This is a genomic window from Advenella sp. RU8 (genome assembly GCF_048381675.1).
In the GTDB taxonomy this organism is placed as follows: Bacteria; Pseudomonadota; Gammaproteobacteria; order Burkholderiales; family Burkholderiaceae_B; genus Advenella.
On sequence record NZ_JBLWIS010000001.1, the window covers coordinates 400497 to 455909 of the forward strand.

The window sequence follows — 55413 nt, forward strand, 5'->3', positions numbered from 1 at the left end:
CCATGCCACCTTGAACAATAGGTAGCAGCTTGCGATTTTTAATAAGAAGGGGATCTAGGTTTTGTGTCATGCTTTGTAGTAAAAGGCGATATCAGTAAGATGTATTCTATATATATCTTTAATGATTTCAATCAATTTATGTATATTGCCTTTTATTTGAATATCTTCCTTGATTCATATCAATAAACACTTTGACTACTTGTTTTTGAGATTAAAACTTTATTATTAATCAAATTAACCAAAAAAACGCCATTCATTTGTTTAATGAATGGCGTAAAACATTTTCGCTTTAATCTATTTAGAAATGATATCCCTGCTCTCCGTGTTGGGTGATATCCAGGCCTTGCCGTTCGGCATCTTTCTCAACCCGGATTCCACCCGTTAAAAGGCCGGCAATTTTCAGGGCGATAAAGGTCACAATCGCACACCATATCGCGGTAATAAGCATGCCTTCAAGCTGTAGCCACACTTGATAGGGAATTTCACCAATAGTCTCAAGTCCGGGGCCACCCAGGGGTTTTGCATTGAAAACACCCGTTAGCAGGCCACCGATAATGCCCCCTACACCGTGGATGCCAAAAACATCCAGGGAATCATCGGCACCAAGGAGCCGTTTCAGCCCATTAACTCCCCATAGGCAGAAAAGGCTGGTGATGAAACCGATAATCAGGGCGCCCACCGGACCAACCAGGCCTGCGGCAGGGGTAATGCCAACCAGGCCTGCCACGGCACCGGATGCTGCACCTAGCAAAGAGGGGTTGCCTTTGGTTTTCCATTCAACCAGGACCCAGGCAATAATCGCGGCGCTGGTGGCAAGCAGGGTGTTGAAAAAGGCAAGGGCTGCTTGTGTATTGGCACCCAGTGCAGAACCGGCATTGAAGCCAAACCAGCCTACCCACAGCAGGGCGGCTCCCGTCATGGTCATGGTTAGATTATGTGGTTGCATGGCTTCTTTGCCATATCCCAGGCGTGGGCCAACCATGTAGGCAGCAACCAGGGCGGCCACACCGGCGTTGATATGCACTACGGTACCCCCTGCAAAGTCCAATGCGGCTCCGGTTAGCAGGCCGGTTGATGACCAGATCATGTGGGCAACAGGCACATAGGAAAATGTCAGCCAGATTGCCATAAAAACCAGTACGGCGGAAAACTTGATCCTTTCAGCAAATCCACCCACGATAAGGGCGCAGGTAATGCCAGCAAAGGTGGCTTGAAACGAGGCGAAAGTCAGTTCGGGAATGCTGCCGCTCAATTCAAACGTATTATTGCTTAGGTCATACATGCCAGAAAATAACAAGCGGCTGAAACCCCCAAAAAAAGCATTGCCATCGGTAAAAGCCAATGAATAGCCATAGGTAAACCAAAGAATAATGGCAAGGGCGAAAGTAACCAGAACCTGGCTCATGACAGACAAAATATTTTTGCTGCGCACCAGCCCGCCATAGAACATGGCAAGGCCAGGAATAACCATTAGTAGAACCAGGATTGTTGAAATGCTGACCCAGACGAGATCTGCTTTATCCATGATGAATTCCTTTATATTTAATCCAATAACGGGCTGTCATTGTCATGAATGGCCGGTTATTATGTGTGTATGGGTGAATGTGGTTCAGAGGGCGGCTTCACCGGCTTCACCGGTACGTATGCGAATAACCTGTTCCAGGTCGGTAATGAAGATTTTTCCATCTCCTATTTTTCCTGTCGTGCCGGCTTGGCAAATGGTTTCAATGGCCTGGTCGACCATTGAGTCCTGGATGGCGGCTTCAAGCTTGATTTTGGGAAGAAAATCAATAATGTATTCAGCGCCCCGATACAGTTCGGTATGTCCTTTCTGGCGTCCAAAGCCTTTCACTTCAGTGATGGTCATTCCTTGAATGCCGATATCAGCCAAGGCCGTTCGTACGTCATCCAGCTTGAAAGGTTTGATAATGGCGGTTAGCAATTTCATGATGGTCTCCAATACGGGTCAAAATTTGATATTCCAAAGCGATGGAATAATCGTCCTTGGGTATAAAGCAAAAACCGTGCCAGAAAATAAGGATAAAATTTGCGCTTCAGATCGTATTTTTGGTGCAAATCATGATTCATCATGGTGCAAAGGCATCAAATTTTTCATGGTTCTGTCAATAATGGTTAAAGCGGCAAAAAAAACATCACCAAATGAAATCAGGTTGTACTGAATCATTGTTTTTTCTTGCGTGTTGGTCGATACTGTTAGATATTCATTTTTTTAGGAGCATGTATGAAATATTCTTTGTCAAAATTAAGTATGCTGGCGATCGTTTCCTCAGCATTTGTGTTGGTTGGATGTGATCAGGAGTCAAAACCTGAAGCGGATCAAGCGGCTAACAAAGTGACAGAGGCTACTAATATTGCTGTTGATGCTGTCAAGGGTGCTGGCCAGCAAGCAGCGGATGCAGCCAAGGCAGCGACTGAGGGTGCGGCAGAAGCTATCAAGGAAACGACTGATAGCGTGGTTGAAGGCGTCAAGTCAGCGACGGAAAACCTGAAAAAAGATGCCGCGGCAACTTCTGAAGGTATCTCGGATGCGACTAAAGTCGCTAAAGAAGAAGCCAAAGCAACCGCTGAGGCAGCAGTAGAGTCTGTCAAGGAAGAAGCGGCAAGTGCCGAAGAGAAAGCCAAGACAGCTACTGAGGCTGTAGTTGAATCCGTTAAAGAAGCAGCAGTGGGTGCTGAGGAAAAAGTGGATGCGATTACCGAACAAATTTCGGAAACCACTTCTAATGCGATCAAGGCCGTTGACAATGCAACAACAGAGGCTGTCAATACGGTTAAAGAGGCTGCTTCCAGCGCAGTGGGCACATCCTCTGGCGCAGACAGCACAGCAGCCGATGCAATTAAGGAAGAAGTCAAGCCGGCTCAGTAATCAAGGTCAGTCAGCAGTTTGTCAAAACGGGCATTTAAATCATAAGTGCCCGTTTTTTCTTGGCATACCGCATTTGTTGGCTTTATCTTAAAAAGCCGGTTTATTAAGCTGGGCCGGTTTATTCTTATTTATAATGATCTTTCTGACTATACATATTTTTGCTTAAGGGTGTACCATGAAACGCGGTAATCAAATTTTTGAAGAATTTCAGAAAAACATGCAGGAACTTATTGCAAAAAGTCCTGCTGCCGATATTGAAAAAAACGTGAAGGCATTCATGTCGCAAGGTTTTTCCAAGCTAGATCTGGTTACCCGGGAAGAGTTTGATATTCAGGTGGCCATGGTTGACAGGTTGCGCGAGCGCATTGACGCCCTGGAAGCCCAAATCAAGGCACTTGAGGAAAAAAACCAGTAATCGTGTTTTTAACGATTGATAAAAAGGTCCCGCGGGACCTTTTTTAATGTTTCCCGTCCGCATAATACAGCACTGTTGCGGGGGAGTGTTTATGACTTTAGCTGTATTAAAGAGCTGTGCCATAGCGGGCATGCATGCCCCTGAAGTGCGGGTAGAGGTTCATGTCGCGCCGGGGTTGCCGGCTTTTAATATTGTGGGTTTGCCGGGGACGGGTGTAAAAGAAAGTCGTGAGCGGGTTCGCTCGGCCTTGTCCAGTTGTGGCTATCAGTTTCCCGCAGGGCGACTTACGGCTAATTTGTCACCCGCCGATTTGCCCAAGGATTCGGGGCGCTTTGATTTGCCCATTGCCTTGGGTGTGCTGTTGGCTAGCGGGCAAATTACCATGCCTGCCGAGCAGGCGGTGGCGCTTCTGTCCAAAACGGTCTTTGCCGGTGAACTTTCATTAACGGGTACTTTAATTCCTGTTGCGGCACCTTTGGTAATCGGGCTGTCGGTCTACCGGCAAAATGCCAGGGATGCCATCCTGGTCTTGCCCAAAGAAAATGCCGCGATTGCGGCTCATATCCAAGGCCTGAAGGTCTTGGGAGCCAGTACGCTTAAAGAGGTGGCAGACTTTCTGGTGGGCACAGCCCAGCCCAGCTATGAAACTGCCAGGGCGGTAGCTGGCAAAGAAAAAATAGTTTATCCCTGTTTGTCTGATGTCAAAGGGCAGCCAATTGCCTGCCGTGCGCTTGAAATTGCGGCTTGCGGTGCTCATGGCTTGCTAATGTCGGGTTCCCCGGGGGTTGGTAAAAGCATGCTGGCGCAACGTTTACCTGGCCTCTTACCGTCACTTTCCAGTGAGCAGTTGCTAGAAGTTACCGCCGTGCAAAGCCTGACGCAGCGTGAAGCGGTCATGTCCACGCAGCGACCATTCAGGTCGCCGCATCATTCTGCTTCAATGGTTTCCCTGATTGGGGGTGGGGTGCAGGCTAAGCCCGGTGAAATCAGCATGGCGCATCATGGCGTCCTGTTCCTTGATGAATTACCTGAGTTCGATAGAAAAGTCCTGGAGTCCTTGCGCGAGCCGATGGAAAAAGGTGAGATTTGCATTGCCAGGGCCAGCCGTTCGGTGGTTTATCCTGCCCAATTCCAGTTGATTGCAGCCATGAATCCTTGTCCTTGCGGATACCTGGGGCATGCCAGCAAGCCTTGTGTTTGCACCCCTGAGAAAATCAATCGTTACCAGGGCAAGCTGTCGGGCCCCCTGTTGGATCGAATTGACATGCAAATTACGGTGCATCCATTTCAGGGTGACTGGGAAAAAGCGCCGGCGGCTGAGCCTTCGGCAATCGTAAAAGGCCGGGTGGTGCTTTGTCGTAAAATCCAGCAGGAACGGCAAGGTAAGCTGAATGCGCATCTTGATGCCGGTGATATTGACCGGTATTGCCGGCTTGATAGTGGCTGCAACAAGCTCATCCAGCAAGCCTGTCATCGGTTTAGTTGGTCAATCAGGGTAATGCACAGGGTATTGCGGGTGGCCCGAACCATTGCCGATATGAACAGCAAGGTTGGCATTGATCATGTATCGCTATCCGAGGCCATAAGCTATCGCCAGCAAATGGATTGATAGGTTTAAAACAATCATTCATTTTATTGCCGCTTTAACAATATGCAAATAAGGCCGGGAAATATGCCCGAGTGGATATTTTGCCTACACAATCAGGGTTATTTTCTATTTTTATTAGACAATAAAACAAAAATCATCGTATAATCAATGGTTTCCTGCAACCTCTTAGGTTTGCCTTGTGAATTTCTGTGAACAGGCCTTTGGCAAACCCATGGGTAATTTGTTTGCGAGTTCTTTTGCAAGGTGAATTCGAACGATGCCTTGCATGAAAATTGATTAGGGTTTTGCAAGTTCCGGTATTTCATCGGGCACCTTTAATCAGCATTATTGGGTTATATCATGCCAAAAATGAAAACCAAAAAAAGCGCGTCCAAGCGCTTTAAGGTTCGCGGTAGCGGATCCATCAAGCGTGGTCAGGCGTTCAAACGTCACATTCTGACCAAAAAAACAACCAAGAACAAACGCCAGTTGCGTGGTTCTGCTGCAGTTCACGCCTCAGACGTGGCTTCAGTCAAGGCAATGATGCCTTTCGCTTGATAGGAGAATAATATGCCTCGCGTAAAACGCGGTGTTACCGCACGTGCACGTCACAAAAAAGTTATTGCTGCAGCTAAAGGCTATCGTGGCCGCCGCGGTAATGTATTCCGCATTGCCAAACAGGCAGTGATGAAAGCCGGTCAATATGCTTATCGTGACCGTCGTAATAAAAAACGCACATTCCGTGCACTGTGGATTACTCGTATCAACGCTGCTGTTCGCGAACATGGCGTTACATACAGTGTCTTTATTGCTGGCCTTAAAAAAGCCGCAATCGAATTGGATCGTAAAGTCCTGGCCGATATGGCTGTTAATGACAAGGCCGGTTTTGCCGCTGTTGTTAATCAAGCTAAATCAGCCCTGGAAGCCTAAGATCCAACAGTTGTAAATTAATTGCTGTACCCAACAGGCGGGGCTCAATATGGGTCCCGTTTGTTTTTTAACGAATGGTAATTTCATGACACAGTCGCTCGATGAACTTATAAGCCAAGCCCAGGAAAAATTCGCAGAAGCGGCCGATGCAGCCGCCCTGGAAAATGAGAAAGCTAAATTTTTAGGTAAAAACGGTGTAATCACTGGCTTGATGAAAGGGCTGGCACAGTTGGCCCCCGATCAAAAACGAGCCGAAGGTGCCCGTATCAACCAGGCCAAGCAACAAATAGAATCTTTGCTGAACGAGCGTCGTGATGAATTTGCCAAAGCCGAACTGAATCAACGTTTGGCTGCTGAAACTATTGATGTCAGCCTGCCTGGCAGGGGGCGTGCCAAAGGTGGCATCCATCCCGTTATCCAGACCTGGCAGCGTATTGAGGAAATTTTCCGTTCAATTGGTTTCGATGTGGCCGATGGCCCCGAAATTGAAAATGACTGGACCAACTTTACCGCCCTGAACAATCCGGCAAACCATCCGGCCCGTTCAATGCAAGATACCTTCTATGTAGACATGGAAGATGCGGATGGCTTGCCTTTGCTGCTGCGAACCCATACCAGCCCCATGCAGGTGCGTTATGCCCGCATGCATAAACCCCCGATTAAAGTCATTGCCCCCGGCCGTACTTATCGTGTCGATAGCGATGCCACACACTCTCCCATGTTCCATCAGGTAGAAGGGTTATGGATCGCCGAAGACATTTCTTTTGCCGACCTGAAAGGGGTATACACCAATTTTCTGCGTGCTTTCTTTGAAACCGAAGACTTGTGCGTGCGTTTCCGTCCTTCATTCTTCCCGTTTACCGAACCTTCTGCCGAAATTGACATGATGTTCACTTCCGGGCCCAATCAGGGACGCTGGCTGGAAATTTCTGGCTCGGGTCAGGTGCATCCTACCGTGGTGAAAAATTACGGACTGGACCCCGAAAAATACATTGGCTTCGCCTTTGGTTCGGGCATAGAGCGCCTTACCATGTTGCGTTATGGCGTCAATGACCTGCGTCAGTTTTATGAAGGTGATCTCCGGTTCCTGCGCCAGTTCAACCGCTAAGTTGTCCGGCAGTTCAGGCAGTAATCCAATCCATTGCAAAGAAACGAATTATTATGTTATTTCCAGAATCCTGGCTCAGATCATTGGTTAATCCGGCCATCAATACAGAAGAATTGTCCCATCGCCTGACCATGGCAGGTCTAGAGATTGAAGATACAGCACCTGTTGCTCCGCCATTTAGCGGCGTGGTAGTTGCCCAGATCGTTGAAATCGCACCTCACCCTAACGCCGACAAACTTCGCATTTGCCAGGTTGATGATGGCTCTGGCGAGTTGTTGCAGATTGTTTGTGGTGCACCTAACGCCGCCAAAGACATGAAAGTGCCGCTGGCCAAAATCGGGGCCGTATTGCCAGGCGATTTTAAAATCAGCAAAGGCAAATTGCGTGGTGAAGTATCTTTTGGCATGCTGTGTTCTGCCCGTGAACTGGGCTTGTCCCAGGATCATGCCGGCTTGCTGGAATTGGATGCCTCTGCGGTGGTTGGCCAGGATATTCGCCAGGCCCTTGACCTAGATGACACTGTTTTTGAAATCAAGTTAACCCCCAACCGTGCCGATTGCCTTTCCTTGCATGGTGTTGCCCGTGAGGTTGCTGCGCTTACCGGAGCCCCTCTCAAGGCATTTGATTTTTCTCCCGTGGCAGTTTCGCTTGACGACAGGCTGGCTGTTAAGGTGCAGGCTCCTGATTTATGTGGTCGCTTTGCCGGTCGTGTTATTAAAAATGTCAATGCAAAAGCACCTACCCCCGCGTGGATGAAATCCCGTCTGGAAAGAGCGGGGCAGCGTTCGGTTTCCATACTGGTGGATATTTCCAACTACGTCATGCTGGAACTGGGCCGTCCCACGCACGTTTTTGACCTTAACAAAATCAATGGCGATCTTGTGGTCCGCTGGGCTAAAAAAGGCGAATCACTCAAGCTGCTTAATGGCCAAACGGTAGAGCTAGACGAGGAAGTCGGTATTATTGCTGCCGGTGAGACCATCGAAAGCTTGGCTGGCATTATGGGCGGCGATGCTACGGCAGTTAGCCTTGAAACCACCGATATTTTCGTTGAGGCGGCTTTCTGGTTCCCTGAAGCCATTGCCGGCCGCAGCCGTCGCTTTAAATTCAGTTCGGAAGCCAGCCACCGTTTTGAACGTGGCGTAGACTTCCAGAACGTGGTTGAGCATCTGGAATACATCTCCCGCTTGATCCTTGAAATATGTGGTGGCCAGGCCGGTCCGATTGATGACCAAATCATCAATCTGCCTGCACGTAATCCGGTTGCCATGCGTGTTGCCCGTTGCCGGAAAATTCTGGGTATCAATGTTGCCACTGAAGAAATTGAAAAAATCTTTACCCAGCTGCAATTGCCTTTTACCTTTGATGGTGAGGTATTTACGGTAACCCCGCCTTCCTATCGCTTTGATATTGAAATCGAAGAAGACATGATTGAAGAGGTTGCCCGTATTTATGGTTTCGAGCGGATTCCCGATAATCCGCCCAAAGCCATGGCAGCCATGTTGCCAAGCAATGAAACCAGACGTAGCGAGCACGACATGCGTTATGTCATGGCTGACCTGGATTACCAGGAAGTGGTCAATTTCAGCTTTGTTGAAACAGGATGGGAAAGCAATTACATGGGCAATCAAAATCCCATCAAACTGCTTAACCCTATTGCCAGCCAACTGGCAGTCATGCGTTCGGGTTTGATTGGAGGCCTGATTGCCAATATTTGTCATAATGCCAAGCATAAACAAAGCCGTGTTCGCGTGTTTGAGCTGGGGCGTGTTTTTAGCCGGGATGCTTCGGTTAAAGACGGGGATCTTGCTGTGGCTAATATTAGCCAGCCCTTGCACCTGGCGGGTGCCGCCTGGGGCCCGGCTGTTCCCGAGCAATGGGCAGAGCCAGTGCGTCAGGTTGATTTTTTCGATGTCAAGAATGATGTTGAAAACCTGTTTGGCAAAAAAGCAAAACTGTTAACGTTTGTGGCGCAATCGCATCCCGCCTTGCATCCCGGACGCAGTGCCGCTATTTTGTTGGAAGGAAAGCAGATCGGGTTCATTGGTGAGTTGCATCCGCAGTGGGTGCAGGACAACGAGCTTGTGCATGCACCTGTCGTATTTGAAGTGGCAGTAGATGCACTTGCCCATGTTAGCTTGCCAGAAATCAATAACCTGTCCCGCCAGCCATTGGTTATCAGGGACCTGGCTGTTTGGGCGCCGGTTGATTTGCCTGTGCAGGCAATTTTGGATACGCTTGCTTTACGCCAGAAAGAAATGCAAGAACTTGATATCATTAAGGAAATATCCTTATTTGACGTCTGGCGCGATGTTAAGTCCGAGTCTGGTGAGCGCAGTCTGGCTTTCCGTTTCGTCCTTCAGGATCAGCAGGCAACACTGGAAGAAGCGCGGGTTGAACAATGCATGGCATCTGTTCTGAATGTTTTGGTCAATGCACACAACGTGCGTCAACGCTAAGGCAAAATTAAAATGGCAGAAGCAAACACTACCCTTACCAAGGCTGAACTGGCCGAAATGTTATTTGATCGTGTCGGTCTGAACAAACGTGAAGCCAAAGACATTGTGGATATTTTTTTTGAAGAAATTCGCGAGTCCCTGGCTAATGGTGATGCTGTAAAATTATCCGGTTTTGGTAATTTTCAGGTACGGGACAAACCGGCCCGTCCGGGACGTAACCCTAAAACCGGAGAGGTGATTCCAATTGCGGCTCGTCGTGTGGTGACATTCCATGCCAGTCAAAAGCTTAAGGCGATTGTCGAGCAGGGTGAAGCGTATGATCCAAATTCTGAATATGCGCTTCAGGATTAGGGTGTATTCCATAAAAGATCATTTGGGTTTACAATCAAGCGATGAATCAAAAAGCCAATACCACTTCGACAATCTTGCCACCCATTCCGGCAAAACGTTACTTCACCATAGGTGAGGTTTCCGAATTATGCTTGGTAAAACCACATGTTTTACGCTACTGGGAGCAAGAGTTTACCCAATTGAATCCGGTCAAAAGACGTGGAAACCGTCGTTATTACCAGCACCATGAAGTGCTCTTGATCCGTAAAATCCGCGACTTGTTATATGAACAAGGGTTTACGATCAATGGTGCACGTGGTCGTCTGGGCGATTTGCGAGATGTTCCCCATGATCAGGATGCAGCCGTTCGTCTTTCAGGTACAGAGCTGCAGTTGCTGCGTACCGAGTTGGGTAATATTGTTGATATGTATAATAACTTGCTTAAAGATCGCGCCTAAGCCTAAGTTTATACCAATAAAAAAACGGGTATGAACCCGTTTTTTTATTGGTGCGCCAAGAATGGCTTGCTTAACGATCCATAATCAAAATATCTTTGTTGACATGATTGATGTTGGTATGCCCGCAGAACGCCATGCTGATATCCAGTTCATTGGCAATGATCTCTAGCGAACGGGTAACGCCATCAAGTCCATATGCACCCAATCCGTACAGGAAAGAGCGGCCAATTAATGTACCTTTGGCACCCAAGGCGATTGCGCGTAATACATCTTGTCCTGAACGGATACCACCATCAAGCCAGACCTCTGTTTGGCTGCTATGGTTTTTAACAGCTTCCACAATGTCGGGCAAAGCGGAAATGGAAGAGGGGGCACCATCAAGTTGACGTCCGCCATGATTGGAAACCACAATGGAATCAGCGCCTGCATCGGCAGCATACAAGGCGTCTTCCTTGTCCAGGATGCCTTTGATAATCAGTTTGCCACCCCATTTCTTTTTAATCCATTCTACGTCATCCCAGCTTAAAGTAGGATCAAATTGCTCGGCTGTCCAAGAGGCCAGCGAAGACATATCGCCCACTCCTTTTGCATGGCCGACAATATTGCCAAACGTGCGGCGTTTGGTTTGCAGCATATGCCAGCACCATTCGGGTTTGAGGGCAAGGTTTAGCAAATTCACCAGGGTAGGCTTGGGCGGTGTAGAGAGGCCGTTCTTGATGTCTTTATGGCGTTGTCCCAGTACCTGCAAATCCAGCGTTAGCATAAGGGCAGAGCAATTGGCTGCCTTGGCGCGATCAATCAGGCGTTCAATATAATCTTTGTCACGCATGACATACAATTGAAACCAGAAAGGGGCCGAGGTATGGGCGGCTACATCTTCAATCGAGCAGATACTCATGGTTGAGAGCGTGAAGGGAATGCCGAAGCGTTCGGCCGCCTTGGCCGCCAGGATCTCGCCATCAGCGCGCTGCATACCGGTCAGGCCGGTGGGTGCAATGGCGACTGGCATGGCCGTATCAATGCCGATCATTTTGGTTTTCAGGCTCCGGCCTTCCATATTGACGGCGACACGCTGGCGGAATTTTATTTTCTGGAAATCGCTCTCATTGCTGCGATAGGTGGATTCAGTCCACGATCCTGAGTCGCAGTAATCGTAGAACATTTTGGGGACTTTGATTTTGGCAATGCGTCTGAGGTCTTCAATGCAGGTTATTTTTGCTAGATTTGCCATTAATAATACCTATCCGAGTTAATCTTTAAACATCCAATTTTATACCGTTCTGCCAGAGCCGTCATACCAGCGCCATTGAAATGAAACATCCTGCCATTTTAGGGCAGGATGCGGGTAGAGCAGGGCAGATAGCCATAATGATGGGAGCCAGAATAAGAGGAGGCTATTTGTTTTCTGGCCAGCGCAGTACATTGCTGACCCGGGCATTTCCTTTGATGCGGAATGAGCTGCTTTGGGTTTGGTTATTGAAGGTAGCCTTGAGGTGGTAGGCACCGTCTGGCAGCTTGACGTAAAGCAGGGGGCCGGTATCGCTGGCTTCAAAGACCGGCTTGTTGTTCTGGTCGGTAATGACTACCTGTACATTGCTTAAATAGGCGCCCTCGTGACCGGCAAAAGTTAGGTGCAGGTTGTAATGACTGGATTGTGCCTTGATTTCGTTTTGTTCGCTATTGCCAAAGCCACCCGTAATATATTGGGTTGATTGGTTGTAGGTTTGTGGTTGTACCTGGGCTTGTGCCATATTTTGTGTACCAGTGTATAGTCCAAAAGCAATGGCAGAGGTTAGAAGAAATTGCTTGATAATCTTGGATTCAAAATGATGTGTTTTTTGCATGGTACTTCCTTTTTTTGAATTTACAACAATATAAAAGGTCGCCGATGTGATGCAGTTTGTTTGACCCTATATATGCGATTTATTGTACAGGTCTTGGTGCAGCGTGCATTTTTTTGAATTCTACTGAAATATTTGAACAGAAAAAAACAATAATATCAATGGATTAAATGTATTGGATTTTTGCTGATCTGCTTCAAGGCAAGGTTTTTTGTTTTGTTATACGATGTCTTATACCTTTAATTCACAGATTAATGTTTTGGAGCTGATATGGCTATTATTTTACAGGTTGATTTTCCGTTTGATGGGCCTTGGGGGCAGGAAATGGCTGCAGGCATGAAAGAACTGGCCGAATCGATTGGCAAAGAACCCGGCCTGCTTTGGAAAATCTGGACCGAAAATCCCCAAGCAAAGGAAGCTGGGGGTATTTACTTATTCAGTAACAAAGTCGATGCGCAGGCTTACCTTGAAATGCATTCGGCCAGGTTGAAGGCGTTTGGCGTAAGTAAAGTTAATGGCAAATTGTTTGAAGTGAACGAGGAGTTGTCTGCCATAGACCGTGCGCCTTTGTAGGCCTTGCTTTTTACGCGCCCGCGTTTTGCTTCTGAAGGTGGGATGGTGGTGCTGTCAAGAAGCGTTGTCTGGCCAATAATAGCTGTCGGGCAAAGCGCGTGCACCAAAAATGGCTTGCCCTACACGCACTACGGTAGCGCCTTCTTCAACGGCCATTTCATAGTCTCCTGACATACCCATGGATAGCTCATGCAGATGCACATTGGCGGGAGTGTCTTGCTGTAATTGGTCGCGAAGGTTGCGTAATAGCTGGAAGCAGCCACGCACTCGCTGCTTATCGTCTGACAGGCAGGCAAGTGTCATGAGTCCTTTGACTTTCAGGCACTCAAAAGTGGTAAGGGACTGGATAAAAGAAGCGACTTCCTGTGGAGAAAGGCCGTATTTATTGGCTTCGCCGGAGGTATTGACTTGCACAAAAACATCAATGGAACGGCCCTCTGCCTGCAGTCTTCTACGGTTAAGGCGGCGGGATAACGATTTTCTTGAATGGGTGTGATCATGAGTGATTGAAAGTTAGCCTTGAATTTCAAAGTCAATCACGATTTCGCCAGGCTCACGGGTAATATATGAAATGCCTACCCGATTGCCAAAATGGGCTTCAATTTGTGCCAGCAAAGGCAAGGGATCGTGATCATTGCAAAAACGCATTGTCTCACCGGGATGCAGGGCAGACAAAGCACCAAAAATAGCCGCATGTCGAAAGCGTTTGGCAACACCACGTGCATCAAACGGATAAATATTCTGGTCAAACATGGGTAAAAAAGCATCTTGGGTCATGATAGTAGAAATATAGTAAATGAGTAAGAGGATGGTGGGCGCAATGTGCCAGGTGGCACAGGGAAAGTATTGCGCCAGGATTTAATTATAGGCATGATTTTTGTGGTAATGAGATGATCCATCATCCTCTTATAGTTACTTGAGTAATTTGCTTGGATATTATTGATAAAGGTTAAGAGAAACGGGAAAGTGTGTGTTTTTTCAGACAAACCAGTGCGCTTTTTAGGTGTTCTGAATTTATAAAAAAATAAAAAATCTAAAAAAAATTTATTTGTGGTGTAAAAATATTTTTTTGAACATGAATGTTGACGTATTTTTATCCACTTTAACTGTGGATAACTTTGCGTATAAGAAATTAGCAACTGTCTTAAGTCTTGAACTGACAGGGAATTTTTGTCAACTGCTTATGAAATGATCAGTGGGGTTTTATGGCTTGATGGTGGTGTTGGCAATTTCCATGGGGATGGATTGTCAAGTTGAAAAACCAGGAAAAGGAAAAAATTGGTAAAAAAAATGATGGGCATGGGCTTGCATTTTGTTTAGATATTGTGATATAGTTTTATTCTTACTTACACAGCTTTGTGTGAACAAGCAAATAAGTAACGTCGGGGCGTAGCGCAGCCTGGTAGCGCACTTGCATGGGGTGCAAGGGGTCGAAGGTTCGAATCCTTCCGTTCCGACCAATAAAATCAAGGACTTACGTGAAAACGTGAAGTCCTTTTTTTATGCCTGTTTTGCTGCGGGGTAAACTTAGGGGTAAACTTGAAAAAACCTTACCTTACAAAAGATCCTCAGGTAGTTCAGGTTGATCTTATGGCTCTGAATCCAACTGTCAGCGCATGTTTGAGCTAGTACAAATGGCATGAACGTTAGCTTAGCGTTCACTCATTCCATGCTCCTGCGTGGGAATACCTACCTGATGTCGCACTCTGGCTCCCTCAGATCAAAAATTACCGTAGCTGCTTAAGTTCGTTATAAAGTTTTGAATTAGGGGTTGTAAAACCAAGTGTATGTGTTTAACACTTTCCTTGGTTATTTGCGTTAATCCCTTGGCAAAAGCATTATCAGGGTTCACCAGTGTCCAAATGCTCACGCCAAAAACCGTAAATAAACTTACTAGTACCGTTTCGTATCTACCCGAACGCCACCAACCTTTTTTTCCGAAGCTGATTCGTTGCCTGGGATGAATCCAGGGAATACCCATGGGGTTGGGGGCATCGGCCAAAATGTGCGTTAATGCACCGGTTGCTGCACCAATCATGGTCGCACCTTCAAACCCTTTGATAGAAAACGCCCAATAAATTAAACCAACCCAAAACCAGGGCCAATGTGTGTAGGTGCGGTGTTTAATGAGCGAGCCTTTTCGTGCCCCTTTGCGGTAATAGGGTATTTCTATCCAGTCGGGTAAGGAGGTGGAAACTGCGGCGAACAGAGCACTTGCTGTTTGTAATAAAACATCGAGTCCTGCTGTTTTTGCAATAGCCGCAGCGATAAATGCAGCACCAAGGCCGGTAAGCCTATGTCCTTTACCAGTCATTAAAAAGCATCCAACCAACTTAATGATGCTGCACGATATACGGGCGCAGTAATAATTAATTATTAATTTGTTAATGGTAATATATTTTACTTAAATTAATTGGGATTACTTCATTTTTGTTTAATATTTATACAGTATGTTCATAGTATTTTCAGCTGAAAAACAGCAATAGCGTGGATTTTTAAGTGTGGAAGATATGCCTTCGATATTTGTTAAGACAGTTGTCATTATTTTTGTCTTAGGTAGCTTGTGGCATCGTTATCTCTTTCTCAGGGTTCAACGTTACTGGTTCAGTTGATTCATTGTTTCTGCCTGGACGTGTGCCCCAGCGTGATAGATTATTCTCAGGCCTGCATCAACACTGCTTTACGTTGAGCTAGCAACGCTGAATTTTCGCCGTCATACATTGAGTTGAAAATTTGAGTAATTTCTCTAACTTTTGCATAGTAAAGGTTAGAGACATTATTAGTTTATTTTGCACAATCAGACCTAGGCGTACTAAGCCCGTGGCCAATGGTTATGGCAGTTGGCGTAACATTTTTGAAGGCATTATAACCCTGTGTATTGAAGCGGTCGTCGCAGTTAAACCGGGTCTCCATAATGTAGTCTTCTCCTGCTGCTTTTTTCATTAGTTCTTCCCATTCATCAGCGGCATCGAGGGCAGGATCACCAACAAGTTTAAACTCAAGTAGTACTTCGATGAAGTTTGTTGCCCGAGGCCCTTCCCAAAGCGCAAAAACCGATGGATCGGCGGCATTGCCGCACAGGCTTAGGCAATCGGCCATAAAGGTAAAATTATCAAACTCAAAAGCGCCAACGGTCAACGGGGTATTGGCTGGTGGTGCGTAAGAGTCAATGAAGGTACTTAAATCAGCTTGGCATTTATCATTTAATTCCATACGCAAGGCAGAGACATCGTTGTTATCAATCGTAGCAGTGATATTGCATCCTTGTACCCTAAAACTATGCTCATTGCCTGAAGATTTCCGGGGAATGCCCGCGATTGACTCAAAGTAACGCTGAGTAGTGCCAAGCATATCGCCGTTGAAAACTTCTTGGACCGTTTTGGCTTGCACAGCGTTGGCAAAAGGGCTGATTAACATTGAGGCGATGAGCATTTTGGGAAGGAGTGACATGAACAAGATCCTTATTGCTGTGGTTGTATTAAATTGAATGTAAGCATATTTTATATTATTAAATTTTAGTAAGCTTAACAGAAGTGGTTGTGATTTAAACCAATGTCGAGAGCTTGAAATCGTTACTCATGGTAGTGTATGGTTTTGGTTCAATTGAATTCAGGTGGTGGGATTATGGCGGTTCGTTGGTCGAAAATTTTGTTGATAACGGCAATTGCCTTGTTTGCGTCGTTGGTGGCCTTTGGCAATATCACCGATTACAACAGTAATTTTTCATTCGTGCGTCACGTGTTGTTGATGGATACCATCTTTCCTGATTCCACAATTTCATATCGTGCTATTCATTCGCCGGTATTGCATCATGCTGCGTACCTACTCATCATCGGGCTTGAGGTTTTTACTGCCTTGTTGTGTTGGTGGGGGGCGGGGCGCTTGTTAGTGCGTAGAAAATCATCGGCTCACCATTTTAACCGCGCAAAAAATATTGCCGTATGTGGGCTAACGCTTGGTTTTTTACTTTGGCAGGTTGGCTTTATGTCGGTGGGGGGCGAATGGTTTGGTATGTGGATGTCGTCCGAATGGAACGGCATTCAATCAGCTTTTCAGTTCTTTGTGACGATCATGCTGGTTTTAATCTACGTCGTTTTTCCTGACACTGAGCTAGATGAATCAAATGCCTAATCCGTAAGAGGTGCACTAATCTGTAGGCAGGTTTGAATCGACCATGCTTTGTAGACAGCTTTTGGGCTTAGAAAAATACGTTCGTTTACTGCTCATAAGCACCTCGTTAATTAGCCATTTTATTTAACTAAATGGTATTTACAAAATCGGTGGCTATTCATACTTGTGCCTAGGGTTTCTAGGGATATTGCAGTCGATTCATGCACTGCTAACATGTTAGTAAAGCTTTTCTCATCTTTTAATAGTTATATGTGAAATATTACTATTTTAAATCAAAAGCCTAGAGACAAAATGAAATCAAAAAGCAATGTAGTTGCTTAGGCGTTGAAACTTGGCGTTGGAAAGCAGTGGCGCTCGCCAAGTTCAGAACGCTCGCTTTGTGATTGCCAAGAATGGTAGGGGCTTCAGTGGTGTTGAAGTTGCTGCAACTTTTATTATGGTTCCGGAAAAGTAAGTCAGATGGTGGGTGTGCCAATCAGCATTCACCCGTTTGTAATATCAAGCGGAAATTTACGAGACAGCCAATATGAATCTTAGTCACCTTTTTCAGCGTAGCGTGCAGCTCTACGGCGATTACCCAGCCCTGATCAAGGGTAAACAATTGCCAACCAGTTACAAGCAATTGGATAAGCGTGTTCGTATGCTAGCTTTTTGGTTAAGAAATGAACTTGGCCTGGCACCGGGAGACCGCGTAACCCTCGCATTGAAGAATTGCACCGAATATCTGGAACTGTTGCTGGCATCTTGGCACGCGGGGCTTTGTGTGGTACCGGTTAATATCAAGTTGCATCCTGATGAGATCGCCTACATGGTGAGCAACTCCGGGTCGCGCGCGTGCATGACTCAAGAGGCACTTTTTCAACCTATGCAGGATGCGCTTGTTGGCGTGCCTGAAGTGAAGGTGTTAAGCCTGGATTCATCGCTGTTCCATAGGGCCTTCGACTGTCCTGAACTTTCATTGGGCCCTGACGATGACCAGAGTCTTGCGTGGTTGTTCTATACAAGTGGAACGACAGGTAAGCCCAAAGGGGTAATGCTTAGTCATGCCAATTTGGTCAGTATGGCCATGCATTTTTATTCAGATGTGCAATCAGTGAGCCCTCATAGCATTTTATTACATGCGGCTCCCATGTCTCACGGTAGCGGCTTGTACAGCATTCCCTACTTCATCAAGGGGGGCGCCCAGCTTGTGCCCGATTCAGGTGGTTTTGAAGAGGCTGAACTGTTTGATCTGTTTGCGCACTATCAGGATGTCAGCCTGTTTGCAGCACCGACCATGGTGCGGCGCATGGTTGGTTTTGCACAGTCCCGTTGTCCTGAAGTGTCTGGCCTGCGTTCAATAATTGTGGGTGGCGCGCCATTCTACGTCGAGGACATCAAGCAAGCTGTTGGCTGCTTTGGTCCCAGGATTATTCATATGTATGGCCAGGGGGAAAGCCCGATGACGATCTCGGCTCTTCCGCCCGGGAGTCTGGCTCATGCGGTTGAAACCGGTGACATAAACCTGTTGTCTTCTGTGGGGTTCCCGCAGACGTCTATGCAGGTTGAGATACTCGATCATAATGATCAGCCAGTTCCGGAGGGCGAACTGGGCGAAGTGGTAGTTCGTGGGCCAACGGTCATGATGGGATATTGGAATAATCCGGAGGCAACTGCTAAAACATTGCTGAACGGTGCCTTGAAAACGGGTGATATCGGCATGCTGGATACGCGGGGTATGCTCTATTTAAAGGATCGTTCGAAAGATGTGATTATCAGCGGCGGCACCAATATTTATCCTCGTGAAGTAGAGGATGTACTACTTGCTTATCCTTTGGTCAGCGAAGTGTCAGTGGTAGGTGCCCCAGACCCAGAGTGGGGAGAGTCGATTGTGGCTTTTGTGGTGACTATTCCTGGTAAAAAGGTTCAAGTGTCCGAGTTGGATGCCCATTGCCTGACGCATATTGCAAGATTTAAACGGCCAAAACGCTATGTGTTTGTGGATAATCTTCCAAAGAACGGGGCTGGTAAAATCATGAAACGAGAGCTCCAGCAAACCCTGGTGAACAAGAATGGCCAATGAAAATAAATTGTTCAAGCGGACGGTAGGTAACCAGACCAAGCAGGCATATTCAGCAGTTGCAGCTCATTATCGATGGTGATGCTGCTGCCGCACTCAAAATATCGGCCAAGCGTTTTCCTGGTCTTTGATTTGGGTAATTCATCAAAAAATTCTACGCTTCTGGGGGCTTTTGTAAGCCGCCATATGTTCCTGTGACCAGTCAATAATCTATTTTTCTTCCGCCATCAGACCATCTTTCAGTACTACCAGTGCCTTGATCTGCTCAGCTGGTTTTTCGTTACTAAAAAGTCAAAAAATCGTAAGCGAACGGTAAACTACACCTTGAGGATCTCCGGTTAGTCCGTCAAGATCGTGTCCATTACAATTTAAGCGGACACGATCATGAATGACATTATGCCCCTCAAGCGCGTGAGACGGTCTTATTCTGCCGAATTTAAGACTGAACTGGTCAAGGCCAGCCAACAACCCGGTGTTTCACTAGCCGGTTTGGCCCTGCATCATGGCCTGAATGCCAATCTACTACGGCGTTGGGTACGTGAATATGAATGCGAAGGCAAGCATATCGCCATGCAAACCGACACGAACGGGGGGAGTAATTTATTAAGTACCGCTTGTTTACGTTCATGGGAATAACGGGCCATGATGAGTGTCCTTTACCGCCTGTTTTAATTGAAATGGGAGGGTGACAACTATCCTGACACAGGGGGTCCCTTTAAAAGCAGGGCATGTCTTTGGGCAAAAAATGGATTGTTGATTATGTTATTTTTGGCATATTATTTAATTAATCAGTTTAACAATTTACAATAAGAAATTAAGCTGTTTTTTTATTGGGCGATTGTCTTATGTGTGGCCGTTATGCTTTATTTAATACGCAAGCGTTGCAAAGCCAGTTTGGGCTTGATGTTATAGACCCTATGCCAGAACGCTATAACATAGCACCCCAGCAAATTGCGCCGGTTATAAAAGAAGTGGCCGGCAAGCGGGTATTACTGCATGCCATCTGGGGCCTGCGGCCATCATGGGCGAATGATGCCATGCCCAAACCTTTCAATGCAAAAGTGGAAACGGCGGCAGAAAAGCCTTTTTTCAGGAATGCCTGGCGGCGTTCAAGAGTGATCGTGCCCGCCAATGGTTATTATGAATGGAAAAGCAGCACTTCGGGCAAACAGCCATATTTCATCTATCCGGAATCAGGTTTGTTTGGTTTTGCAGGGCTGTTGGAGTTTCATGAAGAGGTGCCTAATTTCACTATTATCACCACCACTGCCAATGCGTTGACTAAAGAGATTCATGACCGCATGCCGGTGATCCTGCAATCGGCTGATTATGCGGCCTGGCTGAGTGAAGGTAACAATAGTAATAATATGCTGTTACGGAAAATAGCCGGGCAGTATCCATCGGAAAAAATGCGTATGCAAATGGCGAATAAGGCGGTGGGAAATGTAAGTAATGAGGGGGCGTTTTTGTTGGGTGATGGGAAGTTTTAAAGGTTGACGGCTTCTTCAATTACGTTTGCTGTCCCTTGATTACGGTACTGTTGATGAAGAAAATATGCATGAATTGCATGGTAGGGTGTTCAGGCCGAGTAACAATTTGCCTTCATTGCCCTTGCAAAGATCAAAATAAACCATTGAGATGGCCTTTGACATATTTGCAATATGTATTATAGTTTTGATACTTTGACTCACATGTTTTTTCCCAAAACTGGAAACAGGAATTCTCTATGTTCATACGAACTTTATTAACCACCACTGGCTTGCTATGTATTGCGTCCCTCAGCCAGGCTGCAACGGTTGCAGAGGTGTTCAATGGTGAAATGCTTGGCACTAACCAACGCTACTTTGAGTCGATCGCAGGTATTCCCCGTGAGTCATATGACAATGTACACGAGTTCCGCGTCCAGGGTTGTGAGATTCAGGCAACGGTTAGTGATGAGCGAATTGCGCAATTGCGCCTTGAGATTACGCCCACTTGCAAGGCTGATCTTACCTCTTTTATTGGTAATTATGCGCCAGCACCAGATCAAACATTAACGTTGGGTGCCTTTGATATTGGTACCACTTACTATGCAGATTGCCTGGACATGTGTGGCAATGCCTTTGATCCATCTTTGTATGCTCTTTGGCGTGGCCCGCGTGCTGTAAGGGATTTGGAGGTTTTATTGGAAGCCAGAATAACTTCAGATAAGGCCATGGATGCCGCAGATATTTGGCAGCAACATATGGAAAAGGTGATGGGTAGGGAATGGGTACTTGAAACACGCTTCAATTGTGACAACCGTTTTAACGATGTCGCTGAGAAAGTGCTTCGCGATGTCCCTGTTACTGGGGTAACACTAGGCTATGGCTTAAGTGCTCCGGGTTGTTAGTTATTTGAATTTATATTATTTTAGACAAAAAATAATGGTGGTTGATGAAACGGTTATTGACGCTGGCACTGCTGTTGGCCATGCTTACGTTTTGTGATGATCCGCAATGAAAAAATCCGGGTAATTAGGAAATGCCATGATATTTATTCAGATCTATATGCGGATTTGGACTCACCGGAACAGATCAATGCGCTTAAAGTGTTGCTGTTGCTGTTGAAGAAAAGCAAGGGCGGAGAAGGGTATGAGTCCCGTGGTGGATAAGGTGGGTTAGAAGAAAAGATGGTTGTCCGGAATTTCCGGGCAACCATCTGGCAAGGCTAATTAAGTAGGGCCAATAAAAAATAAATGCTAGGTAAAAACCTCCGCATTTTGCTCATTTTGCAATTTTCTCCACATGATTTTGCCTGTATTTGATTTGGGTAATTCATCAAAAAACGCGACGCTGCGTGGGGCTTTGTAAACCGCCATGTGTTCACGCGACCAGGCAATAATGTCTTTTTCCTCAGCCACAGCACCCTCTTTCAGTACCACCAGTGCCCTGACCTGTTCGCCCTGTTTTTCATCATGGATGCCTACAATACATACTTCCTGAATGGCTGGGTGAGCATACATGGCATTTTCCACTTCACTGGGCCAGACCTTATAGCCAGATACATTAATCATGCGTTTGAGCCGGTCTGTCATGAAGAAGTAACCGTCTTCATCAATACGTGCCAGGTCACCGGTACGGAAAAAACGTTTGCCATCCATGTCAAAGAAAGATTCTTCATTTGCTTCCGGGTTTTTCCAATATCCCAGCATGAGTTGCGAGCCGCTGGTAACCAGTTCACCAACTTCGCCAGGCGGTAATTCTTCCAGGGTGGCCGGATCAACAATACGGCTGTCCACGCCTTGTGTTTCAATGCCCAGACACTGGCGTTTGGGGTGATTCAAGGGATTGCAGTGCAGGAAGGAAGCGGTTTCCGTCATGCCATAACCTTCGTTATACACAATGCCGAAACGCTCCTTCAGCATTAAGGCAACCGATTCGGGCATGGCAGCGCCACCACCGGTTAGCAGGTTTAAGCTGGACAGGTCCGCCTCTTTGGCAGATGGGTGGGAAAAAAAGTCCAGAACCATGGCAGGCGGGGCTGTCCATGCGCTCACCCGGTACTTGGTACACAGTTTAACGGCTATCCCAGCATCCCAGCGAGGCATCATGATGACGGTGGCTCCCAGAAAAACAGGGATGTTCATGCTGTTTTGCATGCCCAGCAAGTGGAACATGGGCGCCACCGCCAGAATGACCGTTTCAGCATGCATATTGCGCCACATGGAAGAGCCATAAATAGCGCTAAGCATGGTGAAATGGGTATGGATGCAGCCCTTGGATTTGCCGGTGGTGCCAGAGGTATAGGGCAAGACGCAGAAATCATGTGGTGATGTTTCCACCTCGTCTGTCTGGTAGCGTTTTTCTGTCAGAATGGTTTGAAAATCATGGATGCCGGGATGCTTGATGGGGGCGTAATCCTGCCTGATAAACGCTGGGATATCGCTACTGTCCAGACTGCTTAGTACGTCTTTATAGTTATGTACGATAATATGTTTTAAGCCAGTGATTGTGTCTGTTTGCATGCAAGGTAAAACGGCTTCTACCAACTCTCGGGCCACAAATGCATATTTCGCGTCGCTGTTTTCCATGAAATAGCGAACTTCTTCGGTGGTGCACATGGCATTCACAGGCACAATGACTGCTCCAATGCTTAGGGCCGCATAATAGGCAATGATAAATTGCGGGCAGTTTTGGCTAAAGAGCAGTACCCGGTCTCCTTTGCTTACGCCCATGGCTTTTTGCAGGTAAGCAGCCATGCTGTCCACGTGGGTTTGCAGTTCTGCATAAGTGAACGTGTTCTCACAAAAAACGATGGCTGTTTTATTGGGAAAACGTTGGGCAGATGTGCGTAGGAAATGGGGTAAGGTTACTTGCGGAACATGGATATTATGGGGAATACCTTTTGGCCAGTAAGGACTTTTTTTGTGTTGCACTTTCATTCCTTTTCGTGATGATTGATTAATGTCATATTTGTATTCATGGTGATTAATTAATCAATCAATTCTTAAGTTGGCTGCCTTAATAATATTCCCGTAATTTTCGTAGTCGTTCAGCAAAATATTTTTGAATTCCTCGGGGGTGTTGCCTACCTGGCGCAAGCCAAAGTCTTTGAAGCGTTGCTGGACAGCGGGTAATGCCATGACTTTATCCAGCTTTTTACTGATGAAACTCACCATTTCAGGGTTAGTGTTTGCGGGTGCAAAAATACCCAGCCAGCCATTAGAGGTAAAGCCTTCAATCCCCATTTCGGTAAAGGTGCGTACGTTGGGCAGGGTGCTTAGTCTGTCTGATCCGGTGACGGCCAGTACTTTGAACTTATCCGAATCCAGGTGGGCGGTCATGGTGGTAATGTCAATAAACGCGGCGTTTAAGTCGCCGGCTAGCAGGGCTTGCAAGGCCGGATTCGCACCACGATAAGGGATATGCATCATTTCAAGATTTTTAACGCGTTTGAATTGTTCGCCATGAATATGTGATGAGGTGCCATTGCCATAACTGCCGTAGGCGTATTTATTGGGGTTTTTATGGGCCAGTTCAATAAATTCTTCCAGGGTATTTACATTCAGATCCTTATGTACCAGGAAGAGGTCTGCGGAGCGGGCTAGTTGTGTAATGGGAACCAGATCTTTTAAGCCATCATAGGGAATGTTTTTGTATAACCATGGTGCTTGCACAATCGCGGTAAAGGTCAATAAAAGAGTGTAGCCATCGGGGGCGGACTTGGCGACAATATTATTCCCGATGGTGGCGCTTGCCCCGGGTTTGTTGTCTACCCATACCGTTTGTCCCAGTTCTTTGCTGAGTTCGGCGCTTATAAGGCGCGTAATAATATCGGTAGCACCACCCGGGGGGCCAGGTATAACCATGCGGATGGATTTGTTGGGGTAGTTGGTCTGGGCGGCCATGAGTGTTTGCGTGGGTAACATTATTGCCAAGGCCATGCCAGTTAACGTACCCAGCATGGTTCTACGCGTTATTTTTTGCATTGCTTGTCTCCTGTTGATTTCATTGTTATGTTTGTATCGCCAAGTTTTGTTGGCGGTTTTTACAGCTTCTGATTATTTTTATGTCAATATGCCAGTTAAATTTATTCTTCTTTAGAAGTGATATTCGATAAGAATTTCAGGTCCTATTTTAAATAGAGGCAAAATTAATTTTATAAATCATATTGTTATAAATTATTTTATTTTTATAAATCATATTGTTATAAATCATTATCGTCTCTTTCTTTTTGGTTATCACAGTATTAATCAAATCAAAAGTCAATATTTGAAACATTCAAAAACGAATGATTTCAAATGCTTAATTTGGTAAAAGATTTTTTGGCGTTGAACATGTGGAGATGTTTGGGAAATTCCCTAGTGTTTTTATTAACGGGCTTGTTCTATTATTTTGGGCCAAGTTGTTCAGTGGCTATAAGATGCTTGAAGTCTAAGGGAAGTGTGTATCCCAGCTTATAAAGGTAATGGCTAGGGTATAGCTAAAATAAAAAAGCGAAGGCGGAGAAGGGTATGAGTCCCGTGGTGGATAAGGTGTTTGCAGCTGATGTTAGCATCTAGCTGACCCAGACAAATCCCTCTTGGGTCAGTACCTTTTCGCCATTCCAGCGGTATGCACACAGTTGTCCTTTGTCTTGCGTGCCGCTCAGTTTTTTTGCAGCAATACTGTAATCCAGACAGGCAATGTGGTCGCTTAACGGAGCAGGTGTGTCGGTTCTCCAGTAATGACCCACAAACAATAGTTTGTCGGGGTTGTAGCCCCCTGTGCCAGGATCTAAACCCAAATCAGAACAATGGTCAGCCCAAGCCAAGCTGGCGACCGTTATTGAAACCGCTACCCTGTCAGAGGCGCAGCTCAGCGCATATTGCCGGGAAAAAGGGCTTGATCCTGATCACGTCAAGCGCTGGAAAGAAGAGTCCTTACAAGGCGTTGAGCGCAGTGCCGAGCAAGAGAAGGCTTTGCGTAAGCAGGCGCAGAATGACCGTCAGGAGATTAAAAAACAGCAGCGTGAATGACGGCGTAAGGACAAGGCGCTGGCTGAAGCGGCTGCCTTGCTGGTGCTGCGAAAAAAGCTCAATGCGCTCTGGGACAACAGCGACAGCAACGGCATAACGGTAAAGACACTGTGCTGCTGGCTCAACGCCAGACGATACTAAAGCAGGCCAAACTACGTAACCCCTCACGCTGGGGAGCACGTCCAGTCAGAAACTGTGAACCGATTGGATCTGTCACGTTGAACCCTGAGAAAGAGATGAAGATGCAACAAGCTGCTTAAGACAAAAAACAGTGACAACTACCTTGACAAACACCGCATTTAAGCCTTCTAGCTTTACATTTTGATAAGTGTGACTCAATCACTCTTCTTTTGCATTGCCATGTTGTTTTTATTTTTAATGAAAGCAATGCTCTTGAAAAAAACACCCAGTTTATTCCCCAATATCTTCGTTCCAGAGTTCCGGCTTGTCAGCAATGAAACTGCGCATTAGTTCAATGCAGGTTTCGTTTTGCAATACTTCCAGTGACACGCCTTCCCGGCGCAGCAATTCCTCACCCCCCATGAAGGTTTGGTTTTCCCCGATCACGATTTTGGGAATACCATAAAGCAGAATGGCACCGGTACACATGGAGCAGGGTGACAGGGTGGTATACAGCACTGATTCGCGATAGATATGGGCGGGTTGACGGCCTGCGTTTTCAAGGGCATCCATTTCGCCATGCAAGATGGCGCTGTTTTGCTGAACGCGTTTGTTGTGCCCGCGCCCAATGATGCGCCCTTGGTGTACCAGGACTGAACCAATGGGGATTCCCCCTTCCTGAAGGCCTAGGCGTGCTTCTTCGATGGCTGCCTGCATGAATTCATCCATATTGTTCTCCTGTGGGTATGTGCTTGGTTTTTCTTCTGAATCTTAACATGCCGCTTCGACAAATGATTGGCAAAAAATGGCATAATGCACTGTACAAATAAACAGTAATATTCATCATGAACTTTCCTTCAGAACTCATGCCGCTTGCAGCTAGTCCGGTTGTCATCCGGAAAATAGACGCCAAAACGCCGGCCGGTTTTCCTTCTCCGGCCCAGGATATGGCGGTTAACCGCATAAACATTGGTGAAATTCTGGTCAAACACCCAACGTCTACCTATTACATGTGCGTTAAGGGCCATTCCATGGTTGAAGCGGGTATTGAAGATGGCGATCATTTAATTGTAGACCGTTCCCTTGTGGCCCGGCATAACCATATCGTGATTGCAGAAATCAACGGAGAGGTTACGGTTAAACGCTTGCATAGCCGCAACGGCATCATTCGGCTTAAGGCGGCCAATGTCACTTATCCGGATATTGTTCCAGAACCCGGGCAAGAATGGACAATCTGGGGTGTGGTAACACATGTCATCAAAGACTTGGTATGACTTTCGCGCTTATTGATGGCAATTGCTTTTACTGCTCCTGTGAGCGTGTTTTTCGTCCCTCCCTCAAGGGCAAGCCTTTAATTGTCTTAAGCAATAATGACGGTTGCGCCATTTCACGAACCGATGAAGCCAAAGCCATCGGTGTTAAAATGGGCGATCCCTGGTTCAAAATCAGGCATCTTGAAAAGTCCCGTGGCCTGGTGGCAATGTCGGCCAATTTTCCGCTTTATGGTGATATGTCAGACCGCATGATGACTGTCATCGGGCGATTTTCACCTCGGCAGGAAATTTATTCAATTGATGAAAGTTTTATTGATTTATCCGGCTTTCAGCAGGATTTGGCGGAATACGGCCAGCGTATCCGGGCTGAAGTCTTGCGTGATACCGGTATTCCAACTTGCGTAGGCATAGGTTCAACCAAAACGCTGGCTAAATTAGCCAATCATATTGCCAAAAAACAGCCCCAATGGAAGGGCGTTTGTGATCTTACCCGGTTGAACCGTTATGAATTGGCTGCCCTGATGCAAAGCATAAAGGCCAAAGAAGTCTGGGGTGTTGGCAGAAGAATCGCCAAGCGGCTGGAAGAAATGGGTGTGCATACTGTACTGGATCTGGCCAAGCTGGATCCCGATGTAGCGCGGGCAACATTTTCTACCGTTACCAGTAAAACCATTCAGGAGCTGCGGGGTATTTCCCGTTTGGAACTGGAAGAAATGGTGGTACCTAAAAAACAGATTATTGCCTCGCGCTCTTTTGGTGTGCCCATGGTGGGGATGGCTGAATTGCAAAGTGCTTTGTCCCAGTTTATTGCCATGGCTTGCCATAAGTTAAGAGCCCAGGATTCGATTGCCGGTAGCATGCAAATTTTCATTACCACCAGTCCTTTTGATCAAGGCAAGCAATATGGCAATAGCAGGATGGTGGTTTTGCCTTGTCCAACGGCAGATAACCTGATTTTTACCAAGTATGCCCTGAAAGCGCTGGATGCCATTTGGCGACCTGGTTATAAATATAAAAAGGCCGGTGTCATGTTAATGGAAATTGTGCCGTCACAGCCGGTTCAGGGTGAATTGTGTTTTGGCGATCCCGGGCAGGAAAAGCGGGCACAATTAATGACAACCCTGGATGAAATCAATGCCCGTTTTGGACGGGGCACTTTAAAAACAGGCAGCATCGGTTTTCATGATAAGGAGCATTGGTATATGAGGCAGGAACGCAAAAGCCCGGGCTACACCACCAATTGGCATGAGGTGCCTATTGCCCGGGCTTGAAGGTTTTGTTATTGAATCGCGTTCACGGATATCAAGTTATCGCTTTAGTAAAAGTGCCTTGATATCCATATAAAATGACGACGTTATGTGATTGCTTACATACCAGGCACTACGGCAATATCAATGATATTTTCTGGCAGGCCGGCAATTTTACCTAAGGTATTTGGTTTGCCACTACCCAAATCTAGTGTATGCAGGGTGGTTCCGGTTAACAGGTAGGTGATATTGCCGCCTTTGCCATCGCTGTCAATATCCATGGCGACTGCTTTCAGTCCATCTGCAATTTTGCCAATGGGTTGCTGAATGCCGTCGTTAGGTGGGTTCTGCAGCATCAGGCTATTGCTGGCCAAGTCAATGGTATGTAGCGCGGTGCTTTTTGTGCCTGCATAGGCGTTGGTGTAAGCACCAGCCGCAATGGCGGGTTTTTTGCCGGCATGTGGGCCGTCCGCTGCATAGCTTGTGCTGCCATCTACGGCGACTTCACCGGTTTCAACGTTAACACGAAAGTTGGTGCCATCGTTTGCCAACAGGCGCAGTTTGTCGGCTACCGGATTGAAGTCAACCACCGCTTGGCCACTGCCTGGTAATTCCTTGTTCAATTTGACTACCTTGCTTGCGGCGCCAGTGGAAAGGTCCACGGTGTATAGCTGATGGTCGTTCCCCAGCGCATAGAGCTTGCCATTGGCAGGCCGTACATCAAAACCGCGTAGCGGGCTTGGGCTGCTGGCAGCCATGTTGGCAGTGACTTTCTGGCTGTTGCTGTCAATTTTATAAATTTGACCGTCTGCAGTCAGAGCCAGCAGGGTTGCCGCACTGGCCGCGCTTGCCATCAGGGCGCTTGTGCAAGTGGTTAAAGCGATGGAAATCAAGGTTTTACGCATATTCATAAGGTTTCTCTCAGTGTGTTTTGGTATGAATGCAGGCTGAAAAACTTCAGCTTTGCCGGCACTTTGATCAAGCACCTGATATATATACCCACGAGTGAAAGCTTTGGATGTCGCGATTTGAAAATAAATTTTCAATCGCGATTGTTATCCAAAAATTGCGTTTAGTTGAGGGAAGCCATGACTGCCCGGCCAATGTAAAGTACTTTGCCAGTTGGCCGGTTGATGGGGGATCCACCTTCCGGCTCCAGTGTCAGTTCAAACAGCTGGCCTGCCTGTACGGCACCAATTTGTTCTGCCGGTAGTTGCAGTGGTTTGCCAGGTTCAACCAAACCCAGAGAACGGGGGCCAATAGCAGGATCCACCAAGGTCCAGAACTGGATTGAGTGGTTGGGTGGGATTGACTGCTCAAGCAGGGGCTCTAGCAGCAATCGGCCACTTGGTTCGATCTGCACGACCCAGCCTGGTTGGGCTGATTCACCTGGTGGCTGCAAGACTGCCATATACCGGTTGGTAGACATATCGTTTCGCCATAGTTCTGGCAAAATAGCAATCAGGAGGGCACAGGCTAGTACCGCACTGGCCAGGCGCCATGTCGTCAGGCTTTGCCACCAGTTTTTCCATAGGCTGGTCGGTTTGGCAGAGTCACTTAGCCCAAGACTTTTCTGCAGGCGAGGCCACAATTGTGCCGAGGGTGTTTGCGGGGGTAATTGGTCGCTGAGTTCAAGGAAATGCTGCTGCCATTGCAGGGCCATTTTGGCTGCGTCTTGATCTTTTTCAATGAGATCGTGAATTCTTTTGGCCTCCGCTTCATCAAGCAGCCCCAGCAGATATTCGCCAATCAGCGTACGCAGTTCATCGGGATGTTGGGGGTTCATGCTTGCAAACACTCCTGTAATGCGCGAAGACCGGCGCGGATACGGCTTTTAATAGTGCCTAGCGGAATGGTCAGGCGATTGGCAATTTGTTCATGGGTCAGGCCGTGATAGAAAGCGAGCAAGATGGGGTGCCTGCGATTGCGGTCAATACCTCGCAAGCATCGGTTTAGTTGTTTTTGTTCATTTTTCTGTTCAAACAATTCGGTGGCCTGGGGGCTGTCGTCCGCAATGCGTTCAACAAAATCATCATCCAGTTCCGTGTAACGACCATGGCTTCGCAATTGATTTAGGGCCCGGTAGCGTAGAATGCTGTAGATCCATGCCCGCCCACTGCCTAGTGAGCGTTGAAAACGTTGAGCGTGGCGCCAGATTTGTACAAAGGTGTCGTGCAGGCAGTCTTCGGCCAGCGCACGATCGCCAAGCAGGCTGATGGCCAGGCCCAGCATTTGCGCTGACTCCTGTTGGTACAGGGCCTTGAAGGCCTGTTCATTTTGTTTCGCGCAGGCTTCTAAATGGCTTTCATAATCAAACAGCGAAGGCGCCATGAAAAGGTATCCCTAAAAGAAGTAAAGGTAAAGGTAACGGTGATTTTATTGGATCATGCATTATGCTTCATTCTGATGAGGGGTGGCCACCTTTTGCATGGATTAGCGATTATCGGCAAATTCCAGTAAGGCTTTTCTTGCCAGTCCCTCACCTGCTTCGGAATACATGTTGAATGAAGGAACCTGTAAGGCCTCCAGTTCTTCTACTTCTTGCGGGTGCTGGGCAATCGCAATAATTTGTGTTTGCAGTCCTGCATTGCGAATTTGGTGAGCGGCAAAAACATTGCTATGGTGATTGGGCATGGCAAGAATAATAAGCTGCATGTTTCTACCGGCTTTAAGCTTGGTCCAGAAGTCCGAGTCGGTTGCATCACCCAGCATGACTTTTCGCTCTGCCAGGCGATGGTCGTCTATTCGTGAGGCATCATGGTCAATACCAATTATCTTGTTGTTGAAAGCGGTTGTTAAGTGGTCATAGGCACCGGTACCTACGCGTCCCATGCCAACAATGAGTACCTGGGCATCGCCTGTGGCCATGAATTTATCGCGGGGATGAATTTTGGAGGATTGAAATTTTTCCCAGAAATTTTTGTGGCGCCGGTAAATATCTTCAGCTTTCATGTTGAAGGGGGCGGAAACGGCAAAGCTCAGGCTGATGCACAACGCCATAATCAGCAGCCAGTCGGTGGGGAGCCAACCCTGTTGTACCCCCAGGGTAGAAACAATAAGGCCAAATTCGGAATAGCTGCCCAAACTTAGCGATACCAACACGGACGTGCGGGTGCGCAGGTTGAATTTTTCTACCACCAGGAAATACAGGAAGGTCTTAAAGGGCAATAAAATGCAGATCATGGCAGCAACCGCTAACATCGACCAGGTGGGTAGTCCTTGCATGCCGACAGACAGGAAAAAACCAACCAGCATGAGTTCCTTGAAGCTGAAAAGTGATTTTGACAGCTCATTGGCTTTGGGGTGATTGGCTAGCAGGGCACCCAGAATCAGGGCACCCAAATCGCCTTTCAGGCCAACACTGGTAAAAAGCTCATACCCCAGGCCCAAAGCAAAAAACAGTCCGCATAGCACGAGTAGCTCTCCATGCCTTGATGCATCCAGCAATTTGAACAGGGGCTTGCGGGCAAAGGGAAGCAGTAAAACCAATGGGGCCCAGATGCTAGGGTATTTGCCTTCGCTGATAGCCAGAAAAATAACGGCAAAAATGTCTTGCATCACCAGAATACCAATGGCAACCTTACCATAAAAGGTAGTCATATCGCCTTTGGTTTCAAAGTGTTTAACGGCAAAAACGGTACTGGAAAAAGACAGGACGAATGCCAGAATAACGGTTGTTCCCAATGACAGATCTAGGATGGGGATGGGAAAAAGCGTTTTGGCCAGTAGCAAGGCACCTGCAAAAAACAGGGTGGAAACAATGATGTGTACTATCGAGCTGCCCCAGACCTCTGCATTGGAAATCGCCTTCAGGTCCAGTTTCAGGCCAATAGTAAACAATAAGAGGGTTACGCCCAAGTCGGAAATTAGCGTCAGGCTGTCGGGGTGTTCAAGTCCGGCAAGATTATAGGCGAAGCCGGCTAAAAGAAACCCAACCATGGGCGGCAAACCAATCCGGCTTAAGGCAATGCCAAACAAAAATGCAAATCCGACAAGTGTAACGATCATTTGTGCATGGCCTGTTGTTTGCTATGATAAAAATACAAATACACCAGACCTACCGGTGCAATGAAAATAGCGAAGGCCCAGCATAACAGCATCGTAAGCAATTTCGTCAACAGCATTACAATGCTATTAATTAAAAAAATATTTTCTCCCATGACAAAGCTGACTATGCTTTCATAAACAAAGCGGGAATAAGGGTAAAGCAGTGTTGAAATGACCAGAAAAGCCATCATCCCGATAGAGGTGGGTCTGGCGGTTTGGGACTGCATGAGCATGAATAGTGCCGGGAAAATAAGGCCGAATATAAAATTGCGGGCATAATAACTTAGCGACAGGCCGCCAAATGTTTTGGCAATAACAGGATGCATGAATGGTTTCCCTAAACAATGGTTGATCATTAAAATTCGTGCGTAATTATAATCCGGCGATACAAATTGTAAATATTCATGCGTTTAAATATTTTTAATGGTCATCCCGGATTCCTCAACATATTTACACCGCACCCAGTCGCCAGGCCAGTGCTGCCAGGGTTGCTAATAGAACAGGTAGCGTTATAACAATGCCCACCCTGAAGTAATAGCCCCAGGTGATTTTCAGGTTTTTTCGAGAAAGCACATGAAGCCACAGCAATGTTGCCAGGCTGCCAATGGGGGTGATTTTGGGTCCAAGATCACTGCCAATGACATTGGCATAAATCATGGCCTCTTTAATGACACCTGTGGCCTGGCTGGATTCAATCGATAGGGCACCCACCAGTACCGTTGGTAGATTGTTCATAATGGAAGATAGCAGGGCAGTCAGCAAACCGGTTCCGATGGCTGCGCTCCAAAGCCCCTGGTTGCCCAGCCAATTCAAAAGCGTTGCAATATGATCGGTTAGCCCGGCATTGCGCATGCCATAGACCACCAGATACATGCCCAGAGAGAAGATCACGATCGACCAAGGTGCTTCACGCATGACTTTTCTGGTGCTAATAACGTGGCCGCGGCCTGCAACCACTAACAGAATGGAAGCACCAAGCGCAGCAATGACACTAACCGGGATGCCCATGTCTTCAAGAACAAAAAAACTGATCAATAACAATGCCAATACGCACCAGCCGGCGCGGAAAGTACTCAGGTCACGAATAGCGTCATTGGGGTGTTTCAGTTGCGTTCGGTCATAAGTGGCCGGAATGCTTGCCCGAAAATACCAGAGTAAAACCACTAGCGTTGCTGCTACCGATACAAAGTTAACCGGTACCATGACTGCAGCATATCGGGCAAAGCTGATGTCAAAAAAATCAGCTGAAACGATATTGACCAGATTGGAAACAATCAAGGGCAGGCTGCCGGTATCGGCAATGAAACCGGCGGCCATGACAAAAGCCAAGGTGGCACCGGGGCTAAACCCCAGGGCCAGCAGCATGGCCATGACGATAGGGGTCAGGATAAGGGCCGCACCATCATTGGCAAAAAACGCGGAAACGGCAGCGCCAAGTAAAATAATCAGGCAGAACAAAATCTTGCCCTTGCCTCTACCCCAGCGGGCAACATGCAGTGCCGCCCATTCAAAAAATCCGGCTTCATCCAGCAGTAAGCTAATAATGATAATGGCAATAAAGGTAGCGGTTGCATTCCAGACAATATGCCATACGGCCGGGATATCACTTATTTGAATGGCGCCAAATAAAAATGCCAACAAGGCACCTAAAGAGGCGCTCCAGCCGATGCCCAGACCACGGGGTTGCCAAATGACTAAAGTAATAGTCACAATAAAAATTGCCAAGGAGGTAAACACGTTAAATCCTGTTAACTGTTAAGTGAAATAAGTGGGTTGGCTTGTTGATGATTCAAATACAAAATACAACCCCTTGTTTGAACGGGCTAATAGTCGGGTTAGTGGCTAAGTAGCTGGGGGCTGGCGTTTTTTCATTTAATTTTCGGGTTTGAAGGATGGGTTTGGTGAGGTGACAACGCAACGATCCCCGGCACAGCAATTTTCCGTTAAATAATCCAGTAGTGTGGACATGGCCTGGAATTTTACCGAATAAATGACATACCGGCCTTCCTGTTTTGATTCCAGAAGACCGGCATTGATGAGCTCTTTCAAATGAAAGGAAAGAGAAGAGGGTGGCATGCCAAGCGTATCGGCAAGTTGGCCGGCCTGTATACCGGCAGAGCCGGCCTGTACCAGCTGACGATAGGCAGCAAGCCGGGCTTCATGAGCTAGTGCAGACAAGGCTTTTACGGCATCTTTGGTTTCCATAATCGTTCCAGTATTGTTTCTATATTTTGATATTTGTGGAATTATAGTATACTAGCGCGATTGATGCTATTTGAATAACAGGTATTTGCGGCTTTTGATACGTTAGTTACCTGTTTGGCAATTCATAAACCCAACATCAAAGCATGTGATGTGATCATCACACAGGAGTCCTATGAATAACGTTACCATTTACCACAATCCAAATTGTGGAACTTCTCGCAATACCTTGGCCATGATACGCAATGCAGGCATAGAGCCTGTGATTGTTGAGTATCTCAAAACTCCTCCCAGTCGCGAAACCATCAAATCGCTTATTGCCGATGCCGGGCTTACTGTTCGCCAGGCTTTACGGGAAAAGGAAGCGCTGTATCAGGAATTGGGGCTTTCAGACCCGGCCCTGACGGATGAGCAGTTGCTGGATGCCATTGAAGCGCATCCTATCCTGATGAACCGGCCTTTTGTGGTCACCTCTGTAGGGGTGCGCTTGTGTCGCCCTTCTGAAGTGGTACTGGAAATTTTGCCATCAGCTCAGCAAGGTGCCTTTTCAAAGGAGGATGGTGAGGTGGTTATTGATGCCAACGGTCAAAGGGTAAATCCATGAAGCAAGCTTTGCCGAATATCGAGCCATCGCTATTTGGCCGTTGGATGCGGATGGTGACTATTCCGAACCAATCTTCGGTACCTATGGCTTATAAGGAGTTTGATGAACATGGCAGAATGAAGCCATCTTCGTATTATGACAGGGTGGTGGATGTCATGGAGGAACTGTATAAATTTACCTTGTTGATTCGTGACCGTTCCGATTACCTGACCGACCGCTATAGTGAGCGCAAGGAAATAGCCCCACAGTTGGCGACTACACTTAGTGCGGCCGCAATGAATCACGAAAAATAACCTGGAACCATATATTCATGTCCTCCCCTCAGGCTAATCTAGCGGAAGATAGTTCCGGTTTGCTGCCAAATGCTGATCGTGCCCTGATGCTGGTTACCGCATTGGGTATTGGGCAAATATGTGCCTGGGGCACGCTGTATTACAGCTTTCCCCTAATTGCCGAAGCCATGATGCTGGAACTGGGCTGGTCCAGAACCGATGTGTACGGTGCTGCAACGGCAGGCCTGGTGCTGGCGGGGTTTCTTGCCTACCCGGTGGGGGTAGCGGTTGATAAGGGACATGGCCGGTTGCTAATGTTCCTTGGCTCATTGGCCGCGGGTGTATTGTTTTTTTTGTGGTCTCAGGTAAGCAGCTTATTTGGGTTTTATCTTTTAATTGCCGGGTTGGGGGCTTTGCAGGCCGCTACCTTGTATGAACCCGCCTTTGCGGTTATTGTCCGTCGCGTGGGAGCAGCCAGGGCCAGGTCGGGCATAACTGCTATTACCTTATGGGGCGGGTTTGCCAGCACCGTGTTTATTCCGCTGGTTCAGTTTTTGCTTGATCACTGGGGCTGGCGCGATGCCTTATTGGTATTGGCCCTTATTAACGGTGTACTTTGTGCTGCCCTGTATTATGGTTTTATCAGGCCAGAAAAAGATTTTGTGCACGCCATTCAGCCCCAGCATGAAGAACATCAACAAACGGACAGGCAGGCAATCGTCGCCTCATTCCGGCAACCGGTATTCTGGTTGTTGATGTTGTCGTTGATTGCTTATGCGGGCGCTTTTACTGCATTTACGTTTCATATGTACCCGTTGTTTCTGGAGGGTGGGCTTTCTACTCAAGAGGTGGTTTGGGTCATTGCCACCATTGGGCCGGCGCAGGTGGCGGGGCGTGTCCTGATCAGCATGTTTGGAGCAAGCATGTCCATGCGGCGTATCGGGGCTCTGGTGGTTGCCGTGTTTCCCGTTGTGTTTATCGTATTGGCCTTGCAACCTTCCCATATCTGGATTGTTGCCGCTGCCTGTGTGGCCTATGGAGCCAGTAACGGAATTTTTACCATTGTGCGTGGACTGGTTGTGCCAGAAATGCTAAGTAAGCGGGCGTATGGTGTACTTAACGGTATCTTGACGTTTCCAGGTACGCTGGCTAAGGCTTTTGCACCGTTGGTAGCGGCCTGGATCTGGTCAAGCACCCAAAGTTACGATGCCGTGATTTGGTCTATTGCTATCTGCGCAACCTTGCTGGCCCTTAGCTTTTGGCTGGCGGCCTGGGTTAGCCGGTACAAGTCGGCCGTGTAGTTGCCGATATGTTGATCGTTGGTAGTTCATTGGGGGCTTGTGTCCTTCAATAGTGTTCTTAAATAAGCTATTTCATCTTCATCAGAAATTCATTTCCCAACTCACCAAGCCGGTTGACACCCAGCATGGCCATATTACGGTCAATTTCAGCTTGAAGTAGTGAAATTGCATGCGCTACGCCTCTCTCAGAAGCGGCTGCTGCGGCAAAATTAAAGGGGCGCCCAAGAAAAACAAATTTTGCACCTAACGACATGGCTTTGATAACATCGCTACCCCTGCGGATGCCACCATCCAGCATGACAGGTAAATGGCCTGCCGCATTGATAATGCCGGGTAATACCCGTAGCGGTGAAACCGCGCCATCCAGTTGTCGTCCTCCGTGGTTGGAAACAATAATGCCATCCACCCCAATGCCCTTGGCCATGCTGGCATCTTGCTGGTTTAAAATGCCTTTTATGATTAAATGACCGGGCCAGCGGTTGCGGATTTTTTTGATGTGTTCCCAGTCCAGGTGCTCCCGGTGAGAGAAGTCCCGGTCAACACGGCTGGAAATAATCGGTGCACCCCGTTCGGCGAATGAGTTTTCAAAATGAGGAATGCCATTTAGCAGGGTGCGTAAAAATGTGTTCAGCAACCAGCGTGGGTGTGAAATGCCATCCCAAACAAGCCGTGCACTAGGGCGTAAGGGCGTAGAAAAGCCGGCACGGATATTGTTTTCCCGGTTGCCGGCCACCGGTATGTCTACTGTAATCACTAAAGTGCCCACACCTGCTGCCTGCACCCGGTCAATGAGAGCATTAATACGATATTGCTCACCGGGCAGGTAGGCCTGAAACCAGCTGGCGGGCGCTTCTTCCATGACGGCTTCAAGTCGGGTTAGGGATGACCCGCTTAGAATAAAGGGGATGTTGGCGTGTTGGGCTGCACGGGCAAGTACCCGGTCTCCGTCGTGGGTCGACAAAGCGGCAATGCCCATCGGGGCGATGCCAAAAGGACTTGACCATTCATGATTGAATAGGGTGGTTTTCTGGCTTCGCCTGGCCACATTCTGTAGCACCCGTGGAACAAAACCCCATTGTTCATAAGCGCTGTAATTGTCTTTCCAGCTTTGACGGGTTTCGGCCGAACCTGCAATGTAGCCATAAAGGGCACGAGGCAAGTAAGCGCGGGCCAGTTTTTCAAAGTCGTCAAGGGCAAGTACCTTGCCCAAGTTGCCTTTTGGGCGTGTGCCATTGAAAGCGGCCCAGGCATGGCTGGAAGTGTTGTTTGTGGTGGTGATAGCAGATTGTTTCATGTTGTTCACACTAGGAAATAACAAATATTATTTAGTTGTGAACACTGTAAACCCGATGATTTAAATAAAAAAGCGAATAATATAATAATACCTTGTTTGCTTTTTTTCTCTAAAAATGACCCTAAAACAACTGGAAGCTTTTTACTGGGCAGCAATTAGCCCCAGCTTTGCCGCCGCAGCCGGACAGGTTAACCTGACGGTTTCGTCCTTGTCCAAGCGTCTGGCCGAACTTGAAGCCTCACTGGGCCAGCCACTGTTTGACCGTAGCGGCCACAAGGCAAGCCTGACAGCAGCCGGAGAACGTTTGCTGCCCCAGGCGATAGCCTTGTTGCAGCAAACGGAAGCGGTCAAAAAAAACGTGTCACTCAATACCGGCCTGCAAGGGCGTTGTCGAATCGGGTCTGGCGAACTGGCTTCAATTACCTGGCTCCCTCGCTGGATTCATCAATTGCGGCAGACACACCACGAGCTTGAGATAACTGTGGCAACGGATATTGGCGAGGGCTTGGCAGAGCGGCTGGAAAAGGGTGATCTGGATGTGGCCGTTATTGCGGGGCATGCCAGGCGGCTTGTGCTGACATCCATTCCCCTGGCAGAGGCGGCATTTGTCTGGTGTGCCAGGCCGGATATTGCTCATGGTGCCGGGATGGTTGAATCGCTTTCGTTTGGGAAGCATGCCTTGATTACTTTGCCGCGCGGTTCTGGCATGACGCATGTATTGGATGACTGGCTTGAAAATGCCAATGTCAAACCTGGCCAGAAAATTGTTTGCAATCAGTGGGGCGTCGTGGCAGGGTTGATTGTGGAGGGTGCGGGCATTGGTTTTTTGCCGGTAGGCCTGGCCAAAGGCTTGTTGCTGCAACAGAAAATTGCACTGCTGAGCAGTAACTACGCCTTGAAGAAGCTGGATTACCACCTTCATTTTCGGCATGATGACCCCAGGTCGTTGGTGACCGAGTTAACAGCCACTTGTCTTGAAATGGTGGATTTTGAGGCAAGTGGCGTGTTTTTTTGAACATGCCTTGCTGTTATTTTCGGCAATGGGCTATTACCATCGCCATGAACAGTTTTCAGAGTTTATCTTGCAAGGACGCCAATAATCACGGCGTTAATCAGGTCAATGAAAAAGCCGCAAACCAGTGGTACCACAATGAATGCACGGGGTGCATTGCCATATGCGCGGGTAACCGCACTCATGTTGGCAATTGCTGTGGCTGTGGAACCTAGTGCAATGCCGCCAAAGCCCGAACACATCACAGCGGCTTCATAATCACGTCCCATGACCCTGTAGACCACCAAGATGGTGAAAACAATAACCAATAAAATTTGCAAAACCATGGTGGTGGCAATGAATGAGACCATGGAATGCAAGATCCATAGCTGTAGACCCATCAGGGCCATGGTCAGGAAAATGCCAAGGCTTAAATCAGAAATCAGTGCAACGCCGGGTTGCATTTTGTGCCAACGCCAAATGCGGCCGCCCTGCGGAACTACCAGTGACATTACCGAGCGCAGAATAATGCCAGCCAGCAGACAGCCCACAAAGGCGGGCAGGTTAAGGCCAGTTAAGGTAATTAAATTAATAATCCCGTTGCCCAAGAGCAGGGCGATATTCAGCCAGAAAATGGCCATGAGCACGCCGTAATAGTCAATTTGCTTATAGGGTTCATCCTGGTAGAGCGTACCAATATCCAGCTCTGGATCAGCAGAGGTTTCTATGCGATGCCGACTGATCAGGAAGCTGGCAATCGGGCCCCCAATAATACAGGCCGAAATCATGCCGATCATATTGGTTGCAATGCCCACTTCAACGGCATTTTTTAGTCCCAGGGTCTCAACAAAGTGTGTGGCCCAGGCCATGGTGGTGCCAACACCGCCGGTTAATGAAATGGAACCGGCCATCAAGCCAAGTCTGGCATCCATGCCAAAGTATTTGGCAATGCTCATGCCCAACAGGTTTTGCATCACCATGAAAACCGTAGCAACAATGACCAGTATAACTAATGCCCGCCCACCTTTTTTTAACGTTTGAATATTGGTGTTAAGCCCAATGGCGGCAAAGAAATACAGCAACAGCATGTCGCGTACGCCAAGGGTAAAGGAAATTTGAAGATTAAGCAGGTAATAGAAAACGCAAACAATGACAGTGCAGACCAGTCCGCCGATGACAGGTTCGGGAATGCTGTATTTTTGTAGCCATTTGATGCGTGTGCTTAAGCCTTTGCCAATAAACAAAAGAAGAATAGCCAGTGTGAAACTGGCCATGGCGTTAATTTGTATGGAGTGTTGCAACGAGTTTGCCTTTATGGGTTATTGATTGCAGTTGACTGTTTTAAACGGGTATAAATTTGTTGCAAATTATACTCTTCAGTAGTGACGCGATGGTGATATGGCCTGTTTCTGGTTCAAGTCTTTATTTGGGTCGATAGGCTTCTATTTTTTGAGCCGCTACAACCACAATTTCATCTGGTTGGCAGCCATACGCCTTGACCGCTTTTTTGATGGCATCGCCTCCGCTTTTGGCAAGGATTTGAACAATTTTTCCGTCGCGAATTTTTAGTGTGAATTTATGCATTTATTTTTAACATGAGGTAAGTTGGCTGGCAGTGCCATCAAGAAAGCAGGGGTTGGGGTTATTTTTTATCGGGAAGCGTTAAGGAAATCATGGCGGCAAGCAGCAAGAAAAAACCGGCCGAACCAAAAGAAATCCAGTGGGTATGGAAAGTTTCATAGGCCCAGCCACCCAGCCATGAGCTGATCATGCCACCTATCTGGTGTCCCACATAGGCCAGGCCATAAAGCACGCCAACCAGTTTAACCCCATAGATGTCGGCAAGAATGGCCGATGAAAGGGCAATGCTGCCAGCCCAAACCACGCCACCCACGGTAGCAACCCCAAAAAGTTGCCAGTTAACGGCGACCATGACAAGCCCGAAAAAACCCAGCCCACGCACAAAATAAATAACCGCGAGCATATAGCGTCGGGGCAGGAGGTCGGAAATGCGTCCGAGTACCAAGGTACTGAAAATGGCAATCAGTCCAATCAGTCCGATGCCCAATGCGCTGCTGGCCGAGTCAAAGCCGTGGTCCATTAGCATGGGAACACCGTGGGCACCCAACAGGTTCATACTGTAGCCGCAGGCAAAAAGTCCAAGCACCACTTTCCAGAAGGGTGCGGTGCGTAGGGCCTGATTCAGGCTGATGGGGGCTGTTTGCTGAGCTGGTTTGGCAGTGACGGTTTTTTTGTCAGGGGGGCTATTTAACAGGTCGGCATTTTCTGGCGGATGTTCACGGATAACGCAAAGAGCGGAGAAAATGGTAATAATGGAAAAAATGGCCGCAAAACCAAGGATGGTTTCTTTCCAGCCAAAGGTTTCATTGGTATATGTAAACAGCGGGGTCATGATGGCAATGCCTGCCATGGAGCCGGTGGATAAAAAGAACAGGGCCATGCCTCTTTGTCTTATAAACCAGCGGCTAATGACCGGCGTCAGGGCTACTTGGCTGGTAAAGGCCAGTCCTATCGACAGGAAAATGCCATAGGCAAAGAAAAAATTGGTTAAGCTGCTTGCCATGGTTGTCCAGATGGAAGAGGCAACGACAATCGCCGTGCCCAATAAAAGAACAAAGCGCGTGCCCTTTATGCCAACCAGGTAACCGGCAACAGGCATGCCCAGCCCGTAAAAAAGCATGCCTATTGCAATAACGCCCGACAGTTGGCTGCGGGTAAATTGCAGGTCATTTATAATAGGTAAAAAAAACGGGCCTATGCCCAAGCGCATGCCTACGGTAAGCAGGGTAAGAACAGTAGCAGCGCCTACAATGTTCCAACCGTAATACCATTGCCTGTTTTGTTTTGTGTCCATTGATGTTTTTGTTATAAAAGAAATTTTTTGAAGCGGTTAGTTTAATGATAATGAGCCAGTTTGTGTAAAAAATGTATGGCTGTCAAGGGATACCTTGACCGTATCATTAAACGGGTCTGTCACTCATTGCAGCGGGCAGTCATGTCCTGGATAGAGATGACTTTGCTGGCACAGCCCAGGGAATTGGGTAAACCTGATCTTCAAATGGAAGCAATTTTTTTTGAATGGGTAAATACGGTATTTACCGGTATGTGGAAGGACGGCAAAGCGGCTGGCAAAAAATTTGTAGCAACTACTTTGGTGGGTTGTATCCAAGCTGCAACCTACCCTGGGCCGTCCACCTTTTCAGGTGCAAAGATTATATGATAATTATTTGAGGCTTAAATAAAAAAGTGTAAGTAATTTTTTATGTTTGTCTGATTGTGGGGAAAAATACCACAGGTAAAGCCGGGGGATTTCATTTATCATGAGTCATACCTCTATTTTAAGTTTATCCCCTTGCCTGAAACAATGGCATGATGGTGTTGTCCTGGATTTAACATAAAGGATAAAAACATGAAAACCTTATTGCTGGTTCGGCATGCAAAATCAAGCTGGAGTGATCCGACGCTGACAGACCGTATTCGTCCCTTGTCGGGTAGGGGTAAACATGACGTCATTAAAATGGGAGAGCGTCTGGCAAATCGTGGCGTCAAACCCGATTTGCTGGTAAGTAGTCCGGCGGTACGAGCCCTTGAGACAGCCAAAGCTATTGGTAAGGAAATAGAGTACAAAAAAAAGAATATTTCCGTGAATGATCGCTTATATGCCTGTCAGCCCAGGGATATTCTTGAAATCGTCAAGGATTTTGATAATGGTTTGTCTTATGTCATGCTAGTGGGACACAACCCCGAGCTAACTGATTTTGTACATTTGTTTACAGATAGTGTGGCTTATATGTCCACTTGTGCCATGCTGGAACTGCGGTTTTATGTTGATGCCTGGGCGGACATTGCCCGTGAAAACCTGCAGGATATTTTTTATGATTTCCCTAAAAATGAAATATAAGCAATTGAAATAACAGGTTTTTTAGTAAAGTCTCATCAATATTGGCGGTAATTTTGTACTATACTGTCCCAAGGTTGTTTGTGCATTCTTTGTGGTTCATGCAGTTTGGCAGTGCTCTTGCAGGCTGGCATACCCGGTTTATAAGCATGATTCGGTTTATATGTTTGGCTTGTCCGGGTTTTAACCAGTAGTCAATCCCTTAACAGAAGGAACCATCATGGCAAAGATTTTAGTACTTTATTATTCCTCCTACGGACATATAGAAACCATGGCGCAGGCAGTTGCCGAAGGCGTACGGATGGTAGCTGGCACCGAAGTAGCGATTAAGCGGGTACCGGAACTGGTACCCGAGGACGTTGCCCGTAATGCCCATTTCAAGCTGGATCAGCCGGCTCCCGTTGCCACGACGGCAGAATTGGTTGAATACGATGCGGTTATTTTTGGTACGCCAACCCGTTTTGGCAATATGGCAGCCCAAATGAAAAACTTTCTGGATCAAACGGGTGGCTTATGGGCGTCAGGGGCGCTGATCGGCAAAGTAGGCAGTGTCTTTACGTCTAGCGCAACCCAGCATGGGGGGCAGGAAAGCACCATACTGGCAACGCATACTGTTTTGCTGCATCATGGATTTATTGTGGTTGGCTTGCCCTATTCATTTCAGGGCCAAATGAGCCTTAATGAAATTACCGGTGGAAGCCCCTATGGTGTTTCGACCATTGCTGGTGGTGACGGCGCCAGAAAACCCAGTAAAAACGAGCTGGATGGCGCGCGTTTCCAGGGTAAACATGTAGCTGAAATCACGACGGCGCTGGTTAAAGGCAGGAACGTATAAAACCGGAAAAAGTTGTCCACCTGGCTGAACATGTCCACAAATTTTGTTGAGATCATTGTGGATAACTATTTCATAAGATTGAAATAATATTATAAGCCATTGATAAATATGTATTTATATTGGTTTTAATAAGTTTTGATCGTTTAATACGCGTTTTGCCTGTTTATATCTGGATTACCGGTTTATTACAGCATACTCGCCTGGGTGGTTTTAAAAGAAAAATAGCGCCGGACTTGTTTTCGGCGCTATTTATATATTGCTAATGGTTGCTTGCTTAGTTCGGCGCTTGCTGCCCGTTGACTCCTTGTTTGTTTTCTTGTTAACGTCGACTCTTCTTAATTAGCGTTCAATGATTCCTGGGCGGGGTTTTGGTGTTTTTAGCGACTGCCATACTTTTTCCAGATTGAAAGGAGTATTCTTTGCTGGAAACCATCTGCTTATTTTAGAAAACTGGCTCCGCCATCGGCTTCAATAACCAGTCCGGTAAGATAAGAGGCCCTTGCTGACGCCAAAAAAGTAACAATATCAGCTATTTCGGCAGATTCAGCCGGGCGGCCAAAAGGTAAATGGTCCAGCAGTTCATGCCAGCGCTCGGGGTCGTTGAATTTTGCCTGGGCGCGGGATTTGTAAAGCGTTAGCAGGCGATCTGTTTTGGTAGGGCCGGGGTTAAGCCCCAACACACGTACGCCAGCCGTACTGCTATATCCGCCAACCGCCTTGGTAAAGGCAATAAGCGCGGCATTGCCCGTTGAGCCGGCCAGGTATTCGTAGCGGGGGTTACTGCCTGCCGCGCCAATGACGTTAATGATAACGCCCGATTGCTTTGCCGTCATGACATTCAGTGCCAGTCGGGTCAGTTCAATATAACCATGCACTTTCAGATCCCAGGCTTTTAGCCAGGTGGCGTGATCAATTTCCTTAAATCCACCCCCAGGTATGGCTCCGGCATTGTTAACCAGAATATCGGTGTATTCCAAAACCGGGGCCAGTTGCTCGCGGCTTTCCTGGCGTGACAAATCTAGTGCCGTGGTTTGTGCGGTTATGCCGGTTTGTGCTTTTATATCTGCAGCCGCCTTTTCCAGGGTTTTTGCGTTGCCTGAAACCAGATGGATATGTGCGCCTTCTCTGGCCAGGGCAATTGCACTTGCCAGTCCGATGCCCCTTGATCCACCGGTAATAAGCGCTTGTTTATTGGTAAGTTCCAGATCCAATTTTTCCTCCGATGATATGAATTGCTTTAGTTTTACATTATTTTTTATGTTTTATATATAAATAATAGTAATATAGAATCAATAAATTTGTTGTTCTATTTTTAAAAGAAACAACCTATACTTTTTAGAATTTAATCTTTATATCTGAATTTCTCAGTAATTTTTTCTATAGGTATCTTTATGGCTAAATGGTTTTCTGATAATGCACAGGCAATAGGCCGCACACCTTTGGTTAAATTGAATCGTGTTACCGATGGTGCCGGTGCAACGGTTCTGGCAAAAATTGAAGGGCGTAATCCTGCTTATTCGGTCAAGTGCCGTATTGGTGCTGCCATGGTTGCCGATGCTGAACAGAAAGGCATTTTGACAGCCGGTAAAGAAATTGTTGAGCCTACCAGCGGTAATACCGGTATTGCACTGGCTTTTGTGGCTGCTTCAAAAGGCATTCCCATTACCCTGACCATGCCCGATACCATGAGTATAGAGCGTCGAAAACTGTTGGCTGCCTTTGGGGCTAAACTGGTCTTGACCGAGGGTGCCAAAGGCATGAATGGCGCCATTGCCAAGGCAGAAGAAATTGTGGCTTCAGATCCTTCTAAATATGTCTTGCTGCATCAATTCAAAAATCCGTCCAACCCGGCCATCCATGAGGCGACTACGGGCCCCGAAATCTGGAATGATACCGATGGCACCATTGATATCCTGGTCGCAGGTGTTGGTACTGGTGGCACCATTACCGGTACTAGCCGTTATATCAAAAATGTCAAAGGCAAGAAAATCCAGTCGGTTGCCGTTGAGCCTACTGCCAGCCCGGTCATTACTCAGGCTCGCAATGGTGAGGAAATCAAGCCTGGCCCGCATAAAATCCAGGGAATTGGTGCAGGTTTCATTCCCGAAGTGCTTGATCTTTCCCTGATTGATCGTGTAGAGCAGGTTAGTAATGAAGAAGCGGTTGAATATGCACAGCGCCTTGCCCGTGAAGAAGGCATTCTTTCAGGTATTTCATGTGGCGCAGCGGTTGCTGCTGCTGTTCGTTTGGCTAAACTACCCGAGAACGCAGGTAAAGTCATCGTGGTTATTTTGCCCGATTCAGGCGAACGCTACTTAAGTTCCATTTTGTTTGAGGGTCTGTTTGACGAAAAAGGCCTGGCGGTTTCCAATTAAGTGTTTTTGTTAAAACTTCGCTCCTGGTCAGGCTGTCAGTATTTGACCGGGTGCCTGAAGAAAAAATAAACCGCCATAGTGTGGTCTTATCGCTAAAACAGGCTTTAATTATTCCTTGAACATGCTAGAATCCGTTTACTTCATTGGGGAGTAGCCTCTCTGTTTCCAGAGGTTTGCGTCAACATACTTGGCATTCGCCATGGCGTAAACGGTTTTTACAAAACTTGGCAAGACCTTTGATTATCGCACTTTCCACATTGGCCGGAGGAGTGTGGTAGTCATTGTCTCATTCCGGCCAAGGTGTAATTTATGGAAGCACTTTTCGTTTCTACCGGCGTAGTTGCCCTGGCCGAAATGGGTGACAAAACCCAGTTGCTGGCGTTTATTCTTGCCGCCCGTTTTAAAAAACCCATTCCGATTATTCTAGGTATCCTGGTGGCAACCATTGTCAATCACGGTTTGGCAGGTGCACTGGGTGGCTGGATTACCTCTGCGGTCAGCCCGGAAATTTTGCGCTGGGTGTTGGGGCTTTCATTTATCGCCATGGCCATCTGGACTATGATTCCCGATAAAATTGAAGAGGAAGAAACCACGATTGCCGGGAAGTTTGGGGTTTTTGGAGCGACATTGATTACTTTTTTCCTGGCGGAAATGGGTGATAAAACCCAGATTGCCACGGTTGCCATGGCTGCCCACTATTCAGCGCCTGCTGCTGATGCCCACTTTTTAACTCTGATGATGGTAGTTATTGGTACCACTTTAGGTATGCTGATTGCCAATGTGCCCGCGGTTTTTGTCGGCGACAAGCTGGCTGACCGTATTCCCATGAAACTGGTCCATACCATTGCGGCCTGTATTTTTGCGGCTCTGGGTGTGGCAACTTTGCTGGGGGCGGGTTCAGGATTGGGTTTTTAACAATAAATATAGTAAGATCGGGGCAAATACCGTTAGCTGAGTGAAAGGTAAAATGCGTTACTGTTATTTTCAATGTGGTTCATATGCAAGCTGAATTTTTGGTTGCCGAGCAGCGGGCAGATGGCAATTATCTTTGTGTCCAGGGAAACTGGACACTGGATAATTTTTCCGCATTGGAAAAACTGTTAAGCCGCTATAAAAAGCAGGCTTTGCCAGGCCAACATAATCTGGATACCAGTAAGCTTGGCATGCTTGATACCGTTGGTGCTTCAAAGCTGATTCAATTGTTGGGCCATGAGAATGTCTGCCAGTTATTGCAAGCGGACAGCATGTTAGCGGCAGAAAAGAAAGCGCTTATTCAGACGGTTGCGCAGGCCCTTGAATTAACAAAACCCGACATGCAAAAGGAAAAAGCCGGTGTGTTTGGCCGGTTTTTCGGGCAGATAGGATATTCAATCGCCGCCGTCTGGCAACAGTTCATTTCACTTTTGGGTTTTGCCGGGCTAACACTTGAAGCCCTGTTTCGTATTCTTCTGCAACCCCGTCAGTGGCGTTTTACCTCGGTGGTTGCGCAGGTGCAAACCAGCGGGCTCAATGCCGTACCTATCGTCATGTTGCTGACTTTTATGGTGGGTGCTGTGATTGCCTTTCTTGGGGCGACGGTACTGGCCGATTTCGGTGCTTCCGTTTACACCGTGCATTTGGTGGCGTTTTCCAATTTGCGTGAATTTGCCATATTGCTAACCGCCATTCTTATGGCAGGCAGAACCGCCAGTGCCTTTACGGCCCAGCTCGGTTCCATGAAAGTCAATGAGGAAATTGATGCCCTTAAGGCCTCGGGCCTGAACCCGGTTTACTTGTTGGTTATTCCCCGGGTATTGGCCTTGCTGGTTTCCCTGCCCATACTTACTTTCCTGGGCATGATTTCGGGCATTTTGGGGGGCATGGCTGTGTGTGCCCTGAGCCTGGATATTTCTCCGGTCATGTTCATGGATATTATCAGTGAAAACGTGCCTGTCCGGCATTTCTGGATTGGCCTGGTCAAAGCACCGATTTTTGCCTTTGTGATTGCCGTGGTTGGCTGCCATGAAGGTTTCAATGTTGATGGCAGTGCCCAGTCGGTGGGTGAGCACACAACTTCCAGTGTGGTGCAAAGTATTTTTCTGGTCATTTTGCTTGATGCCCTGGCTGCATTGTTTTTTATGGAGATGGGATGGTAGGTAAGTGGTCTGAAAATCCCAAGCCTGTTATTGAAGTCAGGGATTTGGTGAACAGTTTTGGCACCCATGTGGTACATAAAGATCTTGATCTTGATGTCTATCAGGGGGAGATCATGGGGGTTGTCGGTGGATCCGGTACCGGTAAGTCTGTGCTTTTGCGATCCATCGTCGGCCTGCTCAGGCCGTCCTCCGGTTCGGTCAAGGTTTTTGGGCAAAACCTGCTGCAATTATCAGACCGTGACCGTTCACAAATTGAGAAAAAATTTGGTGTCCTGTTTCAGCGAGGTGCCCTGTACTCATCGCTTACCGTCCTTGAGAATGTGGCATTTCCTTTGATTGAACAGGCTGGCTTGAAGCGATCTGATGCCGAGGAAATTGCCCGGCTGAAAATTGCCCTGGCCGGTTTGCCTGCCAAAGCAGCTTATGATTATCCGGCCAAACTTTCAGGGGGCATGATCAAGCGGGCTGCCCTGGCCCGGGCCCTTGCCCTGGATCCGGCCATTCTGTTTCTGGATGAACCAACGGCGGGTCTGGATCCCATTGGCGCTGCCAGTTTTGACCAGCTCATCATGACCTTGCGTAATGCCCTGGGACTGACGATTTTTCTGGTTACCCATGATCTGGATACTTTGTATACCGCGTGCGATCGGGTTGCCGTTTTATCAGAAAAGAAGGTCTTGGCGGTTGATGTATTGGAAAAAATAGAACAGGTTGATAATCCCTGGATTCAGGAATATTTTCATGGCCCCCGGGGAAGGGCGGCTTATCATGCGGGACACCCGCAGTCCCAGGAGTAGAAAAAATGGAACCCAAGGCGCATCATGTGCTGATTGGCATTTTTACTGTCGTATGCACGGCAGCAGCCTTGTTATTTGCCCTCTGGTTGGGCAAATCCAGTGCTGACAACAATGCCCGACATTATATTATTGAATTTAACCAGGGGGTTAGCGGCTTGTCCAAAGGCAGTGCCGTGCAGTATAGCGGCATCAAGGTGGGCGATGTCATTTCCTTGTCGCTTCATCCGGATGATCCGCGCAAGGTCCTGGCCCGGGTAAGGGTGCAGGGAGATGTACCGATCAAAAAAGACGTCACGGCCAAGTTAAGCATCACAGGCATTACCGGTCTGTCAGTGATCGAGTTTAGTGGGGGTACCCCAGACAGTCCGGAATTGGTTGGTATTGATGGGAAAGACCCGGTTATTGTGGCAACGCCATCTGCCTTGATGGCCTTGCTGAATAATGGCGAATCATTGATGTATAACCTGACAGAATTGATCATTAACGCGAAGAAAGTCCTGTCTGACGAGAATGCGGAAAAAATTGCCAATACCTTGGATAATATTGAAGAAATCAGTGACTTTGTGACAGCACAGGAAACCAGTGTGGATGGTTTGCTGACCGAGGTGACAGCAATGGTCAAGCAGGTTAATGGCGCCATGAAATTTGTTGCCGACCTGGTCAATAATAGCAATGAGTTGCTTAGCCAGCAGGGTAGCAAGGTTTTGCAAAGCGCCAGCCAAGCAATGCTGTCACTTGAAAATGCAGGTGCCAATATACAGCAATTGGTTAAAAACAATCAGGGGGCGATTGGACAGGGCATGCAGGGGCTCAAAGGAATTGGCCCGGCCTTGCTTGAGTTCAGGAATGCCTTCAGTGAGTTACAGGGTATTATCCGTCAACTGAAAGACAATCCTTCCGAGTACTTGCTGCGCGGCAATCAAATCCAGGAGTTCAAGCCATGACAAGGCAAACCTTACGTATATTAATGTCTTCACTGGTTCTGTTTTTGGGAGGGTGTTCAATTCTTCCCCAGTCTGATCCGTTGACGGTTTATCAGTTGCCAGCCGTCAGTGGCGCAACGGCATCGGCTATTTCGGGTTTATCTACGAAATCCCTTACGGTGTTTGCCCCGTATGCCAATAGTTTTCTGGATACCGGACGAATTGCCGTGATTCCTTCCGGTAATCAACTTAGTGTGTATGAAGGAAGCCGCTGGAGTGATGCTGTTCCCCGTGTTTTCCGGGACAGGTTGATTCAGGATTTCAGAAGGTTTACTGACCTGAAAGCGGTCGGTAGTGAAGGTGATAATTTGTTGGCGAGTTATCAGCTACGCGGAGATTTAGGGGCTTTTCAGGTTGAGTATCGTGATGGGCAGCCCACCGCAGTCATTGATTTTGACGCAAGTCTTTTCGATGGGCAAAGCGGCAGGGTGATTGCCAGCCAGCGTTTCAGTGTTGCTGAGCCGGTTGACGGGCGTCAGGTACCAGAGGTCGTTCAGGCCTTTGGGCGGGCATCTACCCGCATCAATAATGACATTCTTCAATGGGTTTATCGGGTGGCTGGCAAATGAAAGTGGTTGTACAGCGGGTAAGCCAGGCCAGTGTCACGGTAGATGGTACGTTAAGAGCCAGTATTGATCGTGGATTGCTCTTGCTGGTGGGTATTACACCTGTTGATACCCAAAAAGATATTGATTATCTGGTTCGTAAAATTACGCAGCTGCGAATCTTTGATGATGAGCAGGGCGTCATGAACCTGTCGATCCTTGACAAGGGGTTTGATATTCTGGCGGTTAGCCAGTTCACCCTGTTGGCGGATACCCGAAAGGGCAATCGTCCTTCTTACATTAAGGCGGCACGTCCTGAAATGGCTTTGCCTTTTTTTGAGCGTTTCGTGCAGTCACTAGAGTCGGCCATGGGTAAGACGGTGCCAACCGGGGTCTTTGGTGCAGACATGAAAGTAGCCCTGCTCAATGATGGTCCCGTGACCATTTTGTTGGATAGCATTGATGGATGAGAAGACGGTCTTGCTGACGGCCGACAAGCTGTGCCGGATTGATCCCGTCAGCAAAGTCGTGCTCGTGAAATCTGCGTCGTGCCGCATTTACCCGGGTGACCGGATAGTCCTTTCCGGAAGTTCTGGTTCGGGGAAAAGTGTGTTTTGTCGTCTGTTGGGTTTGCTTGACCAGCCAGACCAGGGCAGTATCGTGTTTAACGGTCAACTCGTCAAGCCGGCGGATATTCCTTTTTACCGATCCAGGGTTGCCTATATTCGACAGCGGCCCGTATTGTTAAGGGGTACCGTACAGGAAAACCTGGTGTTTCCATTTGCCTTGCACATCAACCGGGAACATAGCTTCAACCCTGATAGAATTGCCTGGTTTTTGTCCATGATTAACAAGCCAGCCTCATTTTTACATAAAAATGCGGCCGATTTGTCGGGTGGGGAACGGCAATTGGTTTGTCTGTTAAGAGTATTGCAATTGGATCCGGTTATCCTTTTGCTGGATGAGCCTACTTCTGCCCTGGACATGGAGATGGCCATGCAGGTTGAATTGTTGATCAATCAGTGGATGCAGTTACATGACGAAACCAGGGCCTATGTGTGGATCAGCCATGATGAGCAGCAAAAACTGCGCGTCGGGCGGCAGATCTGGCAGATGAATGCCGGCTTGTTAACAACGGATGCCCTGTAATGCCTTCTTATATAGAAATTTCTTACCTTGATATAGCCCTGGCCTCCTTGCTGGTGCTGGCTAATGGCTTGATTTCCGTACTGTTAAAGCTCAAGCTTGAAAAAAGCCTGTTGGTGTCGGCGGTCAGGATGGTGGTTCAGCTTTTGTTGATTGGCTATATTCTGAAGTGGGTATTTAGTGTAGATAAATGGTATGTAGTGCTGTTTATCATCGGTATCATGACTTTTATTGCCGGTATGGCGGCGCATAACCGTAACCGTATCCAGTATGGTGGCATGCGAATCGATGCACTGGTTTCGGTATGGGTGTCTTCCTGGCTGGTTGCGTTGTTGGGGTTGGTTGTCGTGCTGCAAGTGCAGCCCTGGTATACACCCCAGTATGTCATACCTATCATGGGCATGATTCTGGGCAATACCCTTACTGGCGTATCATTGGGGCTGGATCGTATTACACATGAACTGACACAAAAACGTGAACAGGTTGAGATGCTGCTTTCATTGGGGGCTACCCGCTGGGAGGCTTATAAAGAGCCGGCACAAAATGCCGTGATGGCAGGCATGATGCCAACGATTAACAGCATGATGGTGATCGGATTGGTTAGTCTGCCTGGCATGATGACCGGGCAGATTCTTGCCGGTCAAGATCCCGAACAGGCGATCCGCTATCAGATTATTGTGATGTTTTTCCTTAGTACCGCTTCGTCAATGGGGTGTGTGTTGGCGGTGGCGTTTGTTTTCAGGCGCTTGTTTTCAGCGTCACATACTTTCATGTATTGGAAGTTGCAGGAAAAATAATTATCAAAGGTGAACAGGGAAATGGCTAAGCAAGGCGGCATGACAGATCCTTCAGTACAAAGTATTGAGGCGCTTGTACAGGAAATGGGTACCCATCCTGAAATTGGCTTGACCAGTAAACAGGCCAGCGAACGATTGCAAAAATATGGCCCAAACGAGCTGCGTGCCGCCATGCCAGTACCCGGCTGGCGGCGGTTTTTAATGCAGTTTCAAGACCCGCTGGTTTATTTGCTGTTGGCAGCGATTGCTATTTCGGTGTTTGCCTGGGGTGTCGAGGGCTGGTCAGGCTGGCCTATTGATGCGCTGGTTATCTTATTGATTGTGGTAGGCAATGCCCTTTTGGGATATGTGCAAGAGCACAAGGCCGAAAATGCAGTGGCGGCGCTGGCTAAAATGACCGAAGTCACTTCTGCCGTTTTGCGGGATGGCGTGGTTAGCCGGGTACCCAGCACTACGCTGGTCGTAGGCGATATTCTCATGCTCGAAGAGGGTGATGCCGTGGGTGCTGACGCCCGCCTGATTCGCGCTTCTTCCCTGAAAATCCAGGAGGCTTCCCTGACAGGGGAAAGCGAGGCGGTCATGAAGGACGAGGCCTGCCTGAACAGGGTTTTGCCCTTGGGTGACCGCTTGAACATGATTTTCAAAGGTACGGCGGTCGTGCAAGGTACTGGCAAGGCAATTGTGACGGCGACCGGCATGGATACGGAAATGGGTTCCATTGCGCAAATGCTCGATCGAACCGTTGAAGGCCACACCCCTTTGCAAAAGGAAATAGCTCACATTGGCCGCATGCTGGGCAAGGCCGTAGTGGCCATTGCCATAGTGGTCGTGATAACCGTGTTGCTATTGGCTGAAATCAAGAGTGTTTCTGATGTTATTAATGTCTTGTTGCTAGGGGTTTCCCTTGCGGTTGCGGCAGTGCCTGAAGGACTGCCAGCGATCTTGTCAGTCGTGCTGGCGTTGGGTGTCCAGAAAATGGCCAAGCGTAATGCGATTGTTAAAAAACTGTCCTCAGTTGAAACGCTGGGGTCCGCCTCGGTAATTTGTACTGATAAAACAGGTACCCTGACCCGCTCGGAAATGACAATCGGGCAAGCCTATACCAGTTCCGGCCGTACCGAGTTGACGGGGGTGGGTTACATTCCTGAGGGTAGTGTCAGGCACAACGATAAGCCACTTGAACAAGGGAAGTTGCATGCTGAACAGATCGTGCTGCTCAGTGGCGGTAGTCTGGCCAATAATGCGGATTTGCGCTTGAACAAGGATGGAGAGTGGGAAATCCAGGGGGACCCGACCGAGGCTGCATTTTTGGTTGCTGAACAGAAATTGAATGTGGCGGAGCGTCGTAAACAGCGTTTTGAAAGGGTCATGGAAATTCCGTTCAGTTCTGACCGGAAAATGATGTCTACCATTGAGAAAGACCATGAGCATGGGGACATGCTGGTTTTGGTTAGCAAGGGGGCCCCCGATGTACTCATGGCACGGTGTACACAATTCCGTTCAGGTACTGAGGTGGTGGCATTTACCGAGGAGATGCGTGCCAAGGCATTGGCCGATGTGGACCGCTTGTCCGATGCGGCCTATCGAACGCTTTCTGTCGCTTATCGTCCTGTTGCCAGTCACGAGGATCTTAAGCGAGCAGAAGAACTAGAAAAAAACCTGATATTTGTCGGGACGGTTGGGATTATAGATCCGCCGCGTGAAGAAGTGGCGGTTGCCATTGAGGAAGCGCACAGGGCAGGCATAAGGGTCATCATGATTACCGGTGACCATCCGCGTACGGCAGCCCGCATTGCCAAGGATTTGGGCATAATTGCCGAAGGGGAGAGTGCCCTTACAGGTGAGGACCTTGACCGTCTTGATGAACTGGCGTTCCATCAGGCCATTGAAACGGTTTCCGTGTTTGCCCGGGTGGCACCCGCCCACAAGCAGCGGATTGTTGATGCCTTGCAGGGACAGGGCCATATTGTAGCCATGACCGGCGATGGCGTGAATGATGCACCGGCCTTGAAAACTGCTGACATTGGTGTGGCCATGGGGATTACCGGCACCGAAGTGACCAAGGAAGCGGGCAAGATGGTACTTGCTGATGATAACTTTGCCACCATTGTCTCTGCCGTCCGGGAGGGGCGGAATATCTTTGATAATATTCGCAAATTCTTGCGTTATTTGCTGTCATCCAATATGGGAGAAGTCCTTACCGTATTTTTGGGGGTGATTGGTGCAAGCATGCTTGGTTTGTATACAGAGAATGGCGGTATTGTCGTGCCTCTGCTGGCCACCCAAATTTTATGGATTAACCTGATGACCGATTCAGGGCCTGCCCTGGCCATGGGACTGGATCCCCAAACCGAAGATGTGATGGCGCGAAAGCCCCGCCTGCAAACAGAACGTACCATTAACAGCGAAATGTGGCAGGGTGTTTTTTTTATTGGTCTGGTCATGAGTATTGCTACTTTGTTTACGATAGATTTTTATTTGCCAGGAGGCATGATGAAAGGGGAAGAAAGTTTGGAACTTGCCCGCACCGCCGGATTTACGGTCTTGGTGTTTGCCCAGTTGTTCAATTGTTTCAATGCCCGTTCCGAATTGACAAGTGCGTTCGTGAATATGTTTGTTAATCGCTGGCTCTTGGGAGCCGTTGCTTTGTCGATTCTTTTGCAGGTGGCTGTGGTGCATATCCCTTTTCTTAACACGGCATTTAATACGGTTCCCATGAGCCTTTCACAATGGGGTATGTGTATTTTGATGGGGAGTAGTGTGTTGTGGTTGAGTGAAATCCGTAAACTGGCCCTGAGACGTCTGGAGAAGTAATTGGAATTGCATCCCGCAGTTATTTTTGTCGCTGGCCTGGTCATTATTATCCTTGGTGCCGAGATGATTCTCAGGGGCGCCGCCCGTATTGCTATTATGCTTCGGGTCAAGCCGATTATTATTGGCCTGACCATTGTTTCCATTGGCACCAGTACACCTGAACTGGCTGTGGGTATAACCGCGGGGTTTAATGGTGAAGGAGAAATGGCTATTGGAAATATCATAGGCACTAATTTGGTTAATATCCTGTTTATCCTGGGCTTGAGTGCAGCCATTCGTGCCTTGCCGATCCAGTCGCAAAACCTCAAGCTTGATTTGCCCATGATCGTATTTTGTTCGCTGGTTTTGCTGGTATTTTCCCTTGACGGGCATCTTAGCCGGCTTGATGCCTCAATTTTGCTTTTGATGGCCCTGGTTTATACCTTTGTCCTGATTCGCAAAAGCCGGCAAGAGCCTGT

60 protein-coding genes, 1 tRNA gene, 2 pseudogenes and 1 riboswitch (2 of these 64 running past the window's edge) are annotated in these 55413 nt (G+C 47.7%); of the genes and pseudogenes, 38 read left to right on the forward strand and 25 right to left on the reverse strand.

Annotated features, from left to right (window positions below; translation table 11 throughout):
• From ACM5Q9_RS01840 to ACM5Q9_RS01850, 3 genes are all read right to left on the reverse strand, one after another.
• A protein-coding gene (locus ACM5Q9_RS01840) for an NAD(P)H-dependent flavin oxidoreductase (protein ID WP_418143024.1) crosses the window boundary here: on the reverse strand, positions 1–70 show its beginning. Its footprint begins 1097 nt before the window's first position; only the first 70 of its 1167 coding nucleotides appear in the window; its start codon is at positions 68–70; its stop codon lies off the left edge, out of view.
• A 228-nt stretch (positions 71–298) separates the two neighbouring features.
• On the reverse strand, positions 299–1525 hold the full coding sequence (locus tag ACM5Q9_RS01845; RefSeq protein ID WP_418143025.1) for an ammonium transporter: 1227 nt from the start codon (positions 1523–1525) through the stop codon (positions 299–301).
• Between the two features lie 84 nt (positions 1526–1609).
• Entirely contained in the window at positions 1610–1948 is a 339-nt protein-coding gene (locus tag ACM5Q9_RS01850) for a P-II family nitrogen regulator (RefSeq protein WP_418143026.1), read from the reverse strand.
• On the opposite strand from ACM5Q9_RS01850, the gene ACM5Q9_RS01855 reads away from it, so the two are divergent.
• The 10 genes from ACM5Q9_RS01855 to ACM5Q9_RS01900 all read left to right on the forward strand — a co-directional run bounded on the left by ACM5Q9_RS01855 (position 1947) and on the right by ACM5Q9_RS01900 (position 10175).
• Positions 1947–2180, forward strand: a complete 234-nt coding sequence (locus ACM5Q9_RS01855) for a hypothetical protein (RefSeq protein WP_418143027.1) — start codon at positions 1947–1949, stop codon at positions 2178–2180. The two genes, ACM5Q9_RS01850 and ACM5Q9_RS01855, sit on opposite strands and share 2 nt — an antisense overlap.
• 62 nt (positions 2181–2242) lie before the next feature.
• Positions 2243–2887: a hypothetical protein gene (locus ACM5Q9_RS01860; protein WP_418143028.1), complete on the forward strand. Its 645-nt coding sequence runs from the start codon at positions 2243–2245 to the stop codon at positions 2885–2887.
• Positions 2888–3062: 175 nt separating this feature from the next.
• A complete protein-coding gene (locus tag ACM5Q9_RS01865; RefSeq protein WP_418143029.1) occupies positions 3063–3302 on the forward strand; it encodes an accessory factor UbiK family protein in 240 nt (79 codons plus the stop codon).
• Between the two features lie 91 nt (positions 3303–3393).
• Entirely contained in the window at positions 3394–4911 is a 1518-nt protein-coding gene (locus ACM5Q9_RS01870; protein ID WP_418143030.1) for a YifB family Mg chelatase-like AAA ATPase, read from the forward strand.
• Between the two features lie 339 nt (positions 4912–5250).
• Entirely contained in the window at positions 5251–5448 is a 198-nt protein-coding gene (gene rpmI / locus ACM5Q9_RS01875; protein ID WP_418143031.1) for a 50S ribosomal protein L35, read from the forward strand.
• 12 nt (positions 5449–5460) lie between these two features.
• The gene (gene rplT, locus ACM5Q9_RS01880) at positions 5461–5820 is read left to right on the forward strand and encodes a 50S ribosomal protein L20 (protein WP_200238381.1); all 360 of its coding nucleotides are present in this window, start codon (positions 5461–5463) and stop codon (positions 5818–5820) included.
• Between the two features lie 85 nt (positions 5821–5905).
• Complete coding sequence (gene pheS / locus ACM5Q9_RS01885) at positions 5906–6928, forward strand: phenylalanine--tRNA ligase subunit alpha (protein WP_418143032.1); 1023 nt, start codon at positions 5906–5908, stop codon at positions 6926–6928.
• 53 nt (positions 6929–6981) lie between these two features.
• The gene (gene pheT / locus ACM5Q9_RS01890; RefSeq protein WP_418143033.1) at positions 6982–9387 is read left to right on the forward strand and encodes a phenylalanine--tRNA ligase subunit beta; all 2406 of its coding nucleotides are present in this window, start codon (positions 6982–6984) and stop codon (positions 9385–9387) included.
• A gap of 12 nt (positions 9388–9399) precedes the next feature.
• A complete protein-coding gene (locus ACM5Q9_RS01895) occupies positions 9400–9738 on the forward strand; it encodes an integration host factor subunit alpha (protein WP_418143034.1) in 339 nt (112 codons plus the stop codon).
• 41 nt (positions 9739–9779) lie between these two features.
• Positions 9780–10175, forward strand: a complete 396-nt coding sequence (locus tag ACM5Q9_RS01900) for a MerR family transcriptional regulator (RefSeq protein WP_418143035.1) — start codon at positions 9780–9782, stop codon at positions 10173–10175.
• A 70-nt stretch (positions 10176–10245) separates the two neighbouring features.
• On the opposite strand, the gene ACM5Q9_RS01905 is transcribed toward ACM5Q9_RS01900, so the two are convergent.
• Positions 10246–11406, reverse strand: coding sequence for an alpha-hydroxy acid oxidase (locus ACM5Q9_RS01905; protein ID WP_418143036.1), 1161 nt, complete (start codon positions 11404–11406; stop codon positions 10246–10248).
• A 163-nt stretch (positions 11407–11569) separates the two neighbouring features.
• Complete coding sequence (locus tag ACM5Q9_RS01910; RefSeq protein ID WP_418143037.1) at positions 11570–12019, reverse strand: carboxypeptidase regulatory-like domain-containing protein; 450 nt, start codon at positions 12017–12019, stop codon at positions 11570–11572.
• A gap of 267 nt (positions 12020–12286) precedes the next feature.
• Between ACM5Q9_RS01910 and ACM5Q9_RS01915 the strand changes: the two genes are divergently transcribed.
• A complete protein-coding gene (locus ACM5Q9_RS01915; RefSeq protein WP_418143038.1) occupies positions 12287–12589 on the forward strand; it encodes a monooxygenase in 303 nt (100 codons plus the stop codon).
• A 54-nt stretch (positions 12590–12643) separates the two neighbouring features.
• On the opposite strand, the pseudogene ACM5Q9_RS01920 reads toward ACM5Q9_RS01915, so the two are convergent.
• Positions 12644–13042: pseudogene (locus tag ACM5Q9_RS01920) on the reverse strand (alanine racemase); the annotation flags it as partial.
• Positions 13043–13102: 60 nt separating this feature from the next.
• Entirely contained in the window at positions 13103–13366 is a 264-nt protein-coding gene (locus ACM5Q9_RS01925; RefSeq protein WP_418143039.1) for a DUF2249 domain-containing protein, read from the reverse strand.
• 606 nt (positions 13367–13972) lie between these two features.
• Between ACM5Q9_RS01925 and ACM5Q9_RS01930 the strand changes: the two genes are divergently transcribed.
• Positions 13973–14049 (forward strand) — tRNA-Pro (locus ACM5Q9_RS01930).
• Between the two features lie 260 nt (positions 14050–14309).
• Here the strand turns inward: ACM5Q9_RS01930 and ACM5Q9_RS01935 are convergent.
• Positions 14310–14903, reverse strand: coding sequence for a metal-dependent hydrolase (locus ACM5Q9_RS01935; protein ID WP_418143040.1), 594 nt, complete (start codon positions 14901–14903; stop codon positions 14310–14312).
• 470 nt (positions 14904–15373) lie between these two features.
• Complete coding sequence (locus ACM5Q9_RS01940) at positions 15374–16039, reverse strand: hypothetical protein (protein WP_418143041.1); 666 nt, start codon at positions 16037–16039, stop codon at positions 15374–15376.
• Between the two features lie 174 nt (positions 16040–16213).
• Between ACM5Q9_RS01940 and ACM5Q9_RS01945 the strand changes: the two genes are divergently transcribed.
• The 5 genes from ACM5Q9_RS01945 to ACM5Q9_RS01965 all read left to right on the forward strand — a co-directional run bounded on the left by ACM5Q9_RS01945 (position 16214) and on the right by ACM5Q9_RS01965 (position 21150).
• On the forward strand, positions 16214–16720 hold the full coding sequence (locus ACM5Q9_RS01945) for a DUF2165 family protein (RefSeq protein ID WP_418143152.1): 507 nt from the start codon (positions 16214–16216) through the stop codon (positions 16718–16720).
• Positions 16721–17246: 526 nt separating this feature from the next.
• Entirely contained in the window at positions 17247–18782 is a 1536-nt protein-coding gene (locus ACM5Q9_RS01950) for an AMP-binding protein (protein ID WP_418143042.1), read from the forward strand.
• 381 nt (positions 18783–19163) lie between these two features.
• On the forward strand, positions 19164–19415 hold the full coding sequence (locus tag ACM5Q9_RS01955) for a transposase (protein WP_418143043.1): 252 nt from the start codon (positions 19164–19166) through the stop codon (positions 19413–19415).
• Between the two features lie 209 nt (positions 19416–19624).
• Positions 19625–20269, forward strand: coding sequence for an SOS response-associated peptidase (locus ACM5Q9_RS01960; RefSeq protein WP_418143044.1), 645 nt, complete (start codon positions 19625–19627; stop codon positions 20267–20269).
• Positions 20270–20505: 236 nt separating this feature from the next.
• Positions 20506–21150, forward strand: a complete 645-nt coding sequence (locus tag ACM5Q9_RS01965) for a hypothetical protein (RefSeq protein ID WP_418143045.1) — start codon at positions 20506–20508, stop codon at positions 21148–21150.
• A 348-nt stretch (positions 21151–21498) separates the two neighbouring features.
• On the opposite strand, the gene ACM5Q9_RS01970 is transcribed toward ACM5Q9_RS01965, so the two are convergent.
• The 3 genes from ACM5Q9_RS01970 to ACM5Q9_RS01980 all read right to left on the reverse strand — a co-directional run bounded on the left by ACM5Q9_RS01970 (position 21499) and on the right by ACM5Q9_RS01980 (position 25025).
• The gene (locus ACM5Q9_RS01970; protein WP_418143046.1) at positions 21499–23181 is read right to left on the reverse strand and encodes a long-chain-fatty-acid--CoA ligase; all 1683 of its coding nucleotides are present in this window, start codon (positions 23179–23181) and stop codon (positions 21499–21501) included.
• 54 nt (positions 23182–23235) lie between these two features.
• On the reverse strand, positions 23236–24228 hold the full coding sequence (locus ACM5Q9_RS01975) for a Bug family tripartite tricarboxylate transporter substrate binding protein (protein ID WP_418143047.1): 993 nt from the start codon (positions 24226–24228) through the stop codon (positions 23236–23238).
• A 569-nt stretch (positions 24229–24797) separates the two neighbouring features.
• The gene (locus ACM5Q9_RS01980) at positions 24798–25025 is read right to left on the reverse strand and encodes a hypothetical protein (RefSeq protein ID WP_418143048.1); all 228 of its coding nucleotides are present in this window, start codon (positions 25023–25025) and stop codon (positions 24798–24800) included.
• Between ACM5Q9_RS01980 and ACM5Q9_RS01985 the strand changes: the two genes are divergently transcribed.
• A complete protein-coding gene (locus ACM5Q9_RS01985) occupies positions 25006–25257 on the forward strand; it encodes a hypothetical protein (protein WP_418143049.1) in 252 nt (83 codons plus the stop codon). The two genes, ACM5Q9_RS01980 and ACM5Q9_RS01985, sit on opposite strands and share 20 nt — an antisense overlap.
• Before the next feature lie 411 nt (positions 25258–25668).
• Here the strand turns inward: ACM5Q9_RS01985 and ACM5Q9_RS01990 are convergent, their stop codons facing one another.
• Positions 25669–26106 carry a nucleoside deaminase gene (locus ACM5Q9_RS01990; protein WP_418143050.1) on the reverse strand — a complete coding sequence of 146 codons (438 nt, stop codon included), beginning with the start codon at positions 26104–26106 and terminating at the stop codon, positions 25669–25671.
• A 116-nt stretch (positions 26107–26222) separates the two neighbouring features.
• Here ACM5Q9_RS01990 and ACM5Q9_RS01995 point away from each other — a divergent pair, with 116 nt between their 5' ends.
• The gene (locus ACM5Q9_RS01995; protein WP_418143051.1) at positions 26223–26651 is read left to right on the forward strand and encodes a LexA family protein; all 429 of its coding nucleotides are present in this window, start codon (positions 26223–26225) and stop codon (positions 26649–26651) included.
• Positions 26648–27922 carry a Y-family DNA polymerase gene (locus tag ACM5Q9_RS02000; protein ID WP_418143052.1) on the forward strand — a complete coding sequence of 425 codons (1275 nt, stop codon included), beginning with the start codon at positions 26648–26650 and terminating at the stop codon, positions 27920–27922. Before ACM5Q9_RS01995 ends, ACM5Q9_RS02000 begins: the two co-directional genes overlap by 4 nt.
• A gap of 95 nt (positions 27923–28017) precedes the next feature.
• Here ACM5Q9_RS02000 and ACM5Q9_RS02005 read toward each other — a convergent pair whose 3' ends face one another.
• The 7 genes from ACM5Q9_RS02005 to ACM5Q9_RS02035 form a co-directional block, all read right to left on the reverse strand.
• Complete coding sequence (locus ACM5Q9_RS02005) at positions 28018–28809, reverse strand: DUF4394 domain-containing protein (RefSeq protein WP_418143053.1); 792 nt, start codon at positions 28807–28809, stop codon at positions 28018–28020.
• Positions 28810–28970: 161 nt separating this feature from the next.
• Positions 28971–29684, reverse strand: a complete 714-nt coding sequence (locus tag ACM5Q9_RS02010) for an anti-sigma factor (protein ID WP_418143054.1) — start codon at positions 29682–29684, stop codon at positions 28971–28973.
• On the reverse strand, positions 29681–30229 hold the full coding sequence (locus ACM5Q9_RS02015; protein WP_418143055.1) for a sigma-70 family RNA polymerase sigma factor: 549 nt from the start codon (positions 30227–30229) through the stop codon (positions 29681–29683). The genes ACM5Q9_RS02010 and ACM5Q9_RS02015 overlap by 4 nt, the downstream gene beginning before the upstream one ends.
• A 102-nt stretch (positions 30230–30331) precedes the next feature.
• Positions 30332–31906 carry a cation:proton antiporter gene (locus tag ACM5Q9_RS02020; protein ID WP_418143056.1) on the reverse strand — a complete coding sequence of 525 codons (1575 nt, stop codon included), beginning with the start codon at positions 31904–31906 and terminating at the stop codon, positions 30332–30334.
• Positions 31903–32271 (reverse strand): hypothetical protein, encoded by a 369-nt coding sequence (locus tag ACM5Q9_RS02025; protein WP_418143057.1) that lies wholly within the window; start codon positions 32269–32271, stop codon positions 31903–31905. The genes ACM5Q9_RS02020 and ACM5Q9_RS02025 overlap by 4 nt, the downstream gene beginning before the upstream one ends.
• A 124-nt stretch (positions 32272–32395) precedes the next feature.
• A complete protein-coding gene (locus ACM5Q9_RS02030; RefSeq protein ID WP_418143058.1) occupies positions 32396–33682 on the reverse strand; it encodes an arsenic transporter in 1287 nt (428 codons plus the stop codon).
• 135 nt (positions 33683–33817) lie between these two features.
• A complete protein-coding gene (locus ACM5Q9_RS02035; protein WP_418143059.1) occupies positions 33818–34150 on the reverse strand; it encodes an ArsR/SmtB family transcription factor in 333 nt (110 codons plus the stop codon).
• Between the two features lie 172 nt (positions 34151–34322).
• Here ACM5Q9_RS02035 and arsC point away from each other — a divergent pair, with 172 nt between their 5' ends.
• From arsC to ACM5Q9_RS02050, 3 genes and pseudogenes are all read left to right on the forward strand, one after another.
• Positions 34323–34751: an arsenate reductase (glutaredoxin) gene (gene arsC / locus ACM5Q9_RS02040; protein ID WP_418143060.1), complete on the forward strand. Its 429-nt coding sequence runs from the start codon at positions 34323–34325 to the stop codon at positions 34749–34751.
• A gap of 29 nt (positions 34752–34780) precedes the next feature.
• Positions 34781–35044: pseudogene (locus tag ACM5Q9_RS02045) on the forward strand (arsenical resistance protein ArsH); the annotation flags it as partial.
• Positions 35045–35061: 17 nt separating this feature from the next.
• Entirely contained in the window at positions 35062–36324 is a 1263-nt protein-coding gene (locus ACM5Q9_RS02050) for an MFS transporter (protein WP_418143061.1), read from the forward strand.
• 67 nt (positions 36325–36391) lie between these two features.
• Here ACM5Q9_RS02050 and ACM5Q9_RS02055 read toward each other — a convergent pair whose 3' ends face one another.
• A complete protein-coding gene (locus ACM5Q9_RS02055; RefSeq protein ID WP_418143062.1) occupies positions 36392–37618 on the reverse strand; it encodes an alpha-hydroxy acid oxidase in 1227 nt (408 codons plus the stop codon).
• Between the two features lie 115 nt (positions 37619–37733).
• Here ACM5Q9_RS02055 and ACM5Q9_RS02060 point away from each other — a divergent pair, with 115 nt between their 5' ends.
• Complete coding sequence (locus tag ACM5Q9_RS02060) at positions 37734–38633, forward strand: LysR family transcriptional regulator (RefSeq protein ID WP_418143063.1); 900 nt, start codon at positions 37734–37736, stop codon at positions 38631–38633.
• Positions 38634–38695: 62 nt separating this feature from the next.
• Here the strand turns inward: ACM5Q9_RS02060 and gltS are convergent, their stop codons facing one another.
• The 3 genes from gltS to ACM5Q9_RS02075 all read right to left on the reverse strand — a co-directional run bounded on the left by gltS (position 38696) and on the right by ACM5Q9_RS02075 (position 41484).
• Complete coding sequence (gene gltS / locus ACM5Q9_RS02065; RefSeq protein WP_418143064.1) at positions 38696–39910, reverse strand: sodium/glutamate symporter; 1215 nt, start codon at positions 39908–39910, stop codon at positions 38696–38698.
• 121 nt (positions 39911–40031) lie between these two features.
• Positions 40032–40193 (reverse strand): hypothetical protein, encoded by a 162-nt coding sequence (locus ACM5Q9_RS02070; RefSeq protein ID WP_418143065.1) that lies wholly within the window; start codon positions 40191–40193, stop codon positions 40032–40034.
• Positions 40194–40251: 58 nt separating this feature from the next.
• The gene (locus ACM5Q9_RS02075; protein WP_418143066.1) at positions 40252–41484 is read right to left on the reverse strand and encodes an MFS transporter; all 1233 of its coding nucleotides are present in this window, start codon (positions 41482–41484) and stop codon (positions 40252–40254) included.
• 156 nt (positions 41485–41640) lie between these two features.
• Between ACM5Q9_RS02075 and ACM5Q9_RS02080 the strand changes: the two genes are divergently transcribed.
• The 3 genes from ACM5Q9_RS02080 (at position 41641) to wrbA (ending at position 43363) form a co-directional block, all read left to right on the forward strand.
• A complete protein-coding gene (locus ACM5Q9_RS02080) occupies positions 41641–41850 on the forward strand; it encodes a hypothetical protein (protein WP_418143067.1) in 210 nt (69 codons plus the stop codon).
• Positions 41851–42039: 189 nt separating this feature from the next.
• Complete coding sequence (locus ACM5Q9_RS02085; RefSeq protein ID WP_418143068.1) at positions 42040–42531, forward strand: SixA phosphatase family protein; 492 nt, start codon at positions 42040–42042, stop codon at positions 42529–42531.
• A gap of 217 nt (positions 42532–42748) precedes the next feature.
• Positions 42749–43363: an NAD(P)H:quinone oxidoreductase gene (gene wrbA / locus ACM5Q9_RS02090; RefSeq protein WP_418143069.1), complete on the forward strand. Its 615-nt coding sequence runs from the start codon at positions 42749–42751 to the stop codon at positions 43361–43363.
• A 437-nt stretch (positions 43364–43800) separates the two neighbouring features.
• On the opposite strand, the gene ACM5Q9_RS02095 is transcribed toward wrbA, so the two are convergent.
• Entirely contained in the window at positions 43801–44574 is a 774-nt protein-coding gene (locus ACM5Q9_RS02095) for an SDR family oxidoreductase (protein ID WP_418143070.1), read from the reverse strand.
• Between the two features lie 180 nt (positions 44575–44754).
• Here ACM5Q9_RS02095 and cysK point away from each other — a divergent pair, with 180 nt between their 5' ends.
• The 11 genes from cysK to ACM5Q9_RS02150 all read left to right on the forward strand — a co-directional run.
• Positions 44755–45738, forward strand: a complete 984-nt coding sequence (gene cysK, locus ACM5Q9_RS02100; protein WP_418143071.1) for a cysteine synthase A — start codon at positions 44755–44757, stop codon at positions 45736–45738.
• A gap of 131 nt (positions 45739–45869) precedes the next feature.
• Positions 45870–46046, forward strand: a riboswitch (yybP-ykoY riboswitch).
• 1 nt (position 46047) lies between these two features.
• On the forward strand, positions 46048–46653 hold the full coding sequence (locus tag ACM5Q9_RS02105; RefSeq protein ID WP_418143072.1) for a TMEM165/GDT1 family protein: 606 nt from the start codon (positions 46048–46050) through the stop codon (positions 46651–46653).
• 83 nt (positions 46654–46736) lie between these two features.
• Positions 46737–47873 (forward strand): MlaE family ABC transporter permease, encoded by a 1137-nt coding sequence (locus ACM5Q9_RS02110; RefSeq protein ID WP_418143073.1) that lies wholly within the window; start codon positions 46737–46739, stop codon positions 47871–47873.
• The gene (locus ACM5Q9_RS02115) at positions 47867–48670 is read left to right on the forward strand and encodes an ABC transporter ATP-binding protein (RefSeq protein ID WP_418143074.1); all 804 of its coding nucleotides are present in this window, start codon (positions 47867–47869) and stop codon (positions 48668–48670) included. Before ACM5Q9_RS02110 ends, ACM5Q9_RS02115 begins: the two co-directional genes overlap by 7 nt.
• Positions 48671–48675: 5 nt before the next feature.
• On the forward strand, positions 48676–49614 hold the full coding sequence (locus ACM5Q9_RS02120; RefSeq protein WP_418143075.1) for an MlaD family protein: 939 nt from the start codon (positions 48676–48678) through the stop codon (positions 49612–49614).
• Positions 49611–50222: an ABC-type transport auxiliary lipoprotein family protein gene (locus tag ACM5Q9_RS02125; protein WP_418143076.1), complete on the forward strand. Its 612-nt coding sequence runs from the start codon at positions 49611–49613 to the stop codon at positions 50220–50222. The genes ACM5Q9_RS02120 and ACM5Q9_RS02125 overlap by 4 nt, the downstream gene beginning before the upstream one ends.
• Entirely contained in the window at positions 50219–50668 is a 450-nt protein-coding gene (gene dtd / locus ACM5Q9_RS02130) for a D-aminoacyl-tRNA deacylase (RefSeq protein WP_418143077.1), read from the forward strand. Before ACM5Q9_RS02125 ends, dtd begins: the two co-directional genes overlap by 4 nt.
• A complete protein-coding gene (locus ACM5Q9_RS02135; protein WP_418143078.1) occupies positions 50661–51347 on the forward strand; it encodes an ABC transporter ATP-binding protein in 687 nt (228 codons plus the stop codon). Before dtd ends, ACM5Q9_RS02135 begins: the two co-directional genes overlap by 8 nt.
• Positions 51347–52141, forward strand: a complete 795-nt coding sequence (locus tag ACM5Q9_RS02140; RefSeq protein WP_418143079.1) for an ABC transporter permease — start codon at positions 51347–51349, stop codon at positions 52139–52141. Before ACM5Q9_RS02135 ends, ACM5Q9_RS02140 begins: the two co-directional genes overlap by 1 nt.
• A gap of 21 nt (positions 52142–52162) precedes the next feature.
• Positions 52163–54955 carry a cation-translocating P-type ATPase gene (locus ACM5Q9_RS02145; RefSeq protein ID WP_418143080.1) on the forward strand — a complete coding sequence of 931 codons (2793 nt, stop codon included), beginning with the start codon at positions 52163–52165 and terminating at the stop codon, positions 54953–54955.
• Positions 54956–55413, forward strand: partial view of a calcium/sodium antiporter gene (locus ACM5Q9_RS02150; protein ID WP_418143081.1) — the beginning only. 523 nt of this gene lie beyond the right edge of the window; only the first 458 of its 981 coding nucleotides appear in the window; it begins with the start codon at positions 54956–54958; its stop codon lies beyond the right edge, outside the window.

Bases quoted from the DNA above. Each gene is read 5' to 3' on its own strand.
- ACM5Q9_RS01845 (WP_418143025.1), bottom strand. From the start codon at position 1,525: ATGGATAAAGCAGATCTCGTCTGGGTCAGCATTTCAACAATCCTGGTT.
- ACM5Q9_RS01855 (WP_418143027.1), top strand. From the start codon at position 1,947: ATGATGGTCTCCAATACGGGTCAAAATTTGATATTCCAAAGCGATGGA.
- ACM5Q9_RS01850 (WP_418143026.1), bottom strand. From the start codon at position 1,948: ATGAAATTGCTAACCGCCATTATCAAACCTTTCAAGCTGGATGACGTA.
- ACM5Q9_RS01860 (WP_418143028.1), top strand. From the start codon at position 2,243: ATGAAATATTCTTTGTCAAAATTAAGTATGCTGGCGATCGTTTCCTCA.
- ACM5Q9_RS01865 (WP_418143029.1), top strand. From the start codon at position 3,063: ATGAAACGCGGTAATCAAATTTTTGAAGAATTTCAGAAAAACATGCAG.
- ACM5Q9_RS01870 (WP_418143030.1), top strand. From the start codon at position 3,394: ATGACTTTAGCTGTATTAAAGAGCTGTGCCATAGCGGGCATGCATGCC.
- rpmI (WP_418143031.1), top strand. From the start codon at position 5,251: ATGCCAAAAATGAAAACCAAAAAAAGCGCGTCCAAGCGCTTTAAGGTT.
- rplT (WP_200238381.1), top strand. From the start codon at position 5,461: ATGCCTCGCGTAAAACGCGGTGTTACCGCACGTGCACGTCACAAAAAA.
- pheS (WP_418143032.1), top strand. From the start codon at position 5,906: ATGACACAGTCGCTCGATGAACTTATAAGCCAAGCCCAGGAAAAATTC.
- pheT (WP_418143033.1), top strand. From the start codon at position 6,982: ATGTTATTTCCAGAATCCTGGCTCAGATCATTGGTTAATCCGGCCATC.
- ACM5Q9_RS01895 (WP_418143034.1), top strand. From the start codon at position 9,400: ATGGCAGAAGCAAACACTACCCTTACCAAGGCTGAACTGGCCGAAATG.
- ACM5Q9_RS01900 (WP_418143035.1), top strand. From the start codon at position 9,780: ATGAATCAAAAAGCCAATACCACTTCGACAATCTTGCCACCCATTCCG.
- ACM5Q9_RS01905 (WP_418143036.1), bottom strand. From the start codon at position 11,406: ATGGCAAATCTAGCAAAAATAACCTGCATTGAAGACCTCAGACGCATT.
- ACM5Q9_RS01910 (WP_418143037.1), bottom strand. From the start codon at position 12,019: ATGCAAAAAACACATCATTTTGAATCCAAGATTATCAAGCAATTTCTT.
- ACM5Q9_RS01915 (WP_418143038.1), top strand. From the start codon at position 12,287: ATGGCTATTATTTTACAGGTTGATTTTCCGTTTGATGGGCCTTGGGGG.
- ACM5Q9_RS01925 (WP_418143039.1), bottom strand. From the start codon at position 13,366: ATGACCCAAGATGCTTTTTTACCCATGTTTGACCAGAATATTTATCCG.
- ACM5Q9_RS01935 (WP_418143040.1), bottom strand. From the start codon at position 14,903: ATGACTGGTAAAGGACATAGGCTTACCGGCCTTGGTGCTGCATTTATC.
- ACM5Q9_RS01940 (WP_418143041.1), bottom strand. From the start codon at position 16,039: ATGTCACTCCTTCCCAAAATGCTCATCGCCTCAATGTTAATCAGCCCT.
- ACM5Q9_RS01945 (WP_418143152.1), top strand. From the start codon at position 16,214: ATGGCGGTTCGTTGGTCGAAAATTTTGTTGATAACGGCAATTGCCTTG.
- ACM5Q9_RS01950 (WP_418143042.1), top strand. From the start codon at position 17,247: ATGAATCTTAGTCACCTTTTTCAGCGTAGCGTGCAGCTCTACGGCGAT.
- ACM5Q9_RS01955 (WP_418143043.1), top strand. From the start codon at position 19,164: ATGAATGACATTATGCCCCTCAAGCGCGTGAGACGGTCTTATTCTGCC.
- ACM5Q9_RS01960 (WP_418143044.1), top strand. From the start codon at position 19,625: ATGTGTGGCCGTTATGCTTTATTTAATACGCAAGCGTTGCAAAGCCAG.
- ACM5Q9_RS01965 (WP_418143045.1), top strand. From the start codon at position 20,506: ATGTTCATACGAACTTTATTAACCACCACTGGCTTGCTATGTATTGCG.
- ACM5Q9_RS01970 (WP_418143046.1), bottom strand. From the start codon at position 23,181: ATGAAAGTGCAACACAAAAAAAGTCCTTACTGGCCAAAAGGTATTCCC.
- ACM5Q9_RS01975 (WP_418143047.1), bottom strand. From the start codon at position 24,228: ATGCAAAAAATAACGCGTAGAACCATGCTGGGTACGTTAACTGGCATG.
- ACM5Q9_RS01990 (WP_418143050.1), bottom strand. From the start codon at position 26,106: ATGGATGAATTCATGCAGGCAGCCATCGAAGAAGCACGCCTAGGCCTT.
- ACM5Q9_RS01995 (WP_418143051.1), top strand. From the start codon at position 26,223: ATGAACTTTCCTTCAGAACTCATGCCGCTTGCAGCTAGTCCGGTTGTC.
- ACM5Q9_RS02000 (WP_418143052.1), top strand. From the start codon at position 26,648: ATGACTTTCGCGCTTATTGATGGCAATTGCTTTTACTGCTCCTGTGAG.
- ACM5Q9_RS02005 (WP_418143053.1), bottom strand. From the start codon at position 28,809: ATGAATATGCGTAAAACCTTGATTTCCATCGCTTTAACCACTTGCACA.
- ACM5Q9_RS02010 (WP_418143054.1), bottom strand. From the start codon at position 29,684: ATGAACCCCCAACATCCCGATGAACTGCGTACGCTGATTGGCGAATAT.
- ACM5Q9_RS02015 (WP_418143055.1), bottom strand. From the start codon at position 30,229: ATGGCGCCTTCGCTGTTTGATTATGAAAGCCATTTAGAAGCCTGCGCG.
- ACM5Q9_RS02020 (WP_418143056.1), bottom strand. From the start codon at position 31,906: ATGATCGTTACACTTGTCGGATTTGCATTTTTGTTTGGCATTGCCTTA.
- ACM5Q9_RS02025 (WP_418143057.1), bottom strand. From the start codon at position 32,271: ATGCATCCTGTTATTGCCAAAACATTTGGCGGCCTGTCGCTAAGTTAT.
- ACM5Q9_RS02035 (WP_418143059.1), bottom strand. From the start codon at position 34,150: ATGGAAACCAAAGATGCCGTAAAAGCCTTGTCTGCACTAGCTCATGAA.
- arsC (WP_418143060.1), top strand. From the start codon at position 34,323: ATGAATAACGTTACCATTTACCACAATCCAAATTGTGGAACTTCTCGC.
- ACM5Q9_RS02050 (WP_418143061.1), top strand. From the start codon at position 35,062: ATGTCCTCCCCTCAGGCTAATCTAGCGGAAGATAGTTCCGGTTTGCTG.
- ACM5Q9_RS02055 (WP_418143062.1), bottom strand. From the start codon at position 37,618: ATGAAACAATCTGCTATCACCACCACAAACAACACTTCCAGCCATGCC.
- ACM5Q9_RS02060 (WP_418143063.1), top strand. From the start codon at position 37,734: ATGACCCTAAAACAACTGGAAGCTTTTTACTGGGCAGCAATTAGCCCC.
- ACM5Q9_RS02070 (WP_418143065.1), bottom strand. From the start codon at position 40,193: ATGCATAAATTCACACTAAAAATTCGCGACGGAAAAATTGTTCAAATC.
- ACM5Q9_RS02075 (WP_418143066.1), bottom strand. From the start codon at position 41,484: ATGGACACAAAACAAAACAGGCAATGGTATTACGGTTGGAACATTGTA.
- ACM5Q9_RS02080 (WP_418143067.1), top strand. From the start codon at position 41,641: ATGACTTTGCTGGCACAGCCCAGGGAATTGGGTAAACCTGATCTTCAA.
- ACM5Q9_RS02085 (WP_418143068.1), top strand. From the start codon at position 42,040: ATGAAAACCTTATTGCTGGTTCGGCATGCAAAATCAAGCTGGAGTGAT.
- wrbA (WP_418143069.1), top strand. From the start codon at position 42,749: ATGGCAAAGATTTTAGTACTTTATTATTCCTCCTACGGACATATAGAA.
- cysK (WP_418143071.1), top strand. From the start codon at position 44,755: ATGGCTAAATGGTTTTCTGATAATGCACAGGCAATAGGCCGCACACCT.
- ACM5Q9_RS02105 (WP_418143072.1), top strand. From the start codon at position 46,048: ATGGAAGCACTTTTCGTTTCTACCGGCGTAGTTGCCCTGGCCGAAATG.
- ACM5Q9_RS02110 (WP_418143073.1), top strand. From the start codon at position 46,737: ATGCAAGCTGAATTTTTGGTTGCCGAGCAGCGGGCAGATGGCAATTAT.
- ACM5Q9_RS02115 (WP_418143074.1), top strand. From the start codon at position 47,867: ATGGTAGGTAAGTGGTCTGAAAATCCCAAGCCTGTTATTGAAGTCAGG.
- ACM5Q9_RS02120 (WP_418143075.1), top strand. From the start codon at position 48,676: ATGGAACCCAAGGCGCATCATGTGCTGATTGGCATTTTTACTGTCGTA.
- ACM5Q9_RS02125 (WP_418143076.1), top strand. From the start codon at position 49,611: ATGACAAGGCAAACCTTACGTATATTAATGTCTTCACTGGTTCTGTTT.
- dtd (WP_418143077.1), top strand. From the start codon at position 50,219: ATGAAAGTGGTTGTACAGCGGGTAAGCCAGGCCAGTGTCACGGTAGAT.
- ACM5Q9_RS02135 (WP_418143078.1), top strand. From the start codon at position 50,661: ATGGATGAGAAGACGGTCTTGCTGACGGCCGACAAGCTGTGCCGGATT.
- ACM5Q9_RS02140 (WP_418143079.1), top strand. From the start codon at position 51,347: ATGCCTTCTTATATAGAAATTTCTTACCTTGATATAGCCCTGGCCTCC.
- ACM5Q9_RS02145 (WP_418143080.1), top strand. From the start codon at position 52,163: ATGGCTAAGCAAGGCGGCATGACAGATCCTTCAGTACAAAGTATTGAG.